Source organism: Bifidobacterium amazonense, from assembly GCF_018555435.2.
Taxonomy (GTDB): Bacteria; Actinomycetota; Actinomycetes; order Actinomycetales; family Bifidobacteriaceae; genus Bifidobacterium; species Bifidobacterium amazonense.
The window spans coordinates 1-53,099 of the sequence record NZ_JAFEJT020000016.1 but is presented as its reverse complement, the minus strand read 5'-3'; the positions used below and the strand labels follow the sequence as shown (position 1 = coordinate 53,099).

Annotated in this window: 35 protein-coding genes, 4 tRNA genes and 4 pseudogenes; 21 read left to right on the top strand and 22 right to left on the bottom strand. The window is 65.2% G+C overall.

The features are described 5' to 3' along the window. Window positions 1-246: 246 nt before the first annotated feature. A complete protein-coding gene (locus JS533_RS05500) occupies window positions 247-498 on the top strand; it encodes a hypothetical protein (protein WP_241513452.1) in 252 nt (83 codons plus the stop codon). Window positions 499-738: 240 nt separating this feature from the next. On the opposite strand, the gene JS533_RS05495 is transcribed toward JS533_RS05500, so the two are convergent. Then, window positions 739-1,134, bottom strand: a complete 396-nt coding sequence (locus JS533_RS05495) for a DUF4235 domain-containing protein (RefSeq protein WP_241513453.1) — start codon at window positions 1,132-1,134, stop codon at window positions 739-741. A gap of 357 nt (window positions 1,135-1,491) precedes the next feature. On the opposite strand from JS533_RS05495, the gene JS533_RS05490 reads away from it, so the two are divergent. After that, entirely contained in the window at window positions 1,492-2,190 is a 699-nt protein-coding gene (locus tag JS533_RS05490) for a histidine phosphatase family protein (RefSeq protein ID WP_241513454.1), read from the top strand. Window positions 2,191-2,409: 219 nt separating this feature from the next. Here JS533_RS05490 and JS533_RS05485 read toward each other — a convergent pair whose 3' ends face one another. Then, a complete protein-coding gene (locus JS533_RS05485) occupies window positions 2,410-4,185 on the bottom strand; it encodes a glycoside hydrolase family 13 protein (RefSeq protein WP_241513455.1) in 1,776 nt (591 codons plus the stop codon). A gap of 550 nt (window positions 4,186-4,735) precedes the next feature. On the opposite strand from JS533_RS05485, the gene JS533_RS05480 reads away from it, so the two are divergent. Both JS533_RS05480 and JS533_RS05475 read left to right on the top strand, forming a co-directional pair. Further along, window positions 4,736-5,101 carry a YccF domain-containing protein gene (locus tag JS533_RS05480; RefSeq protein WP_241513456.1) on the top strand — a complete coding sequence of 122 codons (366 nt, stop codon included), beginning with the start codon at window positions 4,736-4,738 and terminating at the stop codon, window positions 5,099-5,101. A gap of 109 nt (window positions 5,102-5,210) precedes the next feature. After that, window positions 5,211-5,293: transfer RNA gene (locus JS533_RS05475), tRNA-Leu, on the top strand. A 485-nt stretch (window positions 5,294-5,778) separates the two neighbouring features. Here the strand turns inward: JS533_RS05475 and JS533_RS05470 are convergent. Next, complete coding sequence (locus JS533_RS05470; protein ID WP_241513457.1) at window positions 5,779-6,720, bottom strand: AEC family transporter; 942 nt, start codon at window positions 6,718-6,720, stop codon at window positions 5,779-5,781. 143 nt (window positions 6,721-6,863) lie between these two features. Here JS533_RS05470 and JS533_RS05465 point away from each other — a divergent pair, with 143 nt between their 5' ends. Then, on the top strand, window positions 6,864-8,555 hold the full coding sequence (locus JS533_RS05465) for a gamma-glutamyltransferase family protein (protein ID WP_241513458.1): 1,692 nt from the start codon (window positions 6,864-6,866) through the stop codon (window positions 8,553-8,555). A gap of 239 nt (window positions 8,556-8,794) precedes the next feature. On the opposite strand, the gene tgt (JS533_RS05460) is transcribed toward JS533_RS05465, so the two are convergent. Beyond that, window positions 8,795-10,096, bottom strand: coding sequence for a tRNA guanosine(34) transglycosylase Tgt (tgt, locus tag JS533_RS05460; RefSeq protein ID WP_241513459.1), 1,302 nt, complete (start codon window positions 10,094-10,096; stop codon window positions 8,795-8,797). Between the two features lie 510 nt (window positions 10,097-10,606). Between tgt (JS533_RS05460) and JS533_RS05455 the strand changes: the two genes are divergently transcribed. From JS533_RS05455 to htpX (JS533_RS05435), 7 genes and pseudogenes are all read left to right on the top strand, one after another. After that, window positions 10,607-12,580, top strand: coding sequence for a S1C family serine protease (locus tag JS533_RS05455; RefSeq protein ID WP_241513460.1), 1,974 nt, complete (start codon window positions 10,607-10,609; stop codon window positions 12,578-12,580). Between the two features lie 353 nt (window positions 12,581-12,933). Beyond that, window positions 12,934-14,796 (top strand): annotated as a pseudogene (locus JS533_RS05450) (HAD-IC family P-type ATPase); the annotation flags it as partial. Window positions 14,797-15,027: 231 nt separating this feature from the next. Continuing rightward, a pseudogene (locus tag JS533_RS13855) lies at window positions 15,028-15,783 on the top strand (HAD family hydrolase); the annotation flags it as partial. 108 nt (window positions 15,784-15,891) lie between these two features. Next, on the top strand, window positions 15,892-16,026 hold the full coding sequence (locus tag JS533_RS13705; RefSeq protein WP_274619180.1) for a hypothetical protein: 135 nt from the start codon (window positions 15,892-15,894) through the stop codon (window positions 16,024-16,026). Window positions 16,027-16,170: 144 nt separating this feature from the next. Continuing rightward, entirely contained in the window at window positions 16,171-17,640 is a 1,470-nt protein-coding gene (locus JS533_RS05445) for an FAD-dependent oxidoreductase (protein WP_241513462.1), read from the top strand. A 423-nt stretch (window positions 17,641-18,063) separates the two neighbouring features. Next, on the top strand, window positions 18,064-19,245 hold the full coding sequence (locus tag JS533_RS05440) for a serine hydrolase (protein WP_241513463.1): 1,182 nt from the start codon (window positions 18,064-18,066) through the stop codon (window positions 19,243-19,245). A 405-nt stretch (window positions 19,246-19,650) separates the two neighbouring features. Next, a complete protein-coding gene (gene htpX / locus JS533_RS05435; RefSeq protein WP_241513464.1) occupies window positions 19,651-20,598 on the top strand; it encodes a zinc metalloprotease HtpX in 948 nt (315 codons plus the stop codon). On the opposite strand, the gene JS533_RS05430 is transcribed toward htpX (JS533_RS05435), so the two are convergent. From JS533_RS05430 to JS533_RS05410, 5 genes are all read right to left on the bottom strand, one after another. Further along, on the bottom strand, window positions 20,595-22,496 hold the full coding sequence (locus JS533_RS05430) for an ABC transporter ATP-binding protein (protein ID WP_241513465.1): 1,902 nt from the start codon (window positions 22,494-22,496) through the stop codon (window positions 20,595-20,597). The two genes, htpX (JS533_RS05435) and JS533_RS05430, sit on opposite strands and share 4 nt — an antisense overlap. Further along, a complete protein-coding gene (locus tag JS533_RS05425) occupies window positions 22,493-24,382 on the bottom strand; it encodes an ABC transporter ATP-binding protein (protein WP_241513466.1) in 1,890 nt (629 codons plus the stop codon). The genes JS533_RS05430 and JS533_RS05425 overlap by 4 nt, the downstream gene beginning before the upstream one ends. Window positions 24,383-24,601: 219 nt before the next feature. After that, window positions 24,602-25,279: a sensor histidine kinase gene (locus JS533_RS05420; protein ID WP_241513467.1), complete on the bottom strand. Its 678-nt coding sequence runs from the start codon at window positions 25,277-25,279 to the stop codon at window positions 24,602-24,604. 86 nt (window positions 25,280-25,365) lie between these two features. Continuing rightward, entirely contained in the window at window positions 25,366-25,641 is a 276-nt protein-coding gene (locus tag JS533_RS05415) for a LytTR family transcriptional regulator DNA-binding domain-containing protein (protein WP_241513470.1), read from the bottom strand. A 6-nt stretch (window positions 25,642-25,647) separates the two neighbouring features. After that, complete coding sequence (locus JS533_RS05410; RefSeq protein WP_241513469.1) at window positions 25,648-26,061, bottom strand: LytR/AlgR family response regulator transcription factor; 414 nt, start codon at window positions 26,059-26,061, stop codon at window positions 25,648-25,650. A gap of 191 nt (window positions 26,062-26,252) precedes the next feature. Between JS533_RS05410 and JS533_RS05405 the strand changes: the two genes are divergently transcribed. Then, window positions 26,253-26,323: transfer RNA gene (locus JS533_RS05405), tRNA-Gly, on the top strand. Between the two features lie 453 nt (window positions 26,324-26,776). Here the strand turns inward: JS533_RS05405 and JS533_RS05400 are convergent. Beyond that, window positions 26,777-26,847: transfer RNA gene (locus JS533_RS05400), tRNA-Gly, on the bottom strand. 191 nt (window positions 26,848-27,038) lie between these two features. Here JS533_RS05400 and JS533_RS05395 point away from each other — a divergent pair. From JS533_RS05395 to JS533_RS05380, 4 genes are all read left to right on the top strand, one after another. Continuing rightward, window positions 27,039-27,734, top strand: coding sequence for a LytR/AlgR family response regulator transcription factor (locus tag JS533_RS05395; protein WP_241513468.1), 696 nt, complete (start codon window positions 27,039-27,041; stop codon window positions 27,732-27,734). Window positions 27,735-27,820: 86 nt separating this feature from the next. Further along, entirely contained in the window at window positions 27,821-28,498 is a 678-nt protein-coding gene (locus JS533_RS05390) for a sensor histidine kinase (protein ID WP_241513467.1), read from the top strand. Window positions 28,499-28,717: 219 nt separating this feature from the next. Next, window positions 28,718-30,607, top strand: coding sequence for an ABC transporter ATP-binding protein (locus JS533_RS05385; protein WP_241513466.1), 1,890 nt, complete (start codon window positions 28,718-28,720; stop codon window positions 30,605-30,607). Next, window positions 30,604-32,505: an ABC transporter ATP-binding protein gene (locus tag JS533_RS05380; RefSeq protein ID WP_241513465.1), complete on the top strand. Its 1,902-nt coding sequence runs from the start codon at window positions 30,604-30,606 to the stop codon at window positions 32,503-32,505. Before JS533_RS05385 ends, JS533_RS05380 begins: the two co-directional genes overlap by 4 nt. On the opposite strand, the gene htpX (JS533_RS05375) is transcribed toward JS533_RS05380, so the two are convergent. The 7 genes and pseudogenes from htpX (JS533_RS05375) to JS533_RS05355 form a co-directional block, all read right to left on the bottom strand. Beyond that, a complete protein-coding gene (gene htpX / locus JS533_RS05375) occupies window positions 32,502-33,449 on the bottom strand; it encodes a zinc metalloprotease HtpX (protein WP_241513464.1) in 948 nt (315 codons plus the stop codon). The two genes, JS533_RS05380 and htpX (JS533_RS05375), sit on opposite strands and share 4 nt — an antisense overlap. A gap of 405 nt (window positions 33,450-33,854) precedes the next feature. After that, window positions 33,855-35,036, bottom strand: coding sequence for a serine hydrolase (locus JS533_RS05370; RefSeq protein ID WP_241513463.1), 1,182 nt, complete (start codon window positions 35,034-35,036; stop codon window positions 33,855-33,857). A gap of 423 nt (window positions 35,037-35,459) precedes the next feature. Further along, window positions 35,460-36,929, bottom strand: coding sequence for an FAD-dependent oxidoreductase (locus tag JS533_RS05365; protein WP_241513462.1), 1,470 nt, complete (start codon window positions 36,927-36,929; stop codon window positions 35,460-35,462). Between the two features lie 144 nt (window positions 36,930-37,073). Continuing rightward, window positions 37,074-37,208, bottom strand: coding sequence for a hypothetical protein (locus JS533_RS13700; protein WP_274619180.1), 135 nt, complete (start codon window positions 37,206-37,208; stop codon window positions 37,074-37,076). Window positions 37,209-37,316: 108 nt separating this feature from the next. Then, a pseudogene (locus tag JS533_RS13850) lies at window positions 37,317-38,072 on the bottom strand (HAD family hydrolase); the annotation flags it as partial. A gap of 231 nt (window positions 38,073-38,303) precedes the next feature. After that, a pseudogene (locus JS533_RS05360) lies at window positions 38,304-40,166 on the bottom strand (HAD-IC family P-type ATPase); the annotation flags it as partial. A 353-nt stretch (window positions 40,167-40,519) separates the two neighbouring features. Continuing rightward, window positions 40,520-42,493, bottom strand: coding sequence for a S1C family serine protease (locus JS533_RS05355; RefSeq protein WP_241513460.1), 1,974 nt, complete (start codon window positions 42,491-42,493; stop codon window positions 40,520-40,522). A gap of 510 nt (window positions 42,494-43,003) precedes the next feature. Here JS533_RS05355 and tgt (JS533_RS05350) point away from each other — a divergent pair. Beyond that, window positions 43,004-44,305, top strand: coding sequence for a tRNA guanosine(34) transglycosylase Tgt (gene tgt / locus JS533_RS05350; RefSeq protein ID WP_241513459.1), 1,302 nt, complete (start codon window positions 43,004-43,006; stop codon window positions 44,303-44,305). Between the two features lie 239 nt (window positions 44,306-44,544). On the opposite strand, the gene JS533_RS05345 is transcribed toward tgt (JS533_RS05350), so the two are convergent. After that, window positions 44,545-46,236 carry a gamma-glutamyltransferase family protein gene (locus JS533_RS05345; protein WP_241513458.1) on the bottom strand — a complete coding sequence of 564 codons (1,692 nt, stop codon included), beginning with the start codon at window positions 46,234-46,236 and terminating at the stop codon, window positions 44,545-44,547. Window positions 46,237-46,379: 143 nt separating this feature from the next. Here JS533_RS05345 and JS533_RS05340 point away from each other — a divergent pair, with 143 nt between their 5' ends. Further along, on the top strand, window positions 46,380-47,321 hold the full coding sequence (locus JS533_RS05340) for an AEC family transporter (protein ID WP_241513457.1): 942 nt from the start codon (window positions 46,380-46,382) through the stop codon (window positions 47,319-47,321). Window positions 47,322-47,806: 485 nt separating this feature from the next. Here JS533_RS05340 and JS533_RS05335 read toward each other — a convergent pair. Both JS533_RS05335 and JS533_RS05330 read right to left on the bottom strand, forming a co-directional pair. Then, window positions 47,807-47,889: transfer RNA gene (locus tag JS533_RS05335), tRNA-Leu, on the bottom strand. A 109-nt stretch (window positions 47,890-47,998) separates the two neighbouring features. Further along, window positions 47,999-48,364: a YccF domain-containing protein gene (locus tag JS533_RS05330; RefSeq protein ID WP_241513456.1), complete on the bottom strand. Its 366-nt coding sequence runs from the start codon at window positions 48,362-48,364 to the stop codon at window positions 47,999-48,001. A 550-nt stretch (window positions 48,365-48,914) separates the two neighbouring features. On the opposite strand from JS533_RS05330, the gene JS533_RS05325 reads away from it, so the two are divergent. Continuing rightward, on the top strand, window positions 48,915-50,690 hold the full coding sequence (locus tag JS533_RS05325) for a glycoside hydrolase family 13 protein (RefSeq protein ID WP_241513455.1): 1,776 nt from the start codon (window positions 48,915-48,917) through the stop codon (window positions 50,688-50,690). Between the two features lie 219 nt (window positions 50,691-50,909). Here JS533_RS05325 and JS533_RS05320 read toward each other — a convergent pair whose 3' ends face one another. Next, on the bottom strand, window positions 50,910-51,608 hold the full coding sequence (locus tag JS533_RS05320) for a histidine phosphatase family protein (RefSeq protein ID WP_241513454.1): 699 nt from the start codon (window positions 51,606-51,608) through the stop codon (window positions 50,910-50,912). A 357-nt stretch (window positions 51,609-51,965) separates the two neighbouring features. Between JS533_RS05320 and JS533_RS05315 the strand changes: the two genes are divergently transcribed. Further along, window positions 51,966-52,361, top strand: coding sequence for a DUF4235 domain-containing protein (locus JS533_RS05315; protein ID WP_241513453.1), 396 nt, complete (start codon window positions 51,966-51,968; stop codon window positions 52,359-52,361). A gap of 240 nt (window positions 52,362-52,601) precedes the next feature. Here JS533_RS05315 and JS533_RS05310 read toward each other — a convergent pair whose 3' ends face one another. Then, a complete protein-coding gene (locus tag JS533_RS05310) occupies window positions 52,602-52,853 on the bottom strand; it encodes a hypothetical protein (RefSeq protein ID WP_241513452.1) in 252 nt (83 codons plus the stop codon). Between the last annotated feature and the right edge of the window lie 246 nt (window positions 52,854-53,099).

The following is a 53,099-nucleotide window of genomic DNA, read 5'->3' as shown; positions in this document are numbered from 1 at the left end:
GAACCCGGAAGCTAAGGCCTGGCACGGCAATGGTACTGCACCCGATAGAGTGTGGGAGAGTAGCACACCGCCGCATTCACACTTGATGAGGACCCCGGTCGAGCCACACGGCTCCCGGGGTCCTTTCTCATACCCACACAACACAACGACGAACCAAGCGACGAAAAACACCCAGCCGGAACACCGCCAGCAAGACAAAAACACCACGCATATTCAACAACTACACCACTTGTTACGGTTACTACCATGCATTACTTTGTCCCCAAACGCTGCACCGAGTCGAACAAGATCATGTATCACGACAAGGCGCAGGCTCAACAAGCGGCAGACCAAAGCCTGCGCGAACGCGGTGCGGAACTGTGGGTATATCGTTGCGAATACTGCGGTACGTGGCATCTGACCCATCGTGACCCGCGTAACAGTTATCGTGTGGTGCCGCTCAACCAGCAACTCAAGCCGCACTCACGCAAGAAAGGCTACAAGCCGCGCCGCCGATAGCGGGTGACGTGACGATCCGGCATCCAGGGACGCGATGACATGGCTATACGCACATCGATACGTAGACACAGCGTCTCGCATACACACAACCACGCTGGTTTTGTCAAGTCGTGGCTGGCCGACGAACAAGCATTGAAGCAATGCACTACGCGACGGTCATGCCGTATATCGTCGCACGATCGACGGCGGCAAACGTAACGTTCACCGCGAGTGCACAACGAGTGCGCAACGGGCACGCGATCAGTCGTTCCTGCGACGATGGCGACGATCGACGATCGCCTGCGAGCCGCGGTCCGACAGCTGCGACACAGCCGCGCCGACGGCCGCCGACAGCGCCGAGAACAGCACGCTCATCATCAGGCTTTCCTTTTCATCGACCACGCCGTCGCCAAACGAACCTGCGCCGGCCTGCGACGCAGCCTTGCGATTGCGGCCCAGACTACGGTTCCACGCGAACGTGAACAGTTTGCCGGCGACGAAACCGGCGACGGACGGCAGAGCGAACTTCAGAAACTTGTCGCCAAGGGAATCGGGGTCGTTGATTCGCTTCGCGCGCATGGCATCCACCTTCTCGTTGATCCTGTCGAACACGGCGATGATCTGATCGGCGGTCGACTCTGCCTGAACATCGGTCATGGTCAACATTATTTGGCGAGGTAGCGACGCGCGTGCGGGCGCGTGCGGGCGCGCGTGCAGACGTGCGCAGCTACGAATCGCCGTTAGGCGAAGGACCGAGACAGTGCACCTACACGTGGCGAGATACGGAAAACCGCATCGGAAGGGCTATGCGAGCGCTTGGAGTGCACCCACACGTGGCGGGATACGAAGGGCCGTCGGTGCGCGCACTTCAGTCACGCGTCCGGCACGAGCCCAGCTGTCCGCACAACCCAACGCGGACGGCTCCCGCCTCGGTCACGCATCCGTACACGAACGCCTACGGCAAAAACGAAGCAAACGATGCGAAACCCCGACGACGTGAGTAGAGTGGGGCGTATGAGTCAAACGAACAGTGGCAAGGCGGCCGCAAACGGACCAACCGGACAACTGGTACTGCTGCGGCACGGGGAAACCGCATGGAGCGTCTCAGGACAGCACACGGGCCGCACGGACATCCCATTGACCGAAACCGGCGTGCGACAGGCGCAGGATGCCGGCAAACGTATTCGCAGCCTGTTCCCCGAAGGGTTTGACAACGACTGCATGTTCGCCAGCCCGCTCAAACGTGCGCAGCAGACCGCGCGTCTGGCCGGATTCGAACCGCAGACGCTGCCCGCGTTGGCCGAGTGGGATTACGGCCGTGCGGAGGGCCGTACACGGCAGACCGTGGCGCAGATGCACGGCGGATCGTGGGACGTGTGGCGCGACGGTCCGGACGCGCTCGATCCGTCCATGGAAGGCGAATGGGAGGAGACGCTGCCGAACGGAGAACGGATCACCGTACGCAATGGCGCCGGCGAGTCGCTGCAGGACGTGTACGAGCGCGTGCAGCTGGCCATCGACCAGGCGATGCCGTTGCTGGAAGACGGCCGCAACGTGCTGTTCGTCGCGCACGCGCACGTCCTGCGCATCCTCACGTCCCGTTGGCTGGGCGTCGAGCCGCAGTTCGCACGTTTGCTGCGGCTCGACACCGCGCACTACTCGATCCTGTCCGTCTACAAGGGCGATCGCGTGATCGAACGCTGGAACTGCTGACGAGCCGTTGACGTACGCTGCCAACGTATGTCGATCGACAACATGCGCACTGCGGCGAACGCTGGCCGGTGACGTGCACGACATCACCGATATCGTGCACGTCGCAGCCGGCGTTCGCCGCCGTTTGCGTTCGTCGGCCAGCCTCGTGTCGCGTCCTCGTGCGTTCGTGCGCGTATGACGTCTGCGCGTAGTCTGCGCGTATGACGTCAATGACGCGCGCTACTGCAGCAGCCAGACGGACGCGTCGGACGGCAGAAGGCCGTCGACCAGCGGCACCGACGCGAGCACCGGTTCGCCGGACGGCAGTTCGATCGCGTCCGCACCGAAATTCGTGACGCTGACGAGCGCACGGCCGTCGTCGTCCGTGCTCGGCCGGCGGTAGGCGATCACGTCGTCGCCCATGTCCAGCCAGTCGAACGTCGACGTGTCCGCAGTCGCCGTCAGCAGGCCGGCGCGCAGCGACAGCACGCGACGGTACAGATTCAGCATCGACTCGGGATCCCGCTCCTCGGCGTCCGCGGCGTAGTCCTTGTACCACAGCGGCTGCGGCAGGTGCGGATCGGCCGCATGCGATCCATCCGGACGCGTGGCCGGCGAGAAGCCGAACGAGGCTCCCGTGCCGAACGCATGCTCGGACCGGGGTTCCGGCGACCAATTCGCCACAGCCGGCACATCCGTCGAATCCCACGGCAGCGGCACGCGGCAGCCGTCACGGCCCTTGTCGGTGAAGTTACGCAGCGTGTTGAACGGCGTCGGATCCTCAAGCCGGTCCCACGGAATGTCCGCGACCTCCGGCAGGCCCAGCTCCTCGCCCTGATACACGTACACCGAACCGGGCAGGCCCATCTCCATCAACACGGCGGCACGGGCGCGGCGCGCGCCCAGCTCGCGATCCTCCTCATACGAACCGCCGTTGCGCAGCAGCCAATCGTGCGCCAGCTGGTGATACGGCGCGCGCGTGACCTGCGGCAGGCCGTAACGCGACGGGCTGCGCGGCACGTCGTGGTTGTTCATCACCCACGTCGTCGTCGAATCGCCGGTCTCGGCCGCGGAATCCAGCCCCTCGGCGATCGCCGCGCGCATTTCGGCCGCGTCCCAGTTCGCCTTCGCGAACTCGAAGTTGAACACCTGGCCGAGCTCGTCGGTGCTCGCATACAGATGCTGATGCTCAGGCACCACCCACGCCTCGCCGACCGCGAACCGCGGCGGATCGTACTCGTTGAAGATCTCGCGCCACTCACGGTAGATGTCGTGCACCTCGGGGCGGTCCCACAACGGGCTCAGACCGTCGCTGGACAGCGCGTTCTGCACGCTGTCGGCCGGCTGGTCGGCGAGCGGGACGCTGTCGAGATCCTTGGCGAGACCGTGCGCCACGTCGATGCGGAAGCCGTCCGCGCCGTGGTCGGACCAGAAGCGCAGCGTCTTCGCGAACTCCTCGTGGATGTCCGGATTATCCCAGTTGACGTCCGGCTGCTCCTTGGTGAAGATGTGCAGATACCACTGGCCGTCCGGCACGCGCTCCCACGCGGGGCCGCCGAACATGGCCTGCCAGTCGTTCGGCGGCAGTTCGCCGTTCGACCCACGGCCCTCGCGGAAGATATACCGGTCGCGTTCGGGGGAGCCGGGAGCGGCCGCGAGGGCGGCCTGGAACAGCTTGTGCCTGTTCGACGTGTGATTCGGCACGATGTCGACGATGATCTTGATGCCGGCCTCGCGAGCGGCCGCGGCCATCGCGTCGAAGTCGTCCATGGTGCCGAGACGCGGGTCGACGTTGCGATAGTCGATCACGTCGTAGCCGCCGTCCGCGAGATCGGACGGATAGAACGGGCTCAGCCAGATTGCGTCCACGCCGAGCGTTTTGAGATACGGCATCTTCTCGGTGATGCCGGCGATGTCGCCGAGGCCGTCGCCGTTCACGTCCTTGAAGCTGCGCGGGTAGATCTGGTAGACGACCGCCTGCTTCCACCAGTCGTCGCGTGTGTTGTTCGACGTCATTGGAGTCTCCTTCCAGCGGGTCTGCTGCGGTTTCGTCGCGTTCGCGCCGTGGTTGCGGCGGCGGTTTTCGGCCGTGGCTTGTGGCCGCGGTTTGTGACCGGGACTGCGGCTGTGGCAGCGCCGTAGCCGTGACCGTGGTGGGGCGGCTGCTTGTAGCCGTGGTCGCGATAGTGGCTGTGGCCGTGGGTTGCGACCGTGCCGCATTGAGTCGCGTTGTGCCGCGTTGTGCCGCGTTGCGCGTGGGCGCGCGTCCCGTCCTCATGCAAACGATAGCAGAAGGGATTGGCGACCGGTCGGATGCGAACCGGGGACGTTGGGTCGGGATGGGGATACTCGGCGGGGCTGCCGGATCGTGACTGTCGGATCGCGCTCGACGAGCGGGCGTGCAAAGCGGTGTGCGAACCGTGCGGAATGGTTGTATACAAGGCTGGCCCCGCGTTGGTGAGTTGGTGAGGGATGGTCCGGCTTGTCGGATCAGGCTTGCCGGATCAGGGATAAATCAGTGGTTCCCCTGACCGTTGCGCCCGTTGCGGCATGGCAGTATGAAGATATGAGACTTTTGGGCAATATCGTGTGGCTGATTTTCGGCGGTCTGCTCCTGTCGTTGGGCTGGGCGATCGTCGGACTGGTGCTATGCGTGACGATCATCGGCATCCCGCTGGGCATACAGGCGTTCAAAATGGCCGAACTCACGCTCACCCCGTTCGGTAAGACCGTGGTGTATCGGGGCGGCGTCGGATCCACGCTGGCGAACATCGTGTGGATGGTGCTGGTCGGCGTGTGGATGGCGCTCGGGTATGTGGGTGCCGGCTTGGTCAACTGCCTCACCATCATTGGCATCCCGTTCGGCATCCAGTCGTTCAAGATGGCCAAACTGGCGCTGTGGCCGTTCGGCGCGGACATTGTGTCGCTGTGAGTGCTGCCATACTGCCGTGCGATGAGAGGGTCTGATTTTCGCTGCGATATCGCGCGACACGCCGAAGATTGCGTGACTGATGATATGGGTGTATCTTAATCGATTGTCTGCGAGTGTGGCGGAATGGTAGACGCGCTGTCTTCAGGTGGCAGTGAGTGTATGCTCGTGGGGGTTCAACTCCCCCCACTCGCACGCAGGGAGAAAGCCCCGAATCGTTGGAATATCAACGGTCCGGGGCTTTTCTGTATCTGTCGGGCGCAGGAAGACCCTACGCAAAATGTTTAGATTTCCCCACATTCCTGTCCGGTTGGCCCGTCGGCCCGCCGTTGGAGGCCGGGGTGGCGGCGGATGTGGGGAAACAGGCAGCATGAACAGGCCTTGGCGGAACCACGGACATGGCCCGATGACGAAAGTGGGGAAATGGACAGCATCAAGCCCGCCGATGACGGGCGTTCATACTGCCTGTTTCCCCACTTTCGGCTCGATATCCTGAATGTGGGGAACCAAGCAGTACGAACGGGATCGGAAACCGGCGTGTCGCGTCGCAATTTCCCCACTTTCGGATACGGGCGTGCGTAAAAGTCTCATTTTCCCCACATTCGGATATCTTCCGTTGCGGGCGGTCGGCCCGAGACGGCCCGAGACGGTCAGGCGCAGTTGTTGAATCACCCAGACACTCACCCCAGCAGCGCGGCGATGATGAAGATGAACACGGGGGAGGAGAGGGTGCTGAGCAGGATGCCGTCGCGGGCGAGGCGCGTGCCCGCATCGTAGCGCGACGCGTAGTTGTACACGTTCTGCGCGGTCGGCAGCGCGGCGAGGATCACGCACGCGTACAGGTCCGTGCCGCGGAATCCCATCATGAAATAGGCAAGCAGGAACGCGGCCGCCGGCATCACCGCATTCTTCAGCAGCGCAGCCGTAATCGTCGCCGCATAATCGGCGCCGGCTCCGAACGGCTTCGTATTGCGCAACGACATGCCGAACGCCGTCAGAATCAGCGGTACCGACGATCCTCCGACGATATTGATCGGATCGTACAGATAATCCGGCACGACGAACCAGCCGACATGGTCGCTGATCGCGGACGTGACGATGCCCAGCAGCACGCCGATCAGAATCGGCTGATGCAGCGGCTGGCCGACGATCGTGCGTACGCTCACCGTGTCCTTGGACGACAGGTCGAGCATGGTCAGCGCGACCGGCGTGAACAGGATGCCCTGGATGAGCACGATCGGCGTGACCGCGGTCGGATCGCCGAGAATGTACGTGGCGATGGGCAGGCCGATATTGTTCGCGTTCATGAACATGGAGATGAGCACGCCGATCGTCGCGTCGGCGAGTTTCAGCCGGAAGCATGCGGCGTTGATCGCGAGAAATATCGCGCCCGTGATCGACGCGCACAGGATCGCGACCAGGACGCCCGTCTTGAACACGTCCGCAAGATGCTCCTTGGACAGCAGCGCGAACATGAGGCACGGCGTGGACACGAAATAGCTGAAACGATTGAGCACCATCTGCGCGGTCGGGCCGCCGATCTGGCAGCGCGCGGCGATATAGCCGATGAGAATGATGATGCCGATGACGCAGAACCCCTGCATCGCCGCGATAAGACCCATACGCTCCTCCGTTCCCCGCATCTCGGGCGGCTCTCCGAACGGTGCTTGCCGAACGGTGCTTGCCGAACGGTGCTCTCCGAACGATACTCATTATGCGCAATGCCGCGCGCGTCCGCCCGGCGCCGGCGACGATAATGGACGACATGATGAACGCGAATTTCGACCCGCTCTCCCAGCGCTACCCCTCCCAACGATTCCCGATCTACGCCGACCGGGCCATGGTCAACTGCTCCGAACCGCAGGCGTCGGCCGCCGGTCTGCAGGCCATCCTCAAAGGCGGCAACGCGTTCGACGCGGCCGTCGCCGCAGCGGCCGCGCTCACCGTCGTCGAACCGACGTCCAACGGCCTCGGATCGGACGCATTCTGCATCGCATGGAGCGCTCGCGAGCAGCGACTGATCGGCCTCAACTCGAGCGGTCCGGCGCCGCAGGGCATCTCCATCGACCGGGTCATCGCGGACGGCAACGTCACCGCGGACGGCCATATGCTGCGCTTCGGCTGGACGCCGGTCACCGTGCCGGGCGCGCCCGCCGCATGGGCCGCGCTGAACGAACGCTACGGCCGGCTCACGCTGTCCGACGATCTCGCGCCGGCCGTCGACTACGCGCGCAACGGCTACGCGGCGAACCCGAACCTTGCGTACTGGTGGAAGCGTTCGGCCGACGCGTATCGCCGGGAGAACGCCGGCGGCCGATTCGACGACTGGTTCCGCACGTTCACGCGCGGTGCCGACCAGCGCACGCCGCAGGCCGGCGACGTCGTCACGCTGCCGGATCATGCCGACTCGCTGGCCGAGATCGGCGCGACGAACGCGCGCTCGTTCTACGAGGGCGATCTGGCGCGTGCGATCGACGCGGCAAGCCGTGCGGCCGGCGGATACCTGCGCTACGACGATCTGGCCGCGTTCCGTCCGCGCTGGGTCGATCCGATGCGCCTCGACTATCGCGACGGCTGGCAGGTGTGCGAGATCCCGCCGAACGGACAGGGCATCGTCGCGCTTATGGCGCTCAACATCCTGCGCAATTTCGACGTCGCCGGAACGGATCGCGCGCTCGCCTACCATCGGCAGATCGAGGCGATCAAAATCGCGTTCGCGGACGCGTTCGACGTGGTCACCGACCCGGATGATACGAGCGTTGATTACGCGCGTTATCTTGCGCCCGAATACGGTGAGGGGAAGGCGCGGCTGATCGGCGAGACCGCCGAAGTGCGCACGACGCGCACGCCGTCGACATCCGGCACCGTATACCTGTGCTGTGCGGATGGCGAAGGCAACATGGTCTCGTACATCCAGTCGAATTACATGGGATTCGGGTCGGGGATCGTGGTGCCCGGCACCGGCATAGCATTGCAGAACCGTGGCGCCGATTTCGCGCTCGACCCGTCGCTTGCGAACGCGCTCAAGCCGGGCAAGCGCACGTATCACACGATTATTCCGGGGTTCCTGATGCGCGACGGCCGGCCGGTCGGGCCGTTCGGCGTGATGGGCGCGTACATGCAGCCGCAGGGTCACGTGCAGGTCGCGATGAACGCGATCGACTTCGGCATGGACCCGCAGCAGGCGCTCGACGCGCCGCGCTGGCGGTGGGATCGAGGCAACGCGACGCGCGTGGAGACGCGGTTCGACGCGGCGATCGCGCGCGAACTCGCCCGGCGTGGACACGACATGAGCATGAGCCTGGAGACGGCCGACTTCGGCCGCGGGCAGATGATCATGCGCGTCGGCGACTGGGATGGTGCGGCTGTCGGTGTCGCAACCGGTTCCGGCTGGGGCGGGCGCTCGCTGGTCGGCGGCACGGAATCACGCACCGACAGCAATATCGCCTGCCTGTAGCGCGGTCGTGCGGCCGTCGCCGATCGGTTGTTGCCGATCGGCCGCCTTGCACGGGTACCCCGCGCGGTGGGGTACGATGGCGGTCGGATGACGTTGTGCCCGGATGATGCGGCGTTTTCCTCGCAAAGTTCGCATGATGCCGTCGGGCGTGCGAACTTTACGAGGAAAAAAGGGTGTGAAACCTCGCAAAGTTCGCATAGGTCGCGAAATCGTGCGAACTTTGCGAAGTCCGGATCCGATCAGCCGCGCGAGCCGTGCGCGTAGAAGCGGGCGAGCGTCGCGTCGCGGAACTCGTCGAAATAGCCGCCGTCGATCGACGCGCGGATGTCGTCGAGCAGCTTGATGAAGAAGTGCTCGTTGTGGATCGTCGCCAGCGTGAACCCGTTGAACTCGCGGGCGCGCAGCAGATGATCGACGTACGCGCGCGAATAGTGCGTGCACGTGTAGCAGTCGCAGCCCTCCTCCAAAGGCCCGAAATCGGACTTGAACTCCGCGCGCTTGACGTTGTAGCGGCCGTCGCGCGTGAAGATCGCGCCGTTGCGGCCGCAACGGGCCGGAGCCACGCAGTCGAACGTGTCGCCGCCGTTCTCCACGCACGCGAAGATGTCGTCCACCGCGGCGATGCCGAGCACGTGGCGCGGCCGGCTCTCCGGCATCGCGTCGCAGATCCACGCGCAGGTGTCGCCGATGATGCGCTTCTCGATCGCGCCGCCGATGCCCACGCCGTCGAAGTCCAGCGAGGCGATCTGCTCGGCCGCATGCCGGCGCAGATCCTCGTAGTTTGCGCCCTGCACCACGCCGTACAGTGCCTGATACGGCTTGCCGAGACGCGCTTCGGTCAGTCGCTCGTGCTCGGCGACGCAACGCTGCGCCCAGCGGTACGTGCGCTCCACCGACTGCTCCTGATAGCGCCGCGTGTTCATGAGCGTCGTCAGCTCGTCGAACGCGAACATGATGTCCGCGCCGATCTTGTGCTGGATGCCCATCGAGATCTCCGCGGAGAACCTATGCAGCGAGCCGTTGAGCGGCGACTTGAACGTCACGCCGTCCTCGTCCACGAACGCGAGGCGCTCCTTGCCCTCGGCGATCACGTCGTCCGACTTCATGCCGGTCACGTCCATCGCCAGCGTCTTCTTGAATCCGGCACCGAGCGAGAGCACCTGGAAGCCGCCCGAATCGGTGAACGTCGGTCCGTCCCAGTTCATGAACTTCGCAAGTCCGCCGGCCGCGTCGAGCACGTCCTCGCCGGGGCGCTCGTACAGGTGGAAGGCGTTCGACAGCATGCACTGCGCGCCCTCCGCCCTCATCGTCTCCGGCAGCACGGCCTTCATTGCGGCCTGCGTGGCGACCGGCACGAACGCGGGCGTATGGATGTCGCCGTGCGGCGTATGCAGGATGCCGGTACGGCCGTAGCGCGCACCGCCGCGGCCCTTGCCGTCCGCCGCATCGGGCAGTCGGGTGATGGTTTCGAAGCTGAATGCGCTGCGATCGCCGGGCTTGCCGGGCTCTGCGCCGCGCGGATGATCCAAAAGACTCGTCATGCGATTCACTCTAGGCGAAGCCCGGTAGGAAGCTCAACCGGTGTGTGTGGGTAGATGTGTTCGGATAACGTTCGGATAACGTGCGGCCTGTGCATGGTGTGTGACCGGCGGTTTATCTGCGGCGGTGTCCGGAGCGAGGTCCGGGCTGCAAACATCTATCCGGCTTACGTGTAGCGGTCGAGGGAGAAGAAGCCGAGTAGGGAAGCTTGGAAATCCTTGGTTTTTCGGGCTTCCGTACTCGGGTTTGTTGTTCTTGGCCGCTACACGTAAGCGAGATAGCGATCGGTAAGTGGCTAAAACCGCTACACGTAACCGGTGTACCGGTGTAATTGGCCGAAGGGTTGAGCGGGCCTATTGCGATAATCGAAAGACAATTCGATTACTCCTTCCAACAAACATTCAGGAAACTTCCAGAGCAAGTATCTTTACTCTTAGGTAGCAGTTCACCGGGCCGATCATCCGATCACAGGGAGCTAAAACGGAAGCCCGGCAACAACCTAAGGAGCAACAATGGCTGAAGAGAACAACAACTGGTACGCCGGTGGCGACCAGAACGCGCAGCCGCAGACTGCCGACGGCGCGAGCAACACGACTTCCACTTCCAACACCAACGACGACAGCAACGAGCAGCCCACCGTGGCGTTGCCTACCACCCCCGACAACGGCGAGCAGCCGACGGTGCAGATGACGCCCGCCCCGGCCGCCCCGGCTGCTCCGGCCGCTCCGGAACCGTCCGCGAACGACGTTCCGAACTATGCGGCGGCGGCCGGTGAAACCACGGTCGTCTCCAACGACGGCAACAATGCGGCCCCGCAGGGCCAGCCGGCCTCCGAAAGCGCTTCGGGCCCGTACCGTCCGGCACCGGAATACGGCGCCTACGGTCCGACCCCGACCGCGAACCAGCCTGCCGGCAACGCCCAGCCGCAGGGTCAGCAGAACCCGCAGGGCCAGCCGACGCAGCCGTTCGGCGGCCTGTTCGGCCAGGGCGGCCCGTTCGGCCAGCCGCAGGGCACCCAGCAGAACGGTGCCGGCCGCAACCCGTACGGCAACCCGTTCCTTGCCGGCCAGCAGCCGCAGCAGGGCGCGCCGAACCAGCAGCAGAACAACGGCGGCTACCCGCCGATGCCGCCGTTCGGTCAGAATCCGGGTCAGCCCGGCCAGCCCGGCCAGCCGGCCGGCAAGTCCGGCGCCAAGACCGCCAACGGCGTGATCGTCGCGGTCGTCGCCGCGCTCGTCTCCGCGGCGCTGTGCCTCGGCATCGGCTGGGGCGCGATCACGTACGGCTGGATCACGGTGCCGACCAGCAGCTCGCTGTCCAGCGTGAACTCCAACAAGTCCGGTTCCGGCACAGCCACCACCAAGAGCGGTGAGGCCGTCGACTGGACGTCCGTCGCATCCAGTGTGTCCGACTCCGTCGTGTCGATCACGACCACGTTGAGCAACGGCGAGGCGAAGGGCTCCGGCGCGATCCTCGACACCGAGGGCCACATCGTGACCAACAACCACGTGATTTCCGGCGCCCAGTCGATCCAGGTCACGCTCGCCAACGGCAACATGTACACCGCCACGGTCGTCGGCACCGACACGACCACCGACCTCGCGGTCATCAAGCTGCAGAACCCGCCGAGCGACCTCAAGGCCGTCACGTTCGCCGACTCCGACGAACTCGCCGTCGGCGAGGCCGTCATGGCCATCGGCAACCCGCTCGGCTACGACGACACCGCCACCACCGGCATCGTCTCCGCGCTCAACCGCCCGGTGACCGTCACCGACGACAACAACAACGAGATCTTCACCAACGCGGTCCAGATCGACGCGGCCATCAACCCGGGCAACTCCGGCGGCCCGACGTTCAACGGCGCCGGCCAGGTGATCGGCATCAACTCGTCCATCGCGTCCACCGCAAGCTCGTCCGAATCCGCCGGCTCGATCGGCATCGGCTTCGCGATCCCGGCGAACCTCGTCAAGCGCGTCGCCAACGAGATCATCAAGAGCGGCTCCGTGACGCACGTCGCGCTCGGCATCACCGTGACCACCGGCACGGCCACCGCCGACGGCGTGACCCGCTCCGGCGCGAAGATCACGGCCGGCACGTCCGGTTCCGCGGTCGTCTCCGGCAGCCCCGCCGACAAGGCCGGACTCAAGTCCGGCGACACGATCGTCGCCTTCAACGGCAACGCGGTCACCAGCCACTACGCGCTGCTCGGCTTCGTGCGCGCCGCGGCGCTCGGCGACAAGGCCACGCTGACCATCGTGCGCAACGGCAAGACCATGGAAGTCGACGTGACGCTCGATCAGGAGGAGTCCGCGGTGACCGGTTCGTCCAGCTCGTCCGGCTCGTCCAACGGCAACAGCCAGAACAACAACAACGGTAACGGTTCGAACGGCTACGGTTACGGCAACGGTAACAGCAACGGCAATGGTAACAGCGACGGCGGCACCGGCGACAACGGCGGCCTGAGCGATCCGTTCGGCATGTGGTAAACCGCTGGGCTGTGTGCCCGGCCGGGTGTGTCCGGCTGGGTGTGCAGCCTGGACGGCTCCGAGGAAACGGCCATAACCAAGTCCCGATGACACTGTCGGGATGCGGTTATGGCCGTTTCTTGTCTGTGCGCTGTCGCGGCGTTCGGTCATCATGGAACCGTCATAACTGAATATGTCATCTTTACGCCGTGTATCGGAAGGTCGCGCGAGGCGCTCGCAAGAGTGCCGGGCAAAGCCGCCGGTGGGTTAACAAGGCGTGACTGAACCGCCGATCGAGGCCGGTCACGCGACTGCATACCCGCTTCTCGCGCCGCCGCCACGATCGGCTCCGTATGCGAGCGTAAGGAGCAATGATGAGCGATATCATCATCAGATTCTTCAAAGCCGTCCTCCGCATCTGCCGATTGGTGCCGATGCTGCCCGTGGTCGTCGTGTCGGCGCTGCCGTTGGCGTTGCTGGGGCAGTGGCGGCCGTGGTTTGCGGCGGGCAGTGCGATCGGACTTGGCGGTGTGTCGGTTGGGTCGGATGTGCCGACTCCGTCCGGAACGTCGCCGGTTGCCGTGCCCGGCGCGCCGGTCGATCCCGTGAACCTGCCGATACTGGGCGATCCCGGCGTCGGACAGTGGCTGATCATCGCGCTGGTGCTGATCGTCGTATTCGACACCGTGCGCGGCATGATCGACGACATCCGTCACGGCCAGGTCGGCGTCGACCTGCTGGCCGTCGTCGCGATCCTGTCGACCGTCGCGGTGCGCGAATACTGGGCGAGCTGGGCGGTCATGCTCATGATCTCGTCCGGCGAGGCGATCGAGGAATACGCGCAGGCCAAGGCCGAGCACAGTCTGAACGCGCTGCTGCAGGCCGCGCCGCAGACCGCGCACGTGGTGACGTTGCCCGGCGTCAGGCGGGGCGGCGATCGCGGCGGCAGCGGGCGCGATCGCGGACGTGACGACGATCATGTCGTCGCCCGTGCCCGTAACATCACCCCGGCCCGTAACATCACCCCGGTGAGGGAGGACGGGTTCCGTCCGGTATCGTCCGCCTCGTCCGCCGACGTGGCCGCCGACGACATGTGCGTGCTCGTCGGTCGATCCGCCGAAGGCTGCGTCGAAGTCGCCGACGAGATCGCGCGGCGTCGCCGTGCCATTGCGGCGTCCCGATTCGCCACGGTACCGGTTGACGACGTGCGTATCGGCGACGTGATCATCGTGCTGCCCGGCGAAACCGTGCCGGTCGACGGCGAACTCATGTCCGTCTCCGCCACGCTCGACCTGAGCGCCATCAACGGCGAGCCGGTGCCGCGCGAAGCGTTCGCGGGCGCGCGCGTCATGTCCGGCGCGGTCAACGGCGCGACCGCGCTCACCATGCGCGTGACTCAACGCGCCGCCGACTCGCAGTATCAGCGCATCCTCGCGCTCGTGACGTCCGCGCAGGAGTCGCGGCCGGCGGTCGTGCGCACGGCCGACCGGCTCGCCGTACCGTTCACCGTGCTGTCGCTGCTCATCGCGGGACTGGCGTGGGCCATGTCCGGCGTGCCGACGCGATTCGCACAGGTGCTCGTGCTCGCGACGCCGTGCCCGCTGCTCATCGCCGCGCCGGTCGCATACATCGCGGGCACCGGGCGACTGGCGGCCTCCGGCGTGCTCATCAAAACGCAGGACGTGCTCGAACGGCTCGGACAGGTCACGCAGGTGTTCTTCGACAAGACCGGCACGCTGACGGTCAAACAGCCGCAGGTCGTGCGCGTCGAGATGCTGCCGGGCGCCGGGACGCGGCTGGACGAGGACCATGTGCTGATGATGGCTGGCGTGGTGGAAGGCTATTCGGTGCACATCCTTTCGCGCGGCATCGCGGCGGCCGGGCGGGCCGCGACGGAACGGCTGCGGGCGCGGTTTGCAGCCGGGCAGCAGGAGTGCCCTGATCCGGGGGCGGCTCGGCTGGCGGCCGGGGCCGTTTTGGCTGTTGGGGATTCGGGTACGGCTGCCGGGGAGGCTCGGGCGTCTCGGATGTCTCGGGCGTCTCGGATGGCTGGGCTGGCCGGGGCTGCTGGCTCGGCGTCCGGAGCCGCCGGGGCGACCGGGCACGGGCCGGATGCGGATGCGCCGGTGGTGAAGAACGTGCGGGAGGACGCCGGCAAGGGCGTATCCGGTGAAGTGAACGGCCATGTGGTTCGCGTCGGACGACTGTCGTTCGCGAACGCCCGTGACGACGGGTTCCAGCCGGTGCAGCCGGCGGGTATCGGGGAGGACCCGTCGGGGAATGGCTCCGCCGAGATGCTGCACGGGCATTCGTCCGTGGCGCAGGATGCCGAGTGGCCCGGGGTGCGGGACGACGTACCGGAATCGGGGAGTGCCGCCACGGAAGCGGGAACGCTGGCCGGACGCAATGCCGGTGTCGGGGAGCATGCCGGTTTGGCCGGCGCGACTTTGTCGACGGATGCGGTCGTTCGCGCGCGGTTCGGGATGCTGGAACCGGACGAAATGGCGTCGTACGTGTCGATCGATGGTCAGCTGATTGCACGCATCGTGTTACGCGACGTGCCGCGCGCGAACGCCCGGGAGGCGTTGTCGCGGCTGCACGCGCTGGGCGTGGGGCGGCTGACCATGCTCACCGGTGACAAGCGTGCGTCCGCCGAGATCATCGCCCGCGAGGTCGGCATCGACGAGGTGCATGCCGAACTGTTCCCGGAGGATAAGGTCGCTGCGGTGCGCGATGCGGGAACGGCGACCAAGGGCGGAGCCGGCGGATTTGGGGCTGCGGATGTCGTAGACGACTCAGTCGGGGCGCCCGGAGCGGAAGGACTCCGGGAAGAGGCCGGACGGCGTCGTGGCTTCGCCCGAACCGCGACGAACGGCGAGGTCACGATGATGGTGGGCGATGGCGTGAATGACGCGCCGGTGCTGGCCGCGGCGGACATCGGCGTGGCCATGACCGATGGCACGTCCACGGCCGCCTCGGAATCCGCGCAGGTCGTCATCATGAACGACGACATCGCCGCGGTGCCACAGGCCATCGCCATCGCACGCCGCACTCGGCGCGTGATGCTGCAGGCCGTGTTGCTGGGGCTTGGACTGGCGGTGATCGGCATGGTCGCCGCCGCGTTCAACCTCATTCCGATGGTCGTCGGTGCTTTCCTTCAGGAGGCCATCGACGTGGTGAGCATCCTCTGGGCGCTCACCGCCCTGTTCGATCGGGATGAATGATGCCGAAGGCTCGTGTGTGACGAGTCGGTTTGACGATTGAGAGGCTGAAATGGAGGTCTGTCAAGGTCGGTTTGACGATTGAGAGGCTACTTGGGAGCCCTGATCGACATGATCGGCACGGAATATACCCCCATTCATACTATTTCAGGGGTTATCGTCGAAAGCGACAGCCTCTCGATCGTCGAACTGACCCGTGGAAACCGTCGTTTTAGCCTCTCAATCGTCAAACTGCCGGCGAATTGAGACGTGAATGGTGCAAATCACGCTGCAACACCGACAAACCGCCTGCACCGTTCGCAGCAAAGTCCTGATGCGCCGTTCGTTGCTCGTCGGCCGCGTCAAAATCACCCCTTCCGCGATTCGGAGGCTTGCGATAGGCTGGGACGCGTGACTGAAACTGTGAATACCAACGAGAATGCCGCCAACGAACTGCGCATTGCAGTGATCGGCGCTGGCCCGGCCGGCGTGTACTCCTCTGACATCTTCCTGCGCCAGCTCAAGAAGCTCGGCGAGGAGCTCGGTCTCGGCACCAAGGCCCGCATCGACCTGTTCGAGAAGCTGCCCGTGCCGTTCGGCCTGGTCCGCTACGGCGTGGCCCCCGACCACCCGTCCATCAAGTTCATCGCCGACGCGCTCGAGAAGACGCTCGACAACCCCGACATCCACCTCTACTGCGACGTGGAGTTCGGCAAGGACGTGACTCTCGACGAGCTGCTGGCCCGCTATGACGCGGTCCTGTTCGCCACCGGCGCGGTCAAGGACAAGCCGCTCGGCCTGCCCGGCGCCGACCTCGACGGCGTGTACGGCGCCGCCAAGTTCGTCGAATGGTACGACGGCTATCCGACCGGCGCCCGCGAATGGCCGCTGACGGCCGAGAACGTGGCCGTGATCGGCGGCGGCAACGTCGCGATGGATGTGGCCCGCGAGCTCATGCGCAACGCGGACGACCTCAAGGCCAAGACCGACATTCCGGACAACGTCTACGAGGGCATCCAGGCCAACAAGGCCAAGGTGCTCCACCTGTTCATCCGCCGCGGCGTCGCGCAGGCGAAGTTCAGCGTGCAGGAGCTGCGCGAGATGGAGAAGCTGCCCGGCGTGCAGCTCATCATCAACGAGGACGACTTCGAACTCGACGACGACACCATCGAGGTGGCCGGCAAGGACAAGCTCACCCGCCAGATGGTCGAGGAGCTGTTCACGATCCGCGAGATGGCCGAGGACATGGAGGACGACGGCGACGTCGACTTCGAAGGCAACCCGGCCGACCGCAAGTACTACATCCACTTCAACTCCGCCCCGACCGAGGTCCTCGGCGAGGACGGCAAGGTGACCGCGATCCGCGTCGAGCGCACCGAAACCGGCGCCGACGGCAAGATGCACCGCACCGGCGAGTTCACCGACTACCCGGTCGAGGCCGTGTACCACGCGATCGGCTACAAGCCGGCCGAAGCGCCCGGCATCGTGTACGACGAGAAGGGCGCCCACTTGGCCAACGCGAATGGCGACGGCCGCATCACCACCGCCGCGGACGGCGGCGAGGTGCGCGAACGCCTGTACGCGACCGGTTGGGCCAAGCGCGGTCCGGTCGGCCTGATCGGCTCGACCAAGTCCGATGCGCTGATGATCGTGACCAACATGCTCGAGGATCTCGCCAAGGCCGCGGAAGGCGGTCGCGTGGCGGCCGACCGCGACCCCGAGTCGATCGACCGACTGCTGGAAAGCCGCGGCGTCAAGCCGATCGATTTCGCCGGCTGGAAGAAGGTCGACGCGTTCGAGCGTGCGGAAGGCGCGAAGGAAGGCCGCGAACACAAGAAGGTCATCGACCCCGATCAGATGCGCGCGCTCGCGCACGCCTGAGCCCAGAGGCCCGACATGCGAGTCGTCTACGCCGGACTCGCTGACGGGTAACGACGAGCACGCAGGGCGGTCGCCACCGGCAAATGCCGTGGGCGGCCGCCCTTCGTATCGCCCGGACTTGCTGCGTTTCTCCTTGGTTCATGTGGATCCGTTGTCGTGGGTGCCCAGCTCTGGTCTAGGCATCGCGAGATAACGCGATACCGGGATGAGCGGGTGCCTGCGCGAGGACACTGCGTGGCGGCACCTTATTCGCCAAGTTTTCAGGTTGTTGTCAGGGCACGCGGCAACAAGGCCGCGTATATTAGTGCGGGAATCACCGTGTAGCAATAGTTCGGAAGTATCATGTCGCAGCCCAATCGCCATCATCGGCCGTCCCCTCCCCGTCACGAACGTAGTGAACGCGACGCCGGGAACGCCCATCATATGATGCGCACGTGGGCGGCGAACCTGGTCCAGTCGCCGGTGTATCGCCGCCGCGTGCTGCGCGTCGCCGGCGCGACGCTCGCGGTCACGGTCGCGATGTGCGGCGGCATGCAGTACCTGTGGCGTGATGCGGCTGGCGATTCCGCAACCGTGACGGCCAAGGCCAAGCAGGCCACCAAGACGGCCAAATCCTCCAAGACCTCGCAGGACTCTTCGGCCGCCGAGGCCCAAGCCAAACCGACCCCGACCGAAACTGCACTGGACGGCATCGGCCAGATCGACGGTTCCGCGCAGGTCTCCACGGTCGGCTTCACGCTCGACACGGACACGCAGGTCCAGCTGGAAGACGAGCTGAACACGTTCGCGGCCTACGGGTACGGCGTCTCATTCGTGCTGGTCGACATGACGTCCGGCAAGACGCTCGCCTCGTACGCGGACGCGGCGCGATACTCGGCGTCCGCGATCAAAGGCCCGTACGTGCTGTCGCTTGCCGAAACGGGCACGATCGACCTGACCGCGGCGTACGAGGCCGCGACCGACGACGATGCGACGACGCAGTATCTGATCGATCAGACGATCACCGTGTCCAACAACGACACATACAAGGAACTGCACGACACGTACGGCACGGACGCGTTCGCGACGTGGGCGAAGTCCGCGGGCGTGTCCGTGGACGTGACGCAGGGCTCGTATCTGAACATGTCGGCCGCGGACCTCGCGCGAATGTGGGCGAAGGGATACGGGTACCTGTTCGGCTCGGCCGACACCGGCTCGGCCGACACCGGTTCGGCCGGCTCCGACGGTGCGGATTCGGCGGACGGCGACGCCTCGGCCGGCACGTCGACGGCGGGTTCCGGCAGCGCGGGCACCTCCGCCGACAACACGACCCAGACCGCCTCCGATCTCGACTCCGCCGCGCGGCAATGGCTGGCCGGCGAATACTCCGACACCCTGAACTCCACGATCCACATGGCCCTCGGCGGACAGTATTCCGTGTACACCAAGGCCGGTTGGATCAACGGCGAAGGCGACTACTACGCGCTCAATGACGCCGGCATCGTGCGCTCGAGCTCCGGCGACTACGTGCTGGCGGTCATGACCAGCGCCGCCGACGAATACGAACTGGTCTCCGGCCTGGTCTCCATGCTCGACACGATTCACTCCGCGTCGATGACCGCCTGACCTCCATGCCCCTCGCCATAGACCAACGCTAGCTGGACCCTTTGCGTTGGTTTACGGCGAATAAAGCCGCTGGCTGGCCGGGAACCAATGCTGGTGAGACCCTTTGCGTTGATTCATGGCGAATAGGACCGCTCTGCTCGCCGCAAACCAACGCTTATGGGCCCCTGTGTGTTGGTTCATGGCGGGCGGGTTGCTAACTGGTCATGGGCCAACGCCCAACCGCCGATTTGCGTTGGTTTATGGCCAGTGGGAGGCCGGTGGGAGGCCGGCGGGAGGCCGGCGGGAGACCGGCGGGAGGCCAGTGAGAACCCGCACACAAAAGCGGGTTACGCCTGTGGCTGATGCGACGGCAATATCCGGCATGCGCCCAGCCAACATCCAGACAGTGAATTTACTGTGTGCATTATGACTGGCAAATTGCAGGTGCACGGCCATTGCAACGGCCTGAAGACAACGCTGTTGTTCGCGTTGATGTGGGGCATCATCATGCTCATCTGGTGGGCCACCGGCGGCCAGCGCAGCACGCTGAGCATCTACATCGTCATCGGCCTGGCCACCACGTTCGGCTCCTACTGGTTCTCCGACAAGCTCGCCATCGCATCCATGCGCGCCCGCGAGGTCAGCGAACAGGAGGCGCCCGCGCTGTACCGCATCGTGCGCGAGCTGAGCGCGAAGGCCGGCAAGCCGATGCCGCGCATCTACATCGCGCCCACGATGAGCCCGAACGCGTTCGCGACGGGACGTAACGAACGCCACGCGGCGGTCTGCTGCACGCAGGGCATCCTGCAGATGCTCAACGAACGTGAGATCCGCGGCGTGCTCGGCCACGAGCTCATGCATGTGTACAATCACGATATTTTGACGTCGGCGATCGCGTCCGCGATGGCGACGGTGATCACGTACCTCGGCTATTCGCTGATGTATTTCGGCGGCTCGCGCGACGATCGCGACGGCGATTCGGGCGGCGCGCTCGGCGCGGTCGGCGTGCTGCTGAGCATGATTCTCGCGCCGATCGCCGCGTCGCTGATCCAGATGGCGATCTCGCGCACGCGCGAGTACGACGCGGACGAGGACGGTTCGCGCCTGACCGGCGACCCGGAGGCGCTCGCGTCCGCATTGAACAAGATCTCGTACGGGACGGCCGCGAATCCGATGCCGCAGACGGCCGGCACGCAGTCGGTGGCAGCGATGATGATCGCGAACCCGTTCTCCGCGGAGGGGCTGTCGAAGCTGTTCTCGACCCACCCGCCGACCGATCAGCGCATCGCGCGGCTCATGCAGATGGCGCAGGAGATGCGCGCGCAGTCGGTGGGCATGAGCGGGTATGCCCAGACGCCGCAGGTGCGGTATTAGTTGGCGGCGTAGTACTGGGCTTGGGCTTGCCAGAGTTGGTGGTATTTGCCGGACTGGTCGCTGACGAGCTGGTCGTGGGTGCCGTATTGGACGATGTTGCCGTGGTCGAAGACGGCGATGTCGTCGCAGAACTTGCATGACGACAGCCGATGGCTGATGTATACGGCGGTTTTGTTGCCGGCGATCTCGTCGAACTTCGCGTAGATCTGCGCCTCGGCGATCGGGTCGAGCGCGGCGGTCGGCTCGTCGAGGACGATGAACGGCGCGTCGCGATACAGGGCGCGCGCGATCGCGATCTTCTGCGCCTCGCCGCCCGACACCTGCACACCCGACTGGTCGAGATCCTTGTACAGGCTCGTATCCAAACCGTGCGGCATGGACGCCAGCCGGTCGCCGAAATCGGCCTTGTCTAGGCAGTCGGCGGCCAGTTCTCGATCGTAGCGGGCCGCGCAGGCCACGTTCTGGCCGAGCGGCAGGGCGAGCAGTTGGAAGTCCTGGAAGACGACCGCGAAGATGCGCAGGTACTCGTCGTACCGGTACTTGCGGATATCGATCCCGTTGAGCAGAATCCGTCCCTCGGTCGGATCGTACAGTCGGCACAGCAGCTTGATGAACGTGGTTTTGCCGCTGCCGTTCTCGCCCACGACCGCAAGCCGCGAACCGACGCGGAACCTCAGGTTCACGTGACGCAGCGCCCACTGGTCGTCCGCGGCGTTTGGATAGCGGAACGACACGTCGCGGAACTCCACGTCGTACTGCCGGTCCGTACGCTTCTCCGTCGTGAGCGACCCCTGATACATCGTGTTCGGCGTATCGAGAAAATCGAACACGGTCTTCAGGAACGGCGCGTTGTTGCGCACGCGGCCGGCCGACTTGAGCAGCGTGGACAGTCCGGTGAACGCCGTCGTGATCGCGCCCACGTACTGCGTGACCGAGCCCACGCCGAACGCGCCGCCCCACGCCTTCAGACATACGAACGCGTACACGACGCCGATCAGCATCGTGGAGACCGCCACCGACAACGACTGCCACAACGTGAGCGGCCACAGTACGCGGCGCATCGCGGGGGAGTGCGCGTCGAACGAATTGTTTGCACGCCAGAACGGAATGGCCACATGCTCGAACTGGCCGTACATGCGGCAGTCCATCGCGCGCTTGTCGTTCGCGAACGAGGCGCCGAAGAACGCGAATACGCGGTTGCCGAACCGGCCGTCCTCCGCGAAACCGACCCAGAAACCGTCGCCGTGCGCGTAGCAGGCGGACGACAGCACGACGACGCCAGCCAGCACGACGACCATCAGCACGGCGCACCATGGGCTGTTCAACAGTGCGAGCTGACCGCCGGACTCCGGCACGGGCGACGTGAACAGCGACACGGACAGTGCGACGCCGCCCGCGATCTGGAAGAGGGCGGGCAGGGCCTCGTTCAGCACCTGCACGGATTCGGACAGGCCACGACCGTTGAAATTGTTGTTCTGGCGGATGCTGGAAACCGTGTCGTACGTGCGCTGGTCGTCGGCGATCGGAAAGTCGAGATCCATGAGCTTGTCCGCGACCGGCAGCCTGCCGCTGACCGGCAGCATCTCGTCCTCCGCCTGCTTCCAATGATGGCAAACGGCGCCGGCCAGCGCGAGCGCAATCGTGGTCGCGAGGATGAGGATCACCCACGAGCGCAGGGCGGCCGGGTCGCGCCGGCCGGCCAGTTCGTTGATGAGCTGGGCGGAGCACCAGATGGTCGCGTACGGGGCGGCCGCCTGACATAGTGCGTCCAGCACGGTGGCGAGGAGCCAGTTGGGCTGCAGCCTCCACCACAGGCCGAGCGCGCGCAGCTCGTAGCGCCACGGTTGCGGGCGGGCGGTGGATGTGCCGGATGTTTCGGTATGTGTTGCGTTGCTCATTGCTGTCGACCTTCTGCGATTGCACCGGTTGTGCCGGCGGTCGTACCGGTGCCGTCCGCATCATCCCGGTAGTACTTGCTTTGCACGTTGAAGAGCCGCGCGTAGTCGCCGCCGGCGGCCAGCAGCGACTCGTGGGTGCCCTGTTCGCTGATGCGCCCGTCCTTCATGAACAGGATGCGGTCGCAGAAACGCGTGGACGCGAGCCGGTGGCTGATGAACACGCTTGTGCGGCCCGCGGTCATACGGTTGTAATGCTCGTAGATGTCGTTCTCCGCGATCGGGTCGAGTGCGGCGGTCGGCTCGTCCAACAGCAGGATCGGCGCGTTCCGGTACAGGGCGCGGGCCAGCATGAGCCGCTGCGTCTGCCCGCCGGACAGGTCGACGCCGTCCTCGTAGATCCGCCGGCCGATATGCGCGTCCAGACCGCCGGGCAGGGACATGATCTTCTCCGTGAGCCCGGCCTCGTCGAGGCACTCGCGCACGCGGTCGCGGTCGAAGCCGTCCAATCGCTGCGCGACGTTCTGCGCGACGGTCGTATCGAGCACGGAGAAATCCTGGAACACGGCCGCGAACAGCGTGTAGTAGTCGCGCCGGTTATACTCGCGGATGTCCCGTCCGTCCAGCAGGACGCGGCCGGCGGTCGGGTCGAGGAAGCCGCACAGCAGCTTGATCATCGTGGTCTTGCCTGCGCCGTTCAAGCCGACCACGGCGATCTTCTCGCCCGGCCGAATCGTCAGATCCACGTCGTGCAGCGTATCGCGGTCCGCGCCCGGGTAACGGAACGAGACATGGTCCAATCGCAGCTCGTACAGGTGACCCGGCCGCGCGACGAGCCGCTCCCCGCCGTCCAGATCGTACGGTTCCGGCCAATCGAGAAACTCTCGGATCTGCGCAAGCTCCAGGCTCTCCTTGTTCAGTTCGGAACACTTGTCGAGCATGCCGGTGATCCACGTCGCAAAACCGCCGACCGCCGTGAAATACAGCAGAAAACGCGACGCAGGCAGATCCTGCGCCAACGTCAGCCAGATCAGATACGCGTACGCGACGCCGTTGCGTGCGAACGTGAGCACCACGTCGATCACGTTCGCCCACACGTACATGCGCTCGCGATGCGCGTAGAACGCGCGCAGCGTGCGTATCGCGCCCGCGCGCAGCTCGACGATCCACGGACGCAGGCCGAAGATACGCAGATCCTTCGCATATTCGCGCCCGCTCGCCACGGTCTGCAGATAATCGAACCGGCTGAACGCCGTCTGCTCCTCGTCGCGGTGACGATACCCCCACTCGTTGATCCGCCGGCCGGACAGGTAGCCCGCCACGGCCGTGACCAGCACCAGCGCGATCAGCCAGCCGTTCAGACCGGACAGCACGGTCAGGTAGACCACGAAGCCGATGACGTTGGTGAGCAGCTCCGTATACGTGGTCCACACCCGCTCGCTCGGACTGTAGTTGCCCACGCATGACTGCGTGGACTTGCGCTCCTTCGCGCGGAACGACGAGTCCAACGTGTTGATATACGACGTGCTCGCGGTTTTCAGCCCGATCTTCTCCAGCAGTCGGACGCGTACGGAAATGCGGCCGAGCGACGTGTACGTCTCGCACAGGTCGTAGCCGGCCGCCAGCAGCACCAGCAGCAGCGTGAAGCCGACGATCGCCAGCAGCAGGTCGTCCAGCGGCGCGTGCGTTTCGATGCGGTCCAGGACCGTTGGGGCGATGAACATCTCCGCCGTCGTGTGCGCGGCCGCCGCCACGGCCAGCACCGCCACGAACACCGGCACGCTGGGGACCGCCTCGCGCGCCAGCCGCAGCATGAACACGGTGTTGTTCCAGACGGAATAGTGCCTGCTGCCGGACGGCGGGTCGGGGGTGTCGTTCGTCTTGGTCATCGCGGCTTCCTTTCGTTCATCTACCATCCAGTGATAGCCCGCGATCGTGCGATGCGGGCGGAATCCGTGACGAATCGTCGAAAATCGGTGACGAACCGTGTGCCGACGCCAGCGTAGTAGGGCGCAGCGTGGCAGACGCGTCGCGGCGAGCACGTCGGCGTGTAGCGTGCAATCGTCGACGCATCGGCCATCGGCCGTACGCCGCCGTCGTGCGCAACGCTACTGCTGCGGCAGCAGAATCTCCGTCGTGAACGCGCCGTCCTCCGAATTGCGGCTCAGATAGCCACCCGCGGACTCGACGATCTCGTCGATGTGCAGCAGGCCGAAACCGTGATCCTTGCCGCGCTTCGTGGTGCGGAATCGGCCGTGGTCCTTCCGCCGTTTGCGCGCGGCCGTCGCATTCGTGAACGAGACGTACAGCTGCGAGCCCTTCATGTCCATGTACACGCGGATCATGCGTTCGCCTTCGGGCAGGCCGGCGTTCGCCTCGATCGCGTTGTCGAACAGGTTGCCGAGGATGCAGCACAGGTCCAGTTCGGACATGCGCAGTTTGATCGGAATATGCGCGTCCACGTGCACATTGATGCCGCGCGATTCGGCCAGCGCCATCTTGCTGCTCAGGATCGCGTCGGCCATCGCGTTGCCCGACTTGATCGGACTGTCGAGCACGATCAGCTCGTCGTCGAGCTTGTCGAGATAGTCGCGGATGCCGGCCAGATCGCCGTTCGCGGCTAGCACCTTCAGCGTCTGGATATGGTTACGGTAGTCGTGTCGCCACATGCGCATCTTCGTGTACATCGTGTCGACCTCGCGGTAGTGCGTGTCGATCAGCTCACGCTGATAGTCGGCCAGCGCACGGTCCGCGGCCCTGCGTTTGCGGCGGAACAGGTCGAACATGGTCCTCCTTCCTTCTCGGCCAGTCGTTCGTTAGTGCGTCGGTACGTCGGTTCGTTGGTACGTCGGCGGCCGTGACGATCCCGCCGCTACGTCCGTTCGATGATCGCGCGGTTCAGCGGCTCGTACGCGCCGCGCGGCAACGGCAGCGACGTGCCGTCGGCCAGCATCACGTCGCGTTTCGTCACGCGTCGAATCTGCCGGAGATTGACGATCAGTCCGCGGCCGGCGCGGAAGAACTCCGGACTCAGCTCGCTTTCGAATTCGCTGAGCGACCGACGCACCGGGTAGTCACGGACGGCGTGCACCGTCACGTAGTACTGACGCACGTCGAGATGGCGGATATCGTACTGCGCTATACGCACAAGTCCCTAAGCGCACTGCAGGTTCAGGCAGCGCGCGTTGTGCCGCAGCTTGACGACCGCGCGGTCGAGCACGCCGGACAGCTTGCGCTCGCCGATCGGCTTCATCAGATAGTTGAGCGCCTCGACGTCGTAGCCTTCCGCGATGTAGTCCGAATAGCCGGTGATGAACACGATCTGTACGGTTTTACTGCTGCGGCGGATCGTTTTCGCGAGTTCGACGCCGTCCATCGCGCCCATTTCGACGTCGAGCAGGAGGACGTCGAAGTCCTGGCGCTCCTCGTAGCGGGTCAGGAAGCGTTCGGCCGACGGGAACGTCTCGACTTTCGTCTCGAGGGCGCGGGCGGCGGCCCACCGTTCGACCAGGGCGCGCACGTATGCGGCGTCCGTGGCGTTGTCGTCGCAGATCGCGATTCGCGGCATTGGTGGGCCTACTTTCTTTGCGGTGATGTCGATCCTATGGTAGGTCTCCGAACGTTTGGAGGCGAATGTGTTTCACGTGAAACGTTGTGTGTGCGTGTGCGGTGGGTGTGGAGTCTCGTTTATGGACGGGGGGGCTTCGGCGGGACGGGAGGTCTGGTATAGTATCCACTCGTGCGCCAAAAGCGCCACCTGCGAATGTAGTTCATCGGTAGAACGACAGCTTCCCAAGCTGTAGAGGCGGGTTCGACTCCCGTCATTCGCTCCGCTCAAAACCGTTGGAATTCCAACGGTTTTCTTGGTTTTTGGCGATGTGTCCGAGTGGTTTCGGAATCGCACTGCGCGCGATGCTGTGTTGTTGGCGGCGCGTTCGCGCCGCGGAGCGCTCAGTCACGGCTACGCCGTGACAGCTCCTTCGGTGAGGGAGCCGAAGCTCCGCCAGCATCTTTGTCGGCTCGCGCATCATCTACAAACGCCCCGGCGCTTGCGATGCCCTCAGAGGGGCTCCGTCTGTGGCTTGTAGCCGTTGCAACGCCTTTGAAGCTGGCGGTAGCCTTGGCCCCCTCACTGAGGGGGCTGTCGAGCGAAGCTCGACTGGGGGAGCTCCGCGACCGCAGGCCGTCAACAACACAGCATCGCGCGCAGCGCGATTCCGAAACCACTCGGACACATCGCCAAAAACCAAGAAAACCGTTGGAATTCCAACGGTTTTGAGCGGAGCGAATGACGGGAGTCGAACCCGCCTCTACAGCTTGGGAAGCTGTCGTTCTACCGATGAACTACATTCGCAGGTGGCGCTTTTGGCGCACGAGTGGATACTATACCAGACCTCCCGTCCCGCCGAAGCCCCCCCGTCCATAAACGAGACTCCACACCCACCGCACACGCACACACAACGTTTCACGTGAAACACATTCGCCTCCAAACGTTCGGAGACCTACCATAGGATCGACATCACCGCAAAGAAAGTAGGCCCACCAATGCCGCGAATCGCGATCTGCGACGACAACGCCACGGACGCCGCATACGTGCGCGCCCTGGTCGAACGGTGGGCCGCCGCCCGCGCCCTCGAGACGAAAGTCGAGACGTTCCCGTCGGCCGAACGCTTCCTGACCCGCTACGAGGAGCGCGAGGACTTCGACGTCCTCCTGCTCGACGTCGAAATGGGGGCGATGGAGGGCGTCGAACACGCGAAAACGATCCGCGGCAGCAGTAAAACCGTACAGATCGTGTTCATCACCGGCTATTCGGACTACATCGCGGAAGGCTACGACGTCGAGGCGCTCAACTATCTGATGAAGCCGATCGGCGAGCGCAAGCTGTCCGACGTGCTCGACCGCGCGGTCGTCAAGCTGCGGCACAACGCGCGCTGCCTGAACCTGCAGTGCGCGGAGGGACTCGTGCGTATCCCGCTGTACGACATCCGCTATCTCGACGTGCGTCAGAACTACGTGACGGTGCACGCCGGCCGCGACTACACGGTCCGTCGTTCGCTCAGCGAATTCGAAAGCGAGCTGAGTCCGGAGTTCTTCCGCGCCGGCCGCGGACTGATCGTCAATCTCCGGCAGATTCGACGCGTGACGAAACGCGACGTGATGCTGGCCGACGGCACGTCGCTGCCGTTGCCGCGCGGCGCGTACGAGCCGCTGAACCGCGCGATCATCGAACGGACGTAGCGGCGGGATCGTCACGGCCGCCGACGTACCAACGAACCGACGTACCGACGCACTAACGAACGACTGGCCGAGAAGGAAGGAGGACCATGTTCGACCTGTTCCGCCGCAAACGCAGGGCCGCGGACCGTGCGCTGGCCGACTATCAGCGTGAGCTGATCGACACGCACTACCGCGAGGTCGACACGATGTACACGAAGATGCGCATGTGGCGACACGACTACCGTAACCATATCCAGACGCTGAAGGTGCTAGCCGCGAACGGCGATCTGGCCGGCATCCGCGACTATCTCGACAAGCTCGACGACGAGCTGATCGTGCTCGACAGTCCGATCAAGTCGGGCAACGCGATGGCCGACGCGATCCTGAGCAGCAAGATGGCGCTGGCCGAATCGCGCGGCATCAATGTGCACGTGGACGCGCATATTCCGATCAAACTGCGCATGTCCGAACTGGACCTGTGCTGCATCCTCGGCAACCTGTTCGACAACGCGATCGAGGCGAACGCCGGCCTGCCCGAAGGCGAACGCATGATCCGCGTGTACATGGACATGAAGGGCTCGCAGCTGTACGTCTCGTTCACGAATGCGACGGCCGCGCGCAAACGGCGGAAGGACCACGGCCGATTCCGCACCACGAAGCGCGGCAAGGATCACGGTTTCGGCCTGCTGCACATCGACGAGATCGTCGAGTCCGCGGGTGGCTATCTGAGCCGCAATTCGGAGGACGGCGCGTTCACGACGGAGATTCTGCTGCCGCAGCAGTAGCGTTGCGCACGACGGCGGCGTACGGCCGATGGCCGATGCGTCGACGATTGCACGCTACACGCCGACGTGCTCGCCGCGACGCGTCTGCCACGCTGCGCCCTACTACGCTGGCGTCGGCACACGGTTCGTCACCGATTTTCGACGATTCGTCACGGATTCCGCCCGCATCGCACGATCGCGGGCTATCACTGGATGGTAGATGAACGAAAGGAAGCCGCGATGACCAAGACGAACGACACCCCCGACCCGCCGTCCGGCAGCAGGCACTATTCCGTCTGGAACAACACCGTGTTCATGCTGCGGCTGGCGCGCGAGGCGGTCCCCAGCGTGCCGGTGTTCGTGGCGGTGCTGGCCGTGGCGGCGGCCGCGCACACGACGGCGGAGATGTTCATCGCCCCAACGGTCCTGGACCGCATCGAAACGCACGCGCCGCTGGACGACCTGCTGCTGGCGATCGTCGGCTTCACGCTGCTGCTGGTGCTGCTGGCGGCCGGCTACGACCTGTGCGAGACGTACACGTCGCTCGGCCGCATTTCCGTACGCGTCCGACTGCTGGAGAAGATCGGGCTGAAAACCGCGAGCACGTCGTATATCAACACGTTGGACTCGTCGTTCCGCGCGAAGGAGCGCAAGTCCACGCAGTCATGCGTGGGCAACTACAGTCCGAGCGAGCGGGTGTGGACCACGTATACGGAGCTGCTCACCAACGTCATCGGCTTCGTGGTCTACCTGACCGTGCTGTCCGGTCTGAACGGCTGGCTGATCGCGCTGGTGCTGGTCACGGCCGTGGCGGGCTACCTGTCCGGCCGGCGGATCAACGAGTGGGGGTATCGTCACCGCGACGAGGAGCAGACGGCGTTCAGCCGGTTCGATTATCTGCAGACCGTGGCGAGCGGGCGCGAATATGCGAAGGATCTGCGTATCTTCGGCCTGCGTCCGTGGATCGTCGAGCTGCGCGCGGGCGCGATACGCACGCTGCGCGCGTTCTACGCGCATCGCGAGCGCATGTACGTGTGGGCGAACGTGATCGACGTGGTGCTCACGTTCGCACGCAACGGCGTCGCGTACGCGTATCTGATCTGGCTGACGTTGGCGCAGGATCTGCCTGCGTCGCGTTTTCTGCTGTATTTCACGGCGGTCGGCGGTTTTGCGACGTGGATCACCGGCATGCTCGACAAGTGTTCCGAACTGAACAAGGAGAGCCTGGAGCTTGCGCAGATCCGAGAGTTTCTCGATTGGCCGGAACCGTACGATCTGGACGGCGGGGAGCGGCTCGTCGCGCGGCCGGGTCACCTGTACGAGCTGCGATTGGACCATGTCTCGTTCCGTTACCCGGGCGCGGACCGCGATACGCTGCACGACGTGGATCTGACGATTCGGCCGGGCGAGAAGATCGCCGTGGTCGGCTTGAACGGCGCAGGCAAGACCACGATGATCAAGCTGCTGTGCGGCTTCCTCGACCCGACCGCCGGCCGCGTCCTGCTGGACGGACGGGACATCCGCGAGTATAACCGGCGCGACTACTACACGCTGTTCGCGGCCGTGTTCCAGGATTTCTCCGTGCTCGATACGACCGTCGCGCAGAACGTCGCGCAGCGATTGGACGGCTTCGACCGCGACCGCGTGCGCGAGTGCCTCGACGAGGCCGGGCTCACGGAGAAGATCATGTCCCTGCCCGGCGGTCTGGACGCGCATATCGGCCGGCGGATCTACGAGGACGGCGTCGACCTGTCCGGCGGGCAGACGCAGCGGCTCATGCTGGCCCGCGCCCTGTACCGGAACGCGCCGATCCTGCTGTTGGACGAGCCGACCGCCGCACTCGACCCGATCGCGGAGAACGACATCTACGAGCATTACAACCGTATGACCGCGGGCCGCACAAGCGTGTTCATCAGCCACCGGCTCGCGTCCACGCGTTTCTGCGACCGCATCCTGTTCATGAAGGACGGGCGCATCAGCGAACAGGGCACCCACGAGTCGCTGCTGGCCGCCGGCGGCGACTACGCGCGGCTCTTCAACGTGCAAAGCAAGTACTACCGGGATGATGCGGACGGCACCGGTACGACCGCCGGCACAACCGGTGCAATCGCAGAAGGTCGACAGCAATGAGCAACGCAACACATACCGAAACATCCGGCACATCCACCGCCCGCCCGCAACCGTGGCGCTACGAGCTGCGCGCGCTCGGCCTGTGGTGGAGGCTGCAGCCCAACTGGCTCCTCGCCACCGTGCTGGACGCACTATGTCAGGCGGCCGCCCCGTACGCGACCATCTGGTGCTCCGCCCAGCTCATCAACGAACTGGCCGGCCGGCGCGACCCGGCCGCCCTGCGCTCGTGGGTGATCCTCATCCTCGCGACCACGATTGCGCTCGCGCTGGCCGGCGCCGTTTGCCATCATTGGAAGCAGGCGGAGGACGAGATGCTGCCGGTCAGCGGCAGGCTGCCGGTCGCGGACAAGCTCATGGATCTCGACTTTCCGATCGCCGACGACCAGCGCACGTACGACACGGTTTCCAGCATCCGCCAGAACAACAATTTCAACGGTCGTGGCCTGTCCGAATCCGTGCAGGTGCTGAACGAGGCCCTGCCCGCCCTCTTCCAGATCGCGGGCGGCGTCGCACTGTCCGTGTCGCTGTTCACGTCGCCCGTGCCGGAGTCCGGCGGTCAGCTCGCACTGTTGAACAGCCCATGGTGCGCCGTGCTGATGGTCGTCGTGCTGGCTGGCGTCGTCGTGCTGTCGTCCGCCTGCTACGCGCACGGCGACGGTTTCTGGGTCGGTTTCGCGGAGGACGGCCGGTTCGGCAACCGCGTATTCGCGTTCTTCGGCGCCTCGTTCGCGAACGACAAGCGCGCGATGGACTGCCGCATGTACGGCCAGTTCGAGCATGTGGCCATTCCGTTCTGGCGTGCAAACAATTCGTTCGACGCGCACTCCCCCGCGATGCGCCGCGTACTGTGGCCGCTCACGTTGTGGCAGTCGTTGTCGGTGGCGGTCTCCACGATGCTGATCGGCGTCGTGTACGCGTTCGTATGTCTGAAGGCGTGGGGCGGCGCGTTCGGCGTGGGCTCGGTCACGCAGTACGTGGGCGCGATCACGACGGCGTTCACCGGACTGTCCACGCTGCTCAAGTCGGCCGGCCGCGTGCGCAACAACGCGCCGTTCCTGAAGACCGTGTTCGATTTTCTCGATACGCCGAACACGATGTATCAGGGGTCGCTCACGACGGAGAAGCGTACGGACCGGCAGTACGACGTGGAGTTCCGCGACGTGTCGTTCCGCTATCCAAACGCCGCGGACGACCAGTGGGCGCTGCGTCACGTGAACCTGAGGTTCCGCGTCGGTTCGCGGCTTGCGGTCGTGGGCGAGAACGGCAGCGGCAAAACCACGTTCATCAAGCTGCTGTGCCGACTGTACGATCCGACCGAGGGACGGATTCTGCTCAACGGGATCGATATCCGCAAGTACCGGTACGACGAGTACCTGCGCATCTTCGCGGTCGTCTTCCAGGACTTCCAACTGCTCGCCCTGCCGCTCGGCCAGAACGTGGCCTGCGCGGCCCGCTACGATCGAGAACTGGCCGCCGACTGCCTAGACAAGGCCGATTTCGGCGACCGGCTGGCGTCCATGCCGCACGGTTTGGATACGAGCCTGTACAAGGATCTCGACCAGTCGGGTGTGCAGGTGTCGGGCGGCGAGGCGCAGAAGATCGCGATCGCGCGCGCCCTGTATCGCGACGCGCCGTTCATCGTCCTCGACGAGCCGACCGCCGCGCTCGACCCGATCGCCGAGGCGCAGATCTACGCGAAGTTCGACGAGATCGCCGGCAACAAAACCGCCGTATACATCAGCCATCGGCTGTCGTCATGCAAGTTCTGCGACGACATCGCCGTCTTCGACCACGGCAACATCGTCCAATACGGCACCCACGACCAGCTCGTCAGCGACCAGTCCGGCAAATACCACCAACTCTGGCAAGCCCAAGCCCAGTACTACGCCGCCAACTAATACCGCACCTGCGGCGTCTGGGCATACCCGCTCATGCCCACCGACTGCGCGCGCATCTCCTGCGCCATCTGCATGAGCCGCGCGATGCGCTGATCGGTCGGCGGGTGGGTCGAGAACAGCTTCGACAGCCCCTCCGCGGAGAACGGGTTCGCGATCATCATCGCTGCCACCGACTGCGTGCCGGCCGTCTGCGGCATCGGATTCGCGGCCGTCCCGTACGAGATCTTGTTCAATGCGGACGCGAGCGCCTCCGGGTCGCCGGTCAGGCGCGAACCGTCCTCGTCCGCGTCGTACTCGCGCGTGCGCGAGATCGCCATCTGGATCAGCGACGCGGCGATCGGCGCGAGAATCATGCTCAGCAGCACGCCGACCGCGCCGAGCGCGCCGCCCGAATCGCCGTCGCGATCGTCGCGCGAGCCGCCGAAATACATCAGCGAATAGCCGAGGTACGTGATCACCGTCGCCATCGCGGACGCGATCGCCGACGTCAAAATATCGTGATTGTACACATGCATGAGCTCGTGGCCGAGCACGCCGCGGATCTCACGTTCGTTGAGCATCTGCAGGATGCCCTGCGTGCAGCAGACCGCCGCGTGGCGTTCGTTACGTCCCGTCGCGAACGCGTTCGGGCTCATCGTGGGCGCGATGTAGATGCGCGGCATCGGCTTGCCGGCCTTCGCGCTCAGCTCGCGCACGATGCGGTACAGCGCGGGCGCCTCCTGTTCGCTGACCTCGCGGGCGCGCATGGATGCGATGGCGAGCTTGTCGGAGAACCAGTAGGAGCCGAACGTGGTGGCCAGGCCGATGACGATGTAGATGCTCAGCGTGCTGCGCTGGCCGCCGGTGGCCCACCAGATGAGCATGATGATGCCCCACATCAACGCGAACAACAGCGTTGTCTTCAGGCCGTTGCAATGGCCGTGCACCTGCAATTTGCCAGTCATAATGCACACAGTAAATTCACTGTCTGGATGTTGGCTGGGCGCATGCCGGATATTGCCGTCGCATCAGCCACAGGCGTAACCCGCTTTTGTGTGCGGGTTCTCACTGGCCTCCCGCCGGTCTCCCGCCGGCCTCCCGCCGGCCTCCCACCGGCCTCCCACTGGCCATAAACCAACGCAAATCGGCGGTTGGGCGTTGGCCCATGACCAGTTAGCAACCCGCCCGCCATGAACCAACACACAGGGGCCCATAAGCGTTGGTTTGCGGCGAGCAGAGCGGTCCTATTCGCCATGAATCAACGCAAAGGGTCTCACCAGCATTGGTTCCCGGCCAGCCAGCGGCTTTATTCGCCGTAAACCAACGCAAAGGGTCCAGCTAGCGTTGGTCTATGGCGAGGGGCATGGAGGTCAGGCGGTCATCGACGCGGAGTGAATCGTGTCGAGCATGGAGACCAGGCCGGAGACCAGTTCGTATTCGTCGGCGGCGCTGGTCATGACCGCCAGCACGTAGTCGCCGGAGCTCGAGCGCACGATGCCGGCGTCATTGAGCGCGTAGTAGTCGCCTTCGCCGTTGATCCAACCGGCCTTGGTGTACACGGAATACTGTCCGCCGAGGGCCATGTGGATCGTGGAGTTCAGGGTGTCGGAGTATTCGCCGGCCAGCCATTGCCGCGCGGCGGAGTCGAGATCGGAGGCGGTCTGGGTCGTGTTGTCGGCGGAGGTGCCCGCGCTGCCGGAACCCGCCGTCGACGTGCCGGCCGAGGCGTCGCCGTCCGCCGAATCCGCACCGTCGGAGCCGGCCGAACCGGTGTCGGCCGAGCCGGTGTCGGCCGAGCCGAACAGGTACCCGTATCCCTTCGCCCACATTCGCGCGAGGTCCGCGGCCGACATGTTCAGATACGAGCCCTGCGTCACGTCCACGGACACGCCCGCGGACTTCGCCCACGTCGCGAACGCGTCCGTGCCGTACGTGTCGTGCAGTTCCTTGTATGTGTCGTTGTTGGACACGGTGATCGTCTGATCGATCAGATACTGCGTCGTCGCATCGTCGTCGGTCGCGGCCTCGTACGCCGCGGTCAGGTCGATCGTGCCCGTTTCGGCAAGCGACAGCACGTACGGGCCTTTGATCGCGGACGCCGAGTATCGCGCCGCGTCCGCGTACGAGGCGAGCGTCTTGCCGGACGTCATGTCGACCAGCACGAATGAGACGCCGTACCCGTAGGCCGCGAACGTGTTCAGCTCGTCTTCCAGCTGGACCTGCGTGTCCGTGTCGAGCGTGAAGCCGACCGTGGAGACCTGCGCGGAACCGTCGATCTGGCCGATGCCGTCCAGTGCAGTTTCGGTCGGGGTCGGTTTGGCTTGGGCCTCGGCGGCCGAAGAGTCCTGCGAGGTCTTGGAGGATTTGGCCGTCTTGGTGGCCTGCTTGGCCTTGGCCGTCACGGTTGCGGAATCGCCAGCCGCATCACGCCACAGGTACTGCATGCCGCCGCACATCGCGACCGTGACCGCGAGCGTCGCGCCGGCGACGCGCAGCACGCGGCGGCGATACACCGGCGACTGGACCAGGTTCGCCGCCCACGTGCGCATCATATGATGGGCGTTCCCGGCGTCGCGTTCACTACGTTCGTGACGGGGAGGGGACGGCCGATGATGGCGATTGGGCTGCGACATGATACTTCCGAACTATTGCTACACGGTGATTCCCGCACTAATATACGCGGCCTTGTTGCCGCGTGCCCTGACAACAACCTGAAAACTTGGCGAATAAGGTGCCGCCACGCAGTGTCCTCGCGCAGGCACCCGCTCATCCCGGTATCGCGTTATCTCGCGATGCCTAGACCAGAGCTGGGCACCCACGACAACGGATCCACATGAACCAAGGAGAAACGCAGCAAGTCCGGGCGATACGAAGGGCGGCCGCCCACGGCATTTGCCGGTGGCGACCGCCCTGCGTGCTCGTCGTTACCCGTCAGCGAGTCCGGCGTAGACGACTCGCATGTCGGGCCTCTGGGCTCAGGCGTGCGCGAGCGCGCGCATCTGATCGGGGTCGATGACCTTCTTGTGTTCGCGGCCTTCCTTCGCGCCTTCCGCACGCTCGAACGCGTCGACCTTCTTCCAGCCGGCGAAATCGATCGGCTTGACGCCGCGGCTTTCCAGCAGTCGGTCGATCGACTCGGGGTCGCGGTCGGCCGCCACGCGACCGCCTTCCGCGGCCTTGGCGAGATCCTCGAGCATGTTGGTCACGATCATCAGCGCATCGGACTTGGTCGAGCCGATCAGGCCGACCGGACCGCGCTTGGCCCAACCGGTCGCGTACAGGCGTTCGCGCACCTCGCCGCCGTCCGCGGCGGTGGTGATGCGGCCGTCGCCATTCGCGTTGGCCAAGTGGGCGCCCTTCTCGTCGTACACGATGCCGGGCGCTTCGGCCGGCTTGTAGCCGATCGCGTGGTACACGGCCTCGACCGGGTAGTCGGTGAACTCGCCGGTGCGGTGCATCTTGCCGTCGGCGCCGGTTTCGGTGCGCTCGACGCGGATCGCGGTCACCTTGCCGTCCTCGCCGAGGACCTCGGTCGGGGCGGAGTTGAAGTGGATGTAGTACTTGCGGTCGGCCGGGTTGCCTTCGAAGTCGACGTCGCCGTCGTCCTCCATGTCCTCGGCCATCTCGCGGATCGTGAACAGCTCCTCGACCATCTGGCGGGTGAGCTTGTCCTTGCCGGCCACCTCGATGGTGTCGTCGTCGAGTTCGAAGTCGTCCTCGTTGATGATGAGCTGCACGCCGGGCAGCTTCTCCATCTCGCGCAGCTCCTGCACGCTGAACTTCGCCTGCGCGACGCCGCGGCGGATGAACAGGTGGAGCACCTTGGCCTTGTTGGCCTGGATGCCCTCGTAGACGTTGTCCGGAATGTCGGTCTTGGCCTTGAGGTCGTCCGCGTTGCGCATGAGCTCGCGGGCCACATCCATCGCGACGTTGCCGCCGCCGATCACGGCCACGTTCTCGGCCGTCAGCGGCCATTCGCGGGCGCCGGTCGGATAGCCGTCGTACCATTCGACGAACTTGGCGGCGCCGTACACGCCGTCGAGGTCGGCGCCGGGCAGGCCGAGCGGCTTGTCCTTGACCGCGCCGGTGGCGAACAGGACCGCGTCATAGCGGGCCAGCAGCTCGTCGAGAGTCACGTCCTTGCCGAACTCCACGTCGCAGTAGAGGTGGATGTCGGGGTTGTCGAGCGTCTTCTCGAGCGCGTCGGCGATGAACTTGATGGACGGGTGGTCGGGGGCCACGCCGTAGCGGACCAGGCCGAACGGCACGGGCAGCTTCTCGAACAGGTCGATGCGGGCCTTGGTGCCGAGACCGAGCTCCTCGCCGAGCTTCTTGAGCTGGCGCAGGAAGATGTCAGAGGAGTACACGCCGGCCGGGCCAGCGCCGATCACTGCAATGCGCAGTTCGTTGGCGGCATTCTCGTTGGTATTCACAGTTTCAGTCACGCGTCCCAGCCTATCGCAAGCCTCCGAATCGCGGAAGGGGTGATTTTGACGCGGCCGACGAGCAACGAACGGCGCATCAGGACTTTGCTGCGAACGGTGCAGGCGGTTTGTCGGTGTTGCAGCGTGATTTGCACCATTCACGTCTCAATTCGCCGGCAGTTTGACGATTGAGAGGCTAAAACGACGGTTTCCACGGGTCAGTTCGACGATCGAGAGGCTGTCGCTTTCGACGATAACCCCTGAAATAGTATGAATGGGGGTATATTCCGTGCCGATCATGTCGATCAGGGCTCCCAAGTAGCCTCTCAATCGTCAAACCGACCTTGACAGACCTCCATTTCAGCCTCTCAATCGTCAAACCGACTCGTCACACACGAGCCTTCGGCATCATTCATCCCGATCGAACAGGGCGGTGAGCGCCCAGAGGATGCTCACCACGTCGATGGCCTCCTGAAGGAAAGCACCGACGACCATCGGAATGAGGTTGAACGCGGCGGCGACCATGCCGATCACCGCCAGTCCAAGCCCCAGCAACACGGCCTGCAGCATCACGCGCCGAGTGCGGCGTGCGATGGCGATGGCCTGTGGCACCGCGGCGATGTCGTCGTTCATGATGACGACCTGCGCGGATTCCGAGGCGGCCGTGGACGTGCCATCGGTCATGGCCACGCCGATGTCCGCCGCGGCCAGCACCGGCGCGTCATTCACGCCATCGCCCACCATCATCGTGACCTCGCCGTTCGTCGCGGTTCGGGCGAAGCCACGACGCCGTCCGGCCTCTTCCCGGAGTCCTTCCGCTCCGGGCGCCCCGACTGAGTCGTCTACGACATCCGCAGCCCCAAATCCGCCGGCTCCGCCCTTGGTCGCCGTTCCCGCATCGCGCACCGCAGCGACCTTATCCTCCGGGAACAGTTCGGCATGCACCTCGTCGATGCCGACCTCGCGGGCGATGATCTCGGCGGACGCACGCTTGTCACCGGTGAGCATGGTCAGCCGCCCCACGCCCAGCGCGTGCAGCCGCGACAACGCCTCCCGGGCGTTCGCGCGCGGCACGTCGCGTAACACGATGCGTGCAATCAGCTGACCATCGATCGACACGTACGACGCCATTTCGTCCGGTTCCAGCATCCCGAACCGCGCGCGAACGACCGCATCCGTCGACAAAGTCGCGCCGGCCAAACCGGCATGCTCCCCGACACCGGCATTGCGTCCGGCCAGCGTTCCCGCTTCCGTGGCGGCACTCCCCGATTCCGGTACGTCGTCCCGCACCCCGGGCCACTCGGCATCCTGCGCCACGGACGAATGCCCGTGCAGCATCTCGGCGGAGCCATTCCCCGACGGGTCCTCCCCGATACCCGCCGGCTGCACCGGCTGGAACCCGTCGTCACGGGCGTTCGCGAACGACAGTCGTCCGACGCGAACCACATGGCCGTTCACTTCACCGGATACGCCCTTGCCGGCGTCCTCCCGCACGTTCTTCACCACCGGCGCATCCGCATCCGGCCCGTGCCCGGTCGCCCCGGCGGCTCCGGACGCCGAGCCAGCAGCCCCGGCCAGCCCAGCCATCCGAGACGCCCGAGACATCCGAGACGCCCGAGCCTCCCCGGCAGCCGTACCCGAATCCCCAACAGCCAAAACGGCCCCGGCCGCCAGCCGAGCCGCCCCCGGATCAGGGCACTCCTGCTGCCCGGCTGCAAACCGCGCCCGCAGCCGTTCCGTCGCGGCCCGCCCGGCCGCCGCGATGCCGCGCGAAAGGATGTGCACCGAATAGCCTTCCACCACGCCAGCCATCATCAGCACATGGTCCTCGTCCAGCCGCGTCCCGGCGCCCGGCAGCATCTCGACGCGCACGACCTGCGGCTGTTTGACCGTCAGCGTGCCGGTCTTGTCGAAGAACACCTGCGTGACCTGTCCGAGCCGTTCGAGCACGTCCTGCGTTTTGATGAGCACGCCGGAGGCCGCCAGTCGCCCGGTGCCCGCGATGTATGCGACCGGCGCGGCGATGAGCAGCGGGCACGGCGTCGCGAGCACGAGCACCTGTGCGAATCGCGTCGGCACGCCGGACATGGCCCACGCCAGTCCCGCGATGAGCAGCGACAGCACGGTGAACGGTACGGCGAGCCGGTCGGCCGTGCGCACGACCGCCGGCCGCGACTCCTGCGCGGACGTCACGAGCGCGAGGATGCGCTGATACTGCGAGTCGGCGGCGCGTTGAGTCACGCGCATGGTGAGCGCGGTCGCGCCGTTGACCGCGCCGGACATGACGCGCGCGCCCGCGAACGCTTCGCGCGGCACCGGCTCGCCGTTGATGGCGCTCAGGTCGAGCGTGGCGGAGACGGACATGAGTTCGCCGTCGACCGGCACGGTTTCGCCGGGCAGCACGATGATCACGTCGCCGATACGCACGTCGTCAACCGGTACCGTGGCGAATCGGGACGCCGCAATGGCACGGCGACGCCGCGCGATCTCGTCGGCGACTTCGACGCAGCCTTCGGCGGATCGACCGACGAGCACGCACATGTCGTCGGCGGCCACGTCGGCGGACGAGGCGGACGATACCGGACGGAACCCGTCCTCCCTCACCGGGGTGATGTTACGGGCCGGGGTGATGTTACGGGCACGGGCGACGACATGATCGTCGTCACGTCCGCGATCGCGCCCGCTGCCGCCGCGATCGCCGCCCCGCCTGACGCCGGGCAACGTCACCACGTGCGCGGTCTGCGGCGCGGCCTGCAGCAGCGCGTTCAGACTGTGCTCGGCCTTGGCCTGCGCGTATTCCTCGATCGCCTCGCCGGACGAGATCATGAGCATGACCGCCCAGCTCGCCCAGTATTCGCGCACCGCGACGGTCGACAGGATCGCGACGACGGCCAGCAGGTCGACGCCGACCTGGCCGTGACGGATGTCGTCGATCATGCCGCGCACGGTGTCGAATACGACGATCAGCACCAGCGCGATGATCAGCCACTGTCCGACGCCGGGATCGCCCAGTATCGGCAGGTTCACGGGATCGACCGGCGCGCCGGGCACGGCAACCGGCGACGTTCCGGACGGAGTCGGCACATCCGACCCAACCGACACACCGCCAAGTCCGATCGCACTGCCCGCCGCAAACCACGGCCGCCACTGCCCCAGCAACGCCAACGGCAGCGCCGACACGACGACCACGGGCAGCATCGGCACCAATCGGCAGATGCGGAGGACGGCTTTGAAGAATCTGATGATGATATCGCTCATCATTGCTCCTTACGCTCGCATACGGAGCCGATCGTGGCGGCGGCGCGAGAAGCGGGTATGCAGTCGCGTGACCGGCCTCGATCGGCGGTTCAGTCACGCCTTGTTAACCCACCGGCGGCTTTGCCCGGCACTCTTGCGAGCGCCTCGCGCGACCTTCCGATACACGGCGTAAAGATGACATATTCAGTTATGACGGTTCCATGATGACCGAACGCCGCGACAGCGCACAGACAAGAAACGGCCATAACCGCATCCCGACAGTGTCATCGGGACTTGGTTATGGCCGTTTCCTCGGAGCCGTCCAGGCTGCACACCCAGCCGGACACACCCGGCCGGGCACACAGCCCAGCGGTTTACCACATGCCGAACGGATCGCTCAGGCCGCCGTTGTCGCCGGTGCCGCCGTCGCTGTTACCATTGCCGTTGCTGTTACCGTTGCCGTAACCGTAGCCGTTCGAACCGTTACCGTTGTTGTTGTTCTGGCTGTTGCCGTTGGACGAGCCGGACGAGCTGGACGAACCGGTCACCGCGGACTCCTCCTGATCGAGCGTCACGTCGACTTCCATGGTCTTGCCGTTGCGCACGATGGTCAGCGTGGCCTTGTCGCCGAGCGCCGCGGCGCGCACGAAGCCGAGCAGCGCGTAGTGGCTGGTGACCGCGTTGCCGTTGAAGGCGACGATCGTGTCGCCGGACTTGAGTCCGGCCTTGTCGGCGGGGCTGCCGGAGACGACCGCGGAACCGGACGTGCCGGCCGTGATCTTCGCGCCGGAGCGGGTCACGCCGTCGGCGGTGGCCGTGCCGGTGGTCACGGTGATGCCGAGCGCGACGTGCGTCACGGAGCCGCTCTTGATGATCTCGTTGGCGACGCGCTTGACGAGGTTCGCCGGGATCGCGAAGCCGATGCCGATCGAGCCGGCGGATTCGGACGAGCTTGCGGTGGACGCGATGGACGAGTTGATGCCGATCACCTGGCCGGCGCCGTTGAACGTCGGGCCGCCGGAGTTGCCCGGGTTGATGGCCGCGTCGATCTGGACCGCGTTGGTGAAGATCTCGTTGTTGTTGTCGTCGGTGACGGTCACCGGGCGGTTGAGCGCGGAGACGATGCCGGTGGTGGCGGTGTCGTCGTAGCCGAGCGGGTTGCCGATGGCCATGACGGCCTCGCCGACGGCGAGTTCGTCGGAGTCGGCGAACGTGACGGCCTTGAGGTCGCTCGGCGGGTTCTGCAGCTTGATGACCGCGAGGTCGGTGGTCGTGTCGGTGCCGACGACCGTGGCGGTGTACATGTTGCCGTTGGCGAGCGTGACCTGGATCGACTGGGCGCCGGAAATCACGTGGTTGTTGGTCACGATGTGGCCCTCGGTGTCGAGGATCGCGCCGGAGCCCTTCGCCTCGCCGTTGCTCAACGTGGTCGTGATCGACACGACGGAGTCGGACACACTGGATGCGACGGACGTCCAGTCGACGGCCTCACCGCTCTTGGTGGTGGCTGTGCCGGAACCGGACTTGTTGGAGTTCACGCTGGACAGCGAGCTGCTGGTCGGCACCGTGATCCAGCCGTACGTGATCGCGCCCCAGCCGATGCCGAGGCACAGCGCCGCGGAGACGAGCGCGGCGACGACCGCGACGATCACGCCGTTGGCGGTCTTGGCGCCGGACTTGCCGGCCGGCTGGCCGGGCTGGCCGGGCTGACCCGGATTCTGACCGAACGGCGGCATCGGCGGGTAGCCGCCGTTGTTCTGCTGCTGGTTCGGCGCGCCCTGCTGCGGCTGCTGGCCGGCAAGGAACGGGTTGCCGTACGGGTTGCGGCCGGCACCGTTCTGCTGGGTGCCCTGCGGCTGGCCGAACGGGCCGCCCTGGCCGAACAGGCCGCCGAACGGCTGCGTCGGCTGGCCCTGCGGGTTCTGCTGACCCTGCGGCTGGGCGTTGCCGGCAGGCTGGTTCGCGGTCGGGGTCGGACCGTAGGCGCCGTATTCCGGTGCCGGACGGTACGGGCCCGAAGCGCTTTCGGAGGCCGGCTGGCCCTGCGGGGCCGCATTGTTGCCGTCGTTGGAGACGACCGTGGTTTCACCGGCCGCCGCCGCATAGTTCGGAACGTCGTTCGCGGACGGTTCCGGAGCGGCCGGAGCAGCCGGGGCGGCCGGGGCGGGCGTCATCTGCACCGTCGGCTGCTCGCCGTTGTCGGGGGTGGTAGGCAACGCCACGGTGGGCTGCTCGTTGCTGTCGTCGTTGGTGTTGGAAGTGGAAGTCGTGTTGCTCGCGCCGTCGGCAGTCTGCGGCTGCGCGTTCTGGTCGCCACCGGCGTACCAGTTGTTGTTCTCTTCAGCCATTGTTGCTCCTTAGGTTGTTGCCGGGCTTCCGTTTTAGCTCCCTGTGATCGGATGATCGGCCCGGTGAACTGCTACCTAAGAGTAAAGATACTTGCTCTGGAAGTTTCCTGAATGTTTGTTGGAAGGAGTAATCGAATTGTCTTTCGATTATCGCAATAGGCCCGCTCAACCCTTCGGCCAATTACACCGGTACACCGGTTACGTGTAGCGGTTTTAGCCACTTACCGATCGCTATCTCGCTTACGTGTAGCGGCCAAGAACAACAAACCCGAGTACGGAAGCCCGAAAAACCAAGGATTTCCAAGCTTCCCTACTCGGCTTCTTCTCCCTCGACCGCTACACGTAAGCCGGATAGATGTTTGCAGCCCGGACCTCGCTCCGGACACCGCCGCAGATAAACCGCCGGTCACACACCATGCACAGGCCGCACGTTATCCGAACGTTATCCGAACACATCTACCCACACACACCGGTTGAGCTTCCTACCGGGCTTCGCCTAGAGTGAATCGCATGACGAGTCTTTTGGATCATCCGCGCGGCGCAGAGCCCGGCAAGCCCGGCGATCGCAGCGCATTCAGCTTCGAAACCATCACCCGACTGCCCGATGCGGCGGACGGCAAGGGCCGCGGCGGTGCGCGCTACGGCCGTACCGGCATCCTGCATACGCCGCACGGCGACATCCATACGCCCGCGTTCGTGCCGGTCGCCACGCAGGCCGCAATGAAGGCCGTGCTGCCGGAGACGATGAGGGCGGAGGGCGCGCAGTGCATGCTGTCGAACGCCTTCCACCTGTACGAGCGCCCCGGCGAGGACGTGCTCGACGCGGCCGGCGGACTTGCGAAGTTCATGAACTGGGACGGACCGACGTTCACCGATTCGGGCGGCTTCCAGGTGCTCTCGCTCGGTGCCGGATTCAAGAAGACGCTGGCGATGGACGTGACCGGCATGAAGTCGGACGACGTGATCGCCGAGGGCAAGGAGCGCCTCGCGTTCGTGGACGAGGACGGCGTGACGTTCAAGTCGCCGCTCAACGGCTCGCTGCATAGGTTCTCCGCGGAGATCTCGATGGGCATCCAGCACAAGATCGGCGCGGACATCATGTTCGCGTTCGACGAGCTGACGACGCTCATGAACACGCGGCGCTATCAGGAGCAGTCGGTGGAGCGCACGTACCGCTGGGCGCAGCGTTGCGTCGCCGAGCACGAGCGACTGACCGAAGCGCGTCTCGGCAAGCCGTATCAGGCACTGTACGGCGTGGTGCAGGGCGCAAACTACGAGGATCTGCGCCGGCATGCGGCCGAGCAGATCGCCTCGCTGGACTTCGACGGCGTGGGCATCGGCGGCGCGATCGAGAAGCGCATCATCGGCGACACCTGCGCGTGGATCTGCGACGCGATGCCGGAGAGCCGGCCGCGCCACGTGCTCGGCATCGCCGCGGTGGACGACATCTTCGCGTGCGTGGAGAACGGCGGCGACACGTTCGACTGCGTGGCTCCGGCCCGTTGCGGCCGCAACGGCGCGATCTTCACGCGCGACGGCCGCTACAACGTCAAGCGCGCGGAGTTCAAGTCCGATTTCGGGCCTTTGGAGGAGGGCTGCGACTGCTACACGTGCACGCACTATTCGCGCGCGTACGTCGATCATCTGCTGCGCGCCCGCGAGTTCAACGGGTTCACGCTGGCGACGATCCACAACGAGCACTTCTTCATCAAGCTGCTCGACGACATCCGCGCGTCGATCGACGGCGGCTATTTCGACGAGTTCCGCGACGCGACGCTCGCCCGCTTCTACGCGCACGGCTCGCGCGGCTGATCGGATCCGGACTTCGCAAAGTTCGCACGATTTCGCGACCTATGCGAACTTTGCGAGGTTTCACACCCTTTTTTCCTCGTAAAGTTCGCACGCCCGACGGCATCATGCGAACTTTGCGAGGAAAACGCCGCATCATCCGGGCACAACGTCATCCGACCGCCATCGTACCCCACCGCGCGGGGTACCCGTGCAAGGCGGCCGATCGGCAACAACCGATCGGCGACGGCCGCACGACCGCGCTACAGGCAGGCGATATTGCTGTCGGTGCGTGATTCCGTGCCGCCGACCAGCGAGCGCCCGCCCCAGCCGGAACCGGTTGCGACACCGACAGCCGCACCATCCCAGTCGCCGACGCGCATGATCATCTGCCCGCGGCCGAAGTCGGCCGTCTCCAGGCTCATGCTCATGTCGTGTCCACGCCGGGCGAGTTCGCGCGCGATCGCCGCGTCGAACCGCGTCTCCACGCGCGTCGCGTTGCCTCGATCCCACCGCCAGCGCGGCGCGTCGAGCGCCTGCTGCGGGTCCATGCCGAAGTCGATCGCGTTCATCGCGACCTGCACGTGACCCTGCGGCTGCATGTACGCGCCCATCACGCCGAACGGCCCGACCGGCCGGCCGTCGCGCATCAGGAACCCCGGAATAATCGTGTGATACGTGCGCTTGCCCGGCTTGAGCGCGTTCGCAAGCGACGGGTCGAGCGCGAAATCGGCGCCACGGTTCTGCAATGCTATGCCGGTGCCGGGCACCACGATCCCCGACCCGAATCCCATGTAATTCGACTGGATGTACGAGACCATGTTGCCTTCGCCATCCGCACAGCACAGGTATACGGTGCCGGATGTCGACGGCGTGCGCGTCGTGCGCACTTCGGCGGTCTCGCCGATCAGCCGCGCCTTCCCCTCACCGTATTCGGGCGCAAGATAACGCGCGTAATCAACGCTCGTATCATCCGGGTCGGTGACCACGTCGAACGCGTCCGCGAACGCGATTTTGATCGCCTCGATCTGCCGATGGTAGGCGAGCGCGCGATCCGTTCCGGCGACGTCGAAATTGCGCAGGATGTTGAGCGCCATAAGCGCGACGATGCCCTGTCCGTTCGGCGGGATCTCGCACACCTGCCAGCCGTCGCGATAGTCGAGGCGCATCGGATCGACCCAGCGCGGACGGAACGCGGCCAGATCGTCGTAGCGCAGGTATCCGCCGGCCGCACGGCTTGCCGCGTCGATCGCACGCGCCAGATCGCCCTCGTAGAACGAGCGCGCGTTCGTCGCGCCGATCTCGGCCAGCGAGTCGGCATGATCCGGCAGCGTGACGACGTCGCCGGCCTGCGGCGTGCGCTGGTCGGCACCGCGCGTGAACGTGCGGAACCAGTCGTCGAATCGGCCGCCGGCGTTCTCCCGGCGATACGCGTCGGCCGAACGCTTCCACCAGTACGCAAGGTTCGGGTTCGCCGCGTAGCCGTTGCGCGCGTAGTCGACGGCCGGCGCGAGATCGTCGGACAGCGTGAGCCGGCCGTAGCGTTCGTTCAGCGCGGCCCATGCGGCGGGCGCGCCCGGCACGGTGACCGGCGTCCAGCCGAAGCGCAGCATATGGCCGTCCGCGGTGACGTTGCCGTCCGCGATGACCCGGTCGATGGAGATGCCCTGCGGCGCCGGACCGCTCGAGTTGAGGCCGATCAGTCGCTGCTCGCGAGCGCTCCATGCGATGCAGAATGCGTCCGATCCGAGGCCGTTGGACGTCGGTTCGACGACGGTGAGCGCGGCCGCTGCGGCGACGGCCGCGTCGAACGCGTTGCCGCCTTTGAGGATGGCCTGCAGACCGGCGGCCGACGCCTGCGGTTCGGAGCAGTTGACCATGGCCCGGTCGGCGTAGATCGGGAATCGTTGGGAGGGGTAGCGCTGGGAGAGCGGGTCGAAATTCGCGTTCATCATGTCGTCCATTATCGTCGCCGGCGCCGGGCGGACGCGCGCGGCATTGCGCATAATGAGTATCGTTCGGAGAGCACCGTTCGGCAAGCACCGTTCGGCAAGCACCGTTCGGAGAGCCGCCCGAGATGCGGGGAACGGAGGAGCGTATGGGTCTTATCGCGGCGATGCAGGGGTTCTGCGTCATCGGCATCATCATTCTCATCGGCTATATCGCCGCGCGCTGCCAGATCGGCGGCCCGACCGCGCAGATGGTGCTCAATCGTTTCAGCTATTTCGTGTCCACGCCGTGCCTCATGTTCGCGCTGCTGTCCAAGGAGCATCTTGCGGACGTGTTCAAGACGGGCGTCCTGGTCGCGATCCTGTGCGCGTCGATCACGGGCGCGATATTTCTCGCGATCAACGCCGCATGCTTCCGGCTGAAACTCGCCGACGCGACGATCGGCGTGCTCATCTCCATGTTCATGAACGCGAACAATATCGGCCTGCCCATCGCCACGTACATTCTCGGCGATCCGACCGCGGTCACGCCGATCGTGCTCATCCAGGGCATCCTGTTCACGCCGGTCGCGCTGACCATGCTCGACCTGTCGTCCAAGGACACGGTGAGCGTACGCACGATCGTCGGCCAGCCGCTGCATCAGCCGATTCTGATCGGCGTGCTGCTGGGCATCGTCACGTCCGCGATCAGCGACCATGTCGGCTGGTTCGTCGTGCCGGATTATCTGTACGATCCGATCAATATCGTCGGAGGATCGTCGGTACCGCTGATTCTGACGGCGTTCGGCATGTCGTTGCGCAATACGAAGCCGTTCGGAGCCGGCGCCGATTATGCGGCGACGATTACGGCTGCGCTGCTGAAGAATGCGGTGATGCCGGCGGCCGCGTTCCTGCTTGCCTATTTCATGATGGGATTCCGCGGCACGGACCTGTACGCGTGCGTGATCCTCGCCGCGCTGCCGACCGCGCAGAACGTGTACAACTACGCGTCGCGCTACGATGCGGGCACGCGCCTCGCCCGCGACGGCATCCTGCTCAGCACCCTCTCCTCCCCCGTGTTCATCTTCATCATCGCCGCGCTGCTGGGGTGAGTGTCTGGGTGATTCAACAACTGCGCCTGACCGTCTCGGGCCGTCTCGGGCCGACCGCCCGCAACGGAAGATATCCGAATGTGGGGAAAATGAGACTTTTACGCACGCCCGTATCCGAAAGTGGGGAAATTGCGACGCGACACGCCGGTTTCCGATCCCGTTCGTACTGCTTGGTTCCCCACATTCAGGATATCGAGCCGAAAGTGGGGAAACAGGCAGTATGAACGCCCGTCATCGGCGGGCTTGATGCTGTCCATTTCCCCACTTTCGTCATCGGGCCATGTCCGTGGTTCCGCCAAGGCCTGTTCATGCTGCCTGTTTCCCCACATCCGCCGCCACCCCGGCCTCCAACGGCGGGCCGACGGGCCAACCGGACAGGAATGTGGGGAAATCTAAACATTTTGCGTAGGGTCTTCCTGCGCCCGACAGATACAGAAAAGCCCCGGACCGTTGATATTCCAACGATTCGGGGCTTTCTCCCTGCGTGCGAGTGGGGGGAGTTGAACCCCCACGAGCATACACTCACTGCCACCTGAAGACAGCGCGTCTACCATTCCGCCACACTCGCAGACAATCGATTAAGATACACCCATATCATCAGTCACGCAATCTTCGGCGTGTCGCGCGATATCGCAGCGAAAATCAGACCCTCTCATCGCACGGCAGTATGGCAGCACTCACAGCGACACAATGTCCGCGCCGAACGGCCACAGCGCCAGTTTGGCCATCTTGAACGACTGGATGCCGAACGGGATGCCAATGATGGTGAGGCAGTTGACCAAGCCGGCACCCACATACCCGAGCGCCATCCACACGCCGACCAGCACCATCCACACGATGTTCGCCAGCGTGGATCCGACGCCGCCCCGATACACCACGGTCTTACCGAACGGGGTGAGCGTGAGTTCGGCCATTTTGAACGCCTGTATGCCCAGCGGGATGCCGATGATCGTCACGCATAGCACCAGTCCGACGATCGCCCAGCCCAACGACAGGAGCAGACCGCCGAAAATCAGCCACACGATATTGCCCAAAAGTCTCATATCTTCATACTGCCATGCCGCAACGGGCGCAACGGTCAGGGGAACCACTGATTTATCCCTGATCCGGCAAGCCTGATCCGACAAGCCGGACCATCCCTCACCAACTCACCAACGCGGGGCCAGCCTTGTATACAACCATTCCGCACGGTTCGCACACCGCTTTGCACGCCCGCTCGTCGAGCGCGATCCGACAGTCACGATCCGGCAGCCCCGCCGAGTATCCCCATCCCGACCCAACGTCCCCGGTTCGCATCCGACCGGTCGCCAATCCCTTCTGCTATCGTTTGCATGAGGACGGGACGCGCGCCCACGCGCAACGCGGCACAACGCGGCACAACGCGACTCAATGCGGCACGGTCGCAACCCACGGCCACAGCCACTATCGCGACCACGGCTACAAGCAGCCGCCCCACCACGGTCACGGCTACGGCGCTGCCACAGCCGCAGTCCCGGTCACAAACCGCGGCCACAAGCCACGGCCGAAAACCGCCGCCGCAACCACGGCGCGAACGCGACGAAACCGCAGCAGACCCGCTGGAAGGAGACTCCAATGACGTCGAACAACACACGCGACGACTGGTGGAAGCAGGCGGTCGTCTACCAGATCTACCCGCGCAGCTTCAAGGACGTGAACGGCGACGGCCTCGGCGACATCGCCGGCATCACCGAGAAGATGCCGTATCTCAAAACGCTCGGCGTGGACGCAATCTGGCTGAGCCCGTTCTATCCGTCCGATCTCGCGGACGGCGGCTACGACGTGATCGACTATCGCAACGTCGACCCGCGTCTCGGCACCATGGACGACTTCGACGCGATGGCCGCGGCCGCTCGCGAGGCCGGCATCAAGATCATCGTCGACATCGTGCCGAATCACACGTCGAACAGGCACAAGCTGTTCCAGGCCGCCCTCGCGGCCGCTCCCGGCTCCCCCGAACGCGACCGGTATATCTTCCGCGAGGGCCGTGGGTCGAACGGCGAACTGCCGCCGAACGACTGGCAGGCCATGTTCGGCGGCCCCGCGTGGGAGCGCGTGCCGGACGGCCAGTGGTATCTGCACATCTTCACCAAGGAGCAGCCGGACGTCAACTGGGATAATCCGGACATCCACGAGGAGTTCGCGAAGACGCTGCGCTTCTGGTCCGACCACGGCGCGGACGGCTTCCGCATCGACGTGGCGCACGGTCTCGCCAAGGATCTCGACAGCGTCCCGCTCGCCGACCAGCCGGCCGACAGCGTGCAGAACGCGCTGTCCAGCGACGGTCTGAGCCCGTTGTGGGACCGCCCCGAGGTGCACGACATCTACCGTGAGTGGCGCGAGATCTTCAACGAGTACGATCCGCCGCGGTTCGCGGTCGGCGAGGCGTGGGTGGTGCCTGAGCATCAGCATCTGTATGCGAGCACCGACGAGCTCGGCCAGGTGTTCAACTTCGAGTTCGCGAAGGCGAACTGGGACGCGGCCGAAATGCGCGCGGCGATCGCCGAGGGGCTGGATTCCGCGGCCGAGACCGGCGATTCGACGACGACGTGGGTGATGAACAACCACGACGTGCCGCGCAGCCCGTCGCGTTACGGCCTGCCGCAGGTCACGCGCGCGCCGTATCACCAGCTGGCGCACGATTGGCTGCTGCGCAACGGCGGTTCGTATGAGGAGGATCGCGAGCTGGGCGCGCGCCGCGCCCGTGCCGCCGTGTTGATGGAGATGGGCCTGCCCGGTTCGGTGTACGTGTATCAGGGCGAGGAGCTGGGCCTGCCGGAGGTCGCGGACATTCCGTGGGACCGGCTTGAGGATCCGACGCCGTTCAACACGCTGCGTAACTTCACCGACAAGGGCCGTGACGGCTGCCGCGTGCCGCTGCCGTGGGATTCGACGGATGTGCCGGCTGTGGCGAATTGGTCGCCGGAACCCCGGTCCGAGCATGCGTTCGGCACGGGAGCCTCGTTCGGCTTCTCGCCGGCCACGCGTCCGGATGGATCGCATGCGGCCGATCCGCACCTGCCGCAGCCGCTGTGGTACAAGGACTACGCCGCGGACGCCGAGGAGCGGGATCCCGAGTCGATGCTGAATCTGTACCGTCGCGTGCTGTCGCTGCGCGCCGGCCTGCTGACGGCGACTGCGGACACGTCGACGTTCGACTGGCTGGACATGGGCGACGACGTGATCGCCTACCGCCGGCCGAGCACGGACGACGACGGCCGTGCGCTCGTCAGCGTCACGAATTTCGGTGCGGACGCGATCGAACTGCCGTCCGGCGAACCGGTGCTCGCGTCGGTGCCGCTGGTCGACGGCCTTCTGCCGTCCGACGCGTCCGTCTGGCTGCTGCAGTAGCGCGCGTCATTGACGTCATACGCGCAGACTACGCGCAGACGTCATACGCGCACGAACGCACGAGGACGCGACACGAGGCTGGCCGACGAACGCAAACGGCGGCGAACGCCGGCTGCGACGTGCACGATATCGGTGATGTCGTGCACGTCACCGGCCAGCGTTCGCCGCAGTGCGCATGTTGTCGATCGACATACGTTGGCAGCGTACGTCAACGGCTCGTCAGCAGTTCCAGCGTTCGATCACGCGATCGCCCTTGTAGACGGACAGGATCGAGTAGTGCGCGGTGTCGAGCCGCAGCAAACGTGCGAACTGCGGCTCGACGCCCAGCCAACGGGACGTGAGGATGCGCAGGACGTGCGCGTGCGCGACGAACAGCACGTTGCGGCCGTCTTCCAGCAACGGCATCGCCTGGTCGATGGCCAGCTGCACGCGCTCGTACACGTCCTGCAGCGACTCGCCGGCGCCATTGCGTACGGTGATCCGTTCTCCGTTCGGCAGCGTCTCCTCCCATTCGCCTTCCATGGACGGATCGAGCGCGTCCGGACCGTCGCGCCACACGTCCCACGATCCGCCGTGCATCTGCGCCACGGTCTGCCGTGTACGGCCCTCCGCACGGCCGTAATCCCACTCGGCCAACGCGGGCAGCGTCTGCGGTTCGAATCCGGCCAGACGCGCGGTCTGCTGCGCACGTTTGAGCGGGCTGGCGAACATGCAGTCGTTGTCAAACCCTTCGGGGAACAGGCTGCGAATACGTTTGCCGGCATCCTGCGCCTGTCGCACGCCGGTTTCGGTCAATGGGATGTCCGTGCGGCCCGTGTGCTGTCCTGAGACGCTCCATGCGGTTTCCCCGTGCCGCAGCAGTACCAGTTGTCCGGTTGGTCCGTTTGCGGCCGCCTTGCCACTGTTCGTTTGACTCATACGCCCCACTCTACTCACGTCGTCGGGGTTTCGCATCGTTTGCTTCGTTTTTGCCGTAGGCGTTCGTGTACGGATGCGTGACCGAGGCGGGAGCCGTCCGCGTTGGGTTGTGCGGACAGCTGGGCTCGTGCCGGACGCGTGACTGAAGTGCGCGCACCGACGGCCCTTCGTATCCCGCCACGTGTGGGTGCACTCCAAGCGCTCGCATAGCCCTTCCGATGCGGTTTTCCGTATCTCGCCACGTGTAGGTGCACTGTCTCGGTCCTTCGCCTAACGGCGATTCGTAGCTGCGCACGTCTGCACGCGCGCCCGCACGCGCCCGCACGCGCGTCGCTACCTCGCCAAATAATGTTGACCATGACCGATGTTCAGGCAGAGTCGACCGCCGATCAGATCATCGCCGTGTTCGACAGGATCAACGAGAAGGTGGATGCCATGCGCGCGAAGCGAATCAACGACCCCGATTCCCTTGGCGACAAGTTTCTGAAGTTCGCTCTGCCGTCCGTCGCCGGTTTCGTCGCCGGCAAACTGTTCACGTTCGCGTGGAACCGTAGTCTGGGCCGCAATCGCAAGGCTGCGTCGCAGGCCGGCGCAGGTTCGTTTGGCGACGGCGTGGTCGATGAAAAGGAAAGCCTGATGATGAGCGTGCTGTTCTCGGCGCTGTCGGCGGCCGTCGGCGCGGCTGTGTCGCAGCTGTCGGACCGCGGCTCGCAGGCGATCGTCGATCGTCGCCATCGTCGCAGGAACGACTGATCGCGTGCCCGTTGCGCACTCGTTGTGCACTCGCGGTGAACGTTACGTTTGCCGCCGTCGATCGTGCGACGATATACGGCATGACCGTCGCGTAGTGCATTGCTTCAATGCTTGTTCGTCGGCCAGCCACGACTTGACAAAACCAGCGTGGTTGTGTGTATGCGAGACGCTGTGTCTACGTATCGATGTGCGTATAGCCATGTCATCGCGTCCCTGGATGCCGGATCGTCACGTCACCCGCTATCGGCGGCGCGGCTTGTAGCCTTTCTTGCGTGAGTGCGGCTTGAGTTGCTGGTTGAGCGGCACCACACGATAACTGTTACGCGGGTCACGATGGGTCAGATGCCACGTACCGCAGTATTCGCAACGATATACCCACAGTTCCGCACCGCGTTCGCGCAGGCTTTGGTCTGCCGCTTGTTGAGCCTGCGCCTTGTCGTGATACATGATCTTGTTCGACTCGGTGCAGCGTTTGGGGACAAAGTAATGCATGGTAGTAACCGTAACAAGTGGTGTAGTTGTTGAATATGCGTGGTGTTTTTGTCTTGCTGGCGGTGTTCCGGCTGGGTGTTTTTCGTCGCTTGGTTCGTCGTTGTGTTGTGTGGGTATGAGAAAGGACCCCGGGAGCCGTGTGGCTCGACCGGGGTCCTCATCAAGTGTGAATGCGGCGGTGTGCTACTCTCCCACACTCTATCGGGTGCAGTACCATTGCCGTGCCAGGCCTTAGCTTCCGGGTTC

What these genes read in the sequence shown, in the direction of transcription:
- JS533_RS05320 (WP_241513454.1), bottom strand. Translation starts at nt 51,608, where the DNA reads ATGAGTCAAACGAACAGTGGCAAGGCGGCCGCAAACGGACCAACCGGA.
- JS533_RS05325 (WP_241513455.1), top strand. Translation starts at nt 48,915, where the DNA reads ATGACGTCGAACAACACACGCGACGACTGGTGGAAGCAGGCGGTCGTC.
- JS533_RS05340 (WP_241513457.1), top strand. Translation starts at nt 46,380, where the DNA reads ATGGGTCTTATCGCGGCGATGCAGGGGTTCTGCGTCATCGGCATCATC.
- JS533_RS05345 (WP_241513458.1), bottom strand. Translation starts at nt 46,236, where the DNA reads ATGATGAACGCGAATTTCGACCCGCTCTCCCAGCGCTACCCCTCCCAA.
- JS533_RS05380 (WP_241513465.1), top strand. Translation starts at nt 30,604, where the DNA reads ATGAGCAACGCAACACATACCGAAACATCCGGCACATCCACCGCCCGC.
- JS533_RS05390 (WP_241513467.1), top strand. Translation starts at nt 27,821, where the DNA reads ATGTTCGACCTGTTCCGCCGCAAACGCAGGGCCGCGGACCGTGCGCTG.
- JS533_RS05355 (WP_241513460.1), bottom strand. Translation starts at nt 42,493, where the DNA reads ATGGCTGAAGAGAACAACAACTGGTACGCCGGTGGCGACCAGAACGCG.
- JS533_RS05420 (WP_241513467.1), bottom strand. Translation starts at nt 25,279, where the DNA reads ATGTTCGACCTGTTCCGCCGCAAACGCAGGGCCGCGGACCGTGCGCTG.
- JS533_RS05330 (WP_241513456.1), bottom strand. Translation starts at nt 48,364, where the DNA reads ATGAGACTTTTGGGCAATATCGTGTGGCTGATTTTCGGCGGTCTGCTC.
- JS533_RS05500 (WP_241513452.1), top strand. Translation starts at nt 247, where the DNA reads ATGCATTACTTTGTCCCCAAACGCTGCACCGAGTCGAACAAGATCATG.
- JS533_RS05410 (WP_241513469.1), bottom strand. Translation starts at nt 26,061, where the DNA reads ATGCCGCGAATCGCGATCTGCGACGACAACGCCACGGACGCCGCATAC.
- JS533_RS05465 (WP_241513458.1), top strand. Translation starts at nt 6,864, where the DNA reads ATGATGAACGCGAATTTCGACCCGCTCTCCCAGCGCTACCCCTCCCAA.
- JS533_RS05455 (WP_241513460.1), top strand. Translation starts at nt 10,607, where the DNA reads ATGGCTGAAGAGAACAACAACTGGTACGCCGGTGGCGACCAGAACGCG.
- JS533_RS05485 (WP_241513455.1), bottom strand. Translation starts at nt 4,185, where the DNA reads ATGACGTCGAACAACACACGCGACGACTGGTGGAAGCAGGCGGTCGTC.
- JS533_RS13705 (WP_274619180.1), top strand. Translation starts at nt 15,892, where the DNA reads ATGATCGGCACGGAATATACCCCCATTCATACTATTTCAGGGGTTATC.
- htpX (WP_241513464.1), bottom strand. Translation starts at nt 33,449, where the DNA reads ATGACTGGCAAATTGCAGGTGCACGGCCATTGCAACGGCCTGAAGACA.
- JS533_RS05470 (WP_241513457.1), bottom strand. Translation starts at nt 6,720, where the DNA reads ATGGGTCTTATCGCGGCGATGCAGGGGTTCTGCGTCATCGGCATCATC.
- htpX (WP_241513464.1), top strand. Translation starts at nt 19,651, where the DNA reads ATGACTGGCAAATTGCAGGTGCACGGCCATTGCAACGGCCTGAAGACA.
- JS533_RS05440 (WP_241513463.1), top strand. Translation starts at nt 18,064, where the DNA reads ATGATGCGCACGTGGGCGGCGAACCTGGTCCAGTCGCCGGTGTATCGC.
- JS533_RS05430 (WP_241513465.1), bottom strand. Translation starts at nt 22,496, where the DNA reads ATGAGCAACGCAACACATACCGAAACATCCGGCACATCCACCGCCCGC.
- JS533_RS05395 (WP_241513468.1), top strand. Translation starts at nt 27,039, where the DNA reads ATGCCGCGAATCGCGATCTGCGACGACAACGCCACGGACGCCGCATAC.
- JS533_RS13700 (WP_274619180.1), bottom strand. Translation starts at nt 37,208, where the DNA reads ATGATCGGCACGGAATATACCCCCATTCATACTATTTCAGGGGTTATC.
- JS533_RS05370 (WP_241513463.1), bottom strand. Translation starts at nt 35,036, where the DNA reads ATGATGCGCACGTGGGCGGCGAACCTGGTCCAGTCGCCGGTGTATCGC.
- tgt (WP_241513459.1), top strand. Translation starts at nt 43,004, where the DNA reads ATGACGAGTCTTTTGGATCATCCGCGCGGCGCAGAGCCCGGCAAGCCC.
- JS533_RS05425 (WP_241513466.1), bottom strand. Translation starts at nt 24,382, where the DNA reads ATGACCAAGACGAACGACACCCCCGACCCGCCGTCCGGCAGCAGGCAC.
- JS533_RS05385 (WP_241513466.1), top strand. Translation starts at nt 28,718, where the DNA reads ATGACCAAGACGAACGACACCCCCGACCCGCCGTCCGGCAGCAGGCAC.
- JS533_RS05315 (WP_241513453.1), top strand. Translation starts at nt 51,966, where the DNA reads ATGACCGATGTTCAGGCAGAGTCGACCGCCGATCAGATCATCGCCGTG.
- JS533_RS05480 (WP_241513456.1), top strand. Translation starts at nt 4,736, where the DNA reads ATGAGACTTTTGGGCAATATCGTGTGGCTGATTTTCGGCGGTCTGCTC.
- JS533_RS05495 (WP_241513453.1), bottom strand. Translation starts at nt 1,134, where the DNA reads ATGACCGATGTTCAGGCAGAGTCGACCGCCGATCAGATCATCGCCGTG.
- JS533_RS05310 (WP_241513452.1), bottom strand. Translation starts at nt 52,853, where the DNA reads ATGCATTACTTTGTCCCCAAACGCTGCACCGAGTCGAACAAGATCATG.
- tgt (WP_241513459.1), bottom strand. Translation starts at nt 10,096, where the DNA reads ATGACGAGTCTTTTGGATCATCCGCGCGGCGCAGAGCCCGGCAAGCCC.
- JS533_RS05490 (WP_241513454.1), top strand. Translation starts at nt 1,492, where the DNA reads ATGAGTCAAACGAACAGTGGCAAGGCGGCCGCAAACGGACCAACCGGA.